The organism is Microcoleus sp. B4-C1 (genome assembly GCF_036705285.1).
Taxonomy (GTDB): domain Bacteria; phylum Cyanobacteriota; class Cyanobacteriia; order Cyanobacteriales; family Microcoleaceae; genus Microcoleus.
Genome location: NZ_JAUBUC010000001.1, coordinates 1 through 57,306 on the forward strand (window position 1 = coordinate 1; position 57,306 = coordinate 57,306).

At 43.8% G+C, this 57,306-nt stretch carries 58 protein-coding genes, 2 pseudogenes and 1 riboswitch (1 of these 61 only partly in view); of the genes and pseudogenes, 28 read left to right on the forward strand and 32 right to left on the reverse strand.

The window, feature by feature from the left end:
- From QUB26_RS00005 to QUB26_RS00020, 4 genes are all read right to left on the reverse strand, one after another.
- The coding region (locus QUB26_RS00005) for a hypothetical protein (protein ID WP_333316037.1) at positions 1-491 on the reverse strand (491 nt) is incomplete at its 3' end.
- 583 nt (positions 492-1,074) lie between these two features.
- Entirely contained in the window at positions 1,075-1,248 is a 174-nt protein-coding gene (locus QUB26_RS00010; protein ID WP_333142745.1) for a hypothetical protein, read from the reverse strand.
- A gap of 359 nt (positions 1,249-1,607) precedes the next feature.
- Positions 1,608-1,946 carry a hypothetical protein gene (locus tag QUB26_RS00015; protein WP_333142746.1) on the reverse strand — a complete coding sequence of 113 codons (339 nt, stop codon included), beginning with the start codon at positions 1,944-1,946 and terminating at the stop codon, positions 1,608-1,610.
- A 255-nt stretch (positions 1,947-2,201) separates the two neighbouring features.
- On the reverse strand, positions 2,202-3,068 hold the full coding sequence (locus tag QUB26_RS00020) for a helix-turn-helix transcriptional regulator (protein WP_333142747.1): 867 nt from the start codon (positions 3,066-3,068) through the stop codon (positions 2,202-2,204).
- Positions 3,069-3,211: 143 nt separating this feature from the next.
- On the opposite strand from QUB26_RS00020, the gene QUB26_RS00025 reads away from it, so the two are divergent.
- Positions 3,212-3,601: a DUF2834 domain-containing protein gene (locus QUB26_RS00025; protein WP_333142749.1), complete on the forward strand. Its 390-nt coding sequence runs from the start codon at positions 3,212-3,214 to the stop codon at positions 3,599-3,601.
- Between the two features lie 450 nt (positions 3,602-4,051).
- On the opposite strand, the gene rppB is transcribed toward QUB26_RS00025, so the two are convergent.
- From rppB to QUB26_RS00055, 6 genes are all read right to left on the reverse strand, one after another.
- Positions 4,052-5,437: a two-component system sensor histidine kinase RppB gene (gene rppB, locus QUB26_RS00030; protein ID WP_333142750.1), complete on the reverse strand. Its 1,386-nt coding sequence runs from the start codon at positions 5,435-5,437 to the stop codon at positions 4,052-4,054.
- A 225-nt stretch (positions 5,438-5,662) separates the two neighbouring features.
- Entirely contained in the window at positions 5,663-6,133 is a 471-nt protein-coding gene (locus tag QUB26_RS00035) for a DUF2808 domain-containing protein (protein ID WP_333142751.1), read from the reverse strand.
- Between the two features lie 113 nt (positions 6,134-6,246).
- Positions 6,247-6,720: a hypothetical protein gene (locus QUB26_RS00040; RefSeq protein WP_333142752.1), complete on the reverse strand. Its 474-nt coding sequence runs from the start codon at positions 6,718-6,720 to the stop codon at positions 6,247-6,249.
- A gap of 96 nt (positions 6,721-6,816) precedes the next feature.
- The gene (locus QUB26_RS00045) at positions 6,817-7,293 is read right to left on the reverse strand and encodes a DUF2808 domain-containing protein (RefSeq protein ID WP_333142753.1); all 477 of its coding nucleotides are present in this window, start codon (positions 7,291-7,293) and stop codon (positions 6,817-6,819) included.
- A gap of 165 nt (positions 7,294-7,458) precedes the next feature.
- Positions 7,459-8,493, reverse strand: coding sequence for a C39 family peptidase (locus tag QUB26_RS00050; protein WP_333142754.1), 1,035 nt, complete (start codon positions 8,491-8,493; stop codon positions 7,459-7,461).
- 89 nt (positions 8,494-8,582) lie between these two features.
- A complete protein-coding gene (locus QUB26_RS00055) occupies positions 8,583-9,638 on the reverse strand; it encodes an acyltransferase (RefSeq protein WP_333316039.1) in 1,056 nt (351 codons plus the stop codon).
- 310 nt (positions 9,639-9,948) lie between these two features.
- On the opposite strand from QUB26_RS00055, the gene QUB26_RS00060 reads away from it, so the two are divergent.
- Complete coding sequence (locus tag QUB26_RS00060) at positions 9,949-10,170, forward strand: hypothetical protein (RefSeq protein ID WP_333142756.1); 222 nt, start codon at positions 9,949-9,951, stop codon at positions 10,168-10,170.
- Here the strand turns inward: QUB26_RS00060 and QUB26_RS00065 are convergent.
- Together QUB26_RS00065 and QUB26_RS00070 are read right to left on the reverse strand one after the other, a co-directional pair.
- On the reverse strand, positions 10,160-10,627 hold the full coding sequence (locus tag QUB26_RS00065) for a hypothetical protein (protein ID WP_333142757.1): 468 nt from the start codon (positions 10,625-10,627) through the stop codon (positions 10,160-10,162). The two genes, QUB26_RS00060 and QUB26_RS00065, sit on opposite strands and share 11 nt — an antisense overlap.
- A 219-nt stretch (positions 10,628-10,846) precedes the next feature.
- A complete protein-coding gene (locus QUB26_RS00070) occupies positions 10,847-11,350 on the reverse strand; it encodes a hypothetical protein (RefSeq protein ID WP_333142758.1) in 504 nt (167 codons plus the stop codon).
- Between the two features lie 225 nt (positions 11,351-11,575).
- Here QUB26_RS00070 and QUB26_RS00075 point away from each other — a divergent pair, with 225 nt between their 5' ends.
- Positions 11,576-11,722 (forward strand): hypothetical protein, encoded by a 147-nt coding sequence (locus tag QUB26_RS00075; RefSeq protein WP_015211800.1) that lies wholly within the window; start codon positions 11,576-11,578, stop codon positions 11,720-11,722.
- Between the two features lie 599 nt (positions 11,723-12,321).
- Here QUB26_RS00075 and QUB26_RS00080 read toward each other — a convergent pair.
- Both QUB26_RS00080 and QUB26_RS00085 read right to left on the reverse strand, forming a co-directional pair.
- Positions 12,322-13,629: a hypothetical protein gene (locus QUB26_RS00080; RefSeq protein WP_333142759.1), complete on the reverse strand. Its 1,308-nt coding sequence runs from the start codon at positions 13,627-13,629 to the stop codon at positions 12,322-12,324.
- A gap of 3 nt (positions 13,630-13,632) precedes the next feature.
- Positions 13,633-14,709, reverse strand: a complete 1,077-nt coding sequence (locus tag QUB26_RS00085) for a cysteine synthase family protein (protein ID WP_333142760.1) — start codon at positions 14,707-14,709, stop codon at positions 13,633-13,635.
- 636 nt (positions 14,710-15,345) lie between these two features.
- Between QUB26_RS00085 and QUB26_RS00090 the strand changes: the two genes are divergently transcribed.
- A complete protein-coding gene (locus QUB26_RS00090; protein ID WP_333142761.1) occupies positions 15,346-15,786 on the forward strand; it encodes a heavy metal-responsive transcriptional regulator in 441 nt (146 codons plus the stop codon).
- A gap of 6 nt (positions 15,787-15,792) precedes the next feature.
- On the opposite strand, the gene QUB26_RS00095 is transcribed toward QUB26_RS00090, so the two are convergent.
- From QUB26_RS00095 to QUB26_RS00105, 3 genes are all read right to left on the reverse strand, one after another.
- A complete protein-coding gene (locus QUB26_RS00095; RefSeq protein ID WP_333142762.1) occupies positions 15,793-18,918 on the reverse strand; it encodes an efflux RND transporter permease subunit in 3,126 nt (1,041 codons plus the stop codon).
- Positions 18,919-19,075: 157 nt separating this feature from the next.
- Positions 19,076-21,022, reverse strand: coding sequence for an efflux RND transporter periplasmic adaptor subunit (locus QUB26_RS00100; RefSeq protein ID WP_333316041.1), 1,947 nt, complete (start codon positions 21,020-21,022; stop codon positions 19,076-19,078).
- Between the two features lie 73 nt (positions 21,023-21,095).
- Positions 21,096-21,812 carry a DUF305 domain-containing protein gene (locus QUB26_RS00105; RefSeq protein ID WP_333316043.1) on the reverse strand — a complete coding sequence of 239 codons (717 nt, stop codon included), beginning with the start codon at positions 21,810-21,812 and terminating at the stop codon, positions 21,096-21,098.
- Positions 21,813-22,156: 344 nt separating this feature from the next.
- Here QUB26_RS00105 and QUB26_RS00110 point away from each other — a divergent pair, with 344 nt between their 5' ends.
- The gene (locus QUB26_RS00110) at positions 22,157-22,288 is read left to right on the forward strand and encodes a hypothetical protein (RefSeq protein ID WP_333151757.1); all 132 of its coding nucleotides are present in this window, start codon (positions 22,157-22,159) and stop codon (positions 22,286-22,288) included.
- 72 nt (positions 22,289-22,360) lie between these two features.
- Here the strand turns inward: QUB26_RS00110 and QUB26_RS00115 are convergent, their stop codons facing one another.
- Positions 22,361-22,504: a hypothetical protein gene (locus tag QUB26_RS00115; protein WP_333302392.1), complete on the reverse strand. Its 144-nt coding sequence runs from the start codon at positions 22,502-22,504 to the stop codon at positions 22,361-22,363.
- A 49-nt stretch (positions 22,505-22,553) separates the two neighbouring features.
- On the opposite strand from QUB26_RS00115, the gene QUB26_RS00120 reads away from it, so the two are divergent.
- From QUB26_RS00120 to QUB26_RS00145, 6 genes and pseudogenes are all read left to right on the forward strand, one after another.
- Complete coding sequence (locus QUB26_RS00120; RefSeq protein WP_333151755.1) at positions 22,554-22,898, forward strand: metalloregulator ArsR/SmtB family transcription factor; 345 nt, start codon at positions 22,554-22,556, stop codon at positions 22,896-22,898.
- A gap of 23 nt (positions 22,899-22,921) precedes the next feature.
- Positions 22,922-23,533 carry a cation transporter gene (locus tag QUB26_RS00125; RefSeq protein ID WP_333302394.1) on the forward strand — a complete coding sequence of 204 codons (612 nt, stop codon included), beginning with the start codon at positions 22,922-22,924 and terminating at the stop codon, positions 23,531-23,533.
- 191 nt (positions 23,534-23,724) lie between these two features.
- Positions 23,725-24,018, forward strand: a pseudogene (locus QUB26_RS00130) (transposase); the annotation flags it as partial.
- 189 nt (positions 24,019-24,207) lie between these two features.
- The gene (locus QUB26_RS00135; RefSeq protein ID WP_333151751.1) at positions 24,208-26,190 is read left to right on the forward strand and encodes a heavy metal translocating P-type ATPase; all 1,983 of its coding nucleotides are present in this window, start codon (positions 24,208-24,210) and stop codon (positions 26,188-26,190) included.
- Positions 26,191-26,256: 66 nt separating this feature from the next.
- Entirely contained in the window at positions 26,257-26,904 is a 648-nt protein-coding gene (locus QUB26_RS00140) for a hypothetical protein (protein WP_333151749.1), read from the forward strand.
- 55 nt (positions 26,905-26,959) lie between these two features.
- A complete protein-coding gene (locus QUB26_RS00145; protein ID WP_333151747.1) occupies positions 26,960-27,880 on the forward strand; it encodes a vitamin K epoxide reductase family protein in 921 nt (306 codons plus the stop codon).
- A gap of 69 nt (positions 27,881-27,949) precedes the next feature.
- Here QUB26_RS00145 and QUB26_RS00150 read toward each other — a convergent pair whose 3' ends face one another.
- Positions 27,950-29,140 carry a hypothetical protein gene (locus QUB26_RS00150; protein ID WP_333151745.1) on the reverse strand — a complete coding sequence of 397 codons (1,191 nt, stop codon included), beginning with the start codon at positions 29,138-29,140 and terminating at the stop codon, positions 27,950-27,952.
- A gap of 145 nt (positions 29,141-29,285) precedes the next feature.
- Positions 29,286-29,483, reverse strand: coding sequence for a CbtB-domain containing protein (locus QUB26_RS00155; RefSeq protein ID WP_333151742.1), 198 nt, complete (start codon positions 29,481-29,483; stop codon positions 29,286-29,288).
- A gap of 18 nt (positions 29,484-29,501) precedes the next feature.
- A riboswitch (cobalamin riboswitch) is annotated at positions 29,502-29,644 on the reverse strand.
- 168 nt (positions 29,645-29,812) lie between these two features.
- Here QUB26_RS00155 and QUB26_RS00160 point away from each other — a divergent pair.
- The 8 genes and pseudogenes from QUB26_RS00160 to QUB26_RS00195 all read left to right on the forward strand — a co-directional run bounded on the left by QUB26_RS00160 (position 29,813) and on the right by QUB26_RS00195 (position 38,540).
- Entirely contained in the window at positions 29,813-31,117 is a 1,305-nt protein-coding gene (locus QUB26_RS00160; RefSeq protein WP_333151740.1) for an Nramp family divalent metal transporter, read from the forward strand.
- 9 nt (positions 31,118-31,126) lie between these two features.
- Positions 31,127-31,831: pseudogene (locus tag QUB26_RS00165) on the forward strand (transposase); the annotation flags it as partial.
- 451 nt (positions 31,832-32,282) lie between these two features.
- Positions 32,283-32,483 (forward strand): heavy-metal-associated domain-containing protein, encoded by a 201-nt coding sequence (locus QUB26_RS00170; RefSeq protein WP_333151738.1) that lies wholly within the window; start codon positions 32,283-32,285, stop codon positions 32,481-32,483.
- 45 nt (positions 32,484-32,528) lie between these two features.
- Positions 32,529-34,787 (forward strand): heavy metal translocating P-type ATPase, encoded by a 2,259-nt coding sequence (locus QUB26_RS00175; protein ID WP_333151737.1) that lies wholly within the window; start codon positions 32,529-32,531, stop codon positions 34,785-34,787.
- 259 nt (positions 34,788-35,046) lie between these two features.
- Complete coding sequence (locus tag QUB26_RS00180) at positions 35,047-36,024, forward strand: cupredoxin domain-containing protein (RefSeq protein ID WP_333151735.1); 978 nt, start codon at positions 35,047-35,049, stop codon at positions 36,022-36,024.
- Between the two features lie 178 nt (positions 36,025-36,202).
- Complete coding sequence (locus QUB26_RS00185; protein WP_333151733.1) at positions 36,203-36,616, forward strand: heavy metal-responsive transcriptional regulator; 414 nt, start codon at positions 36,203-36,205, stop codon at positions 36,614-36,616.
- A 555-nt stretch (positions 36,617-37,171) separates the two neighbouring features.
- The gene (locus QUB26_RS00190) at positions 37,172-37,366 is read left to right on the forward strand and encodes a heavy-metal-associated domain-containing protein (protein WP_015211780.1); all 195 of its coding nucleotides are present in this window, start codon (positions 37,172-37,174) and stop codon (positions 37,364-37,366) included.
- Positions 37,367-37,565: 199 nt separating this feature from the next.
- Complete coding sequence (locus QUB26_RS00195; protein WP_333151731.1) at positions 37,566-38,540, forward strand: hypothetical protein; 975 nt, start codon at positions 37,566-37,568, stop codon at positions 38,538-38,540.
- A gap of 85 nt (positions 38,541-38,625) precedes the next feature.
- Here QUB26_RS00195 and QUB26_RS00200 read toward each other — a convergent pair whose 3' ends face one another.
- Entirely contained in the window at positions 38,626-38,916 is a 291-nt protein-coding gene (locus tag QUB26_RS00200; RefSeq protein ID WP_333151729.1) for a hypothetical protein, read from the reverse strand.
- Positions 38,917-39,088: 172 nt separating this feature from the next.
- On the opposite strand from QUB26_RS00200, the gene QUB26_RS00205 reads away from it, so the two are divergent.
- From QUB26_RS00205 to QUB26_RS00220, 4 genes are all read left to right on the forward strand, one after another.
- Complete coding sequence (locus QUB26_RS00205) at positions 39,089-39,310, forward strand: hypothetical protein (protein ID WP_333316045.1); 222 nt, start codon at positions 39,089-39,091, stop codon at positions 39,308-39,310.
- Between the two features lie 347 nt (positions 39,311-39,657).
- Positions 39,658-42,036 (forward strand): EcoAI/FtnUII family type I restriction enzme subunit R, encoded by a 2,379-nt coding sequence (gene hsdR / locus QUB26_RS00210; protein ID WP_333237078.1) that lies wholly within the window; start codon positions 39,658-39,660, stop codon positions 42,034-42,036.
- A gap of 58 nt (positions 42,037-42,094) precedes the next feature.
- The gene (locus tag QUB26_RS00215; RefSeq protein WP_333316047.1) at positions 42,095-43,567 is read left to right on the forward strand and encodes a class I SAM-dependent DNA methyltransferase; all 1,473 of its coding nucleotides are present in this window, start codon (positions 42,095-42,097) and stop codon (positions 43,565-43,567) included.
- Positions 43,567-45,273, forward strand: coding sequence for a restriction endonuclease subunit S (locus QUB26_RS00220; protein WP_333237071.1), 1,707 nt, complete (start codon positions 43,567-43,569; stop codon positions 45,271-45,273). Before QUB26_RS00215 ends, QUB26_RS00220 begins: the two co-directional genes overlap by 1 nt.
- 108 nt (positions 45,274-45,381) lie before the next feature.
- Here the strand turns inward: QUB26_RS00220 and QUB26_RS00225 are convergent, their stop codons facing one another.
- The 4 genes from QUB26_RS00225 to QUB26_RS00240 form a co-directional block, all read right to left on the reverse strand.
- The gene (locus QUB26_RS00225) at positions 45,382-45,507 is read right to left on the reverse strand and encodes a hypothetical protein (protein WP_333237068.1); all 126 of its coding nucleotides are present in this window, start codon (positions 45,505-45,507) and stop codon (positions 45,382-45,384) included.
- Between the two features lie 191 nt (positions 45,508-45,698).
- Entirely contained in the window at positions 45,699-46,580 is an 882-nt protein-coding gene (locus QUB26_RS00230; RefSeq protein ID WP_333237066.1) for an abortive infection family protein, read from the reverse strand.
- A 62-nt stretch (positions 46,581-46,642) separates the two neighbouring features.
- On the reverse strand, positions 46,643-46,909 hold the full coding sequence (locus QUB26_RS00235) for a tyrosine-type recombinase/integrase (RefSeq protein WP_333237064.1): 267 nt from the start codon (positions 46,907-46,909) through the stop codon (positions 46,643-46,645).
- A gap of 136 nt (positions 46,910-47,045) precedes the next feature.
- Positions 47,046-47,411, reverse strand: coding sequence for a hypothetical protein (locus tag QUB26_RS00240; protein WP_333252471.1), 366 nt, complete (start codon positions 47,409-47,411; stop codon positions 47,046-47,048).
- Between the two features lie 253 nt (positions 47,412-47,664).
- Here QUB26_RS00240 and QUB26_RS00245 point away from each other — a divergent pair, with 253 nt between their 5' ends.
- The 4 genes from QUB26_RS00245 to QUB26_RS00260 all read left to right on the forward strand — a co-directional run bounded on the left by QUB26_RS00245 (position 47,665) and on the right by QUB26_RS00260 (position 48,614).
- Positions 47,665-47,817, forward strand: coding sequence for a hypothetical protein (locus tag QUB26_RS00245; RefSeq protein ID WP_333203399.1), 153 nt, complete (start codon positions 47,665-47,667; stop codon positions 47,815-47,817).
- A 79-nt stretch (positions 47,818-47,896) separates the two neighbouring features.
- Complete coding sequence (locus QUB26_RS00250; RefSeq protein ID WP_333203397.1) at positions 47,897-48,145, forward strand: hypothetical protein; 249 nt, start codon at positions 47,897-47,899, stop codon at positions 48,143-48,145.
- Positions 48,146-48,253: 108 nt separating this feature from the next.
- A complete protein-coding gene (locus QUB26_RS00255) occupies positions 48,254-48,397 on the forward strand; it encodes a hypothetical protein (protein WP_333237060.1) in 144 nt (47 codons plus the stop codon).
- Positions 48,384-48,614: a hypothetical protein gene (locus QUB26_RS00260; RefSeq protein WP_333237058.1), complete on the forward strand. Its 231-nt coding sequence runs from the start codon at positions 48,384-48,386 to the stop codon at positions 48,612-48,614. Before QUB26_RS00255 ends, QUB26_RS00260 begins: the two co-directional genes overlap by 14 nt.
- A gap of 725 nt (positions 48,615-49,339) precedes the next feature.
- Here the strand turns inward: QUB26_RS00260 and QUB26_RS00265 are convergent.
- The 4 genes from QUB26_RS00265 to QUB26_RS00280 all read right to left on the reverse strand — a co-directional run bounded on the left by QUB26_RS00265 (position 49,340) and on the right by QUB26_RS00280 (position 53,933).
- Positions 49,340-50,044 (reverse strand): hypothetical protein, encoded by a 705-nt coding sequence (locus QUB26_RS00265; RefSeq protein WP_333151725.1) that lies wholly within the window; start codon positions 50,042-50,044, stop codon positions 49,340-49,342.
- A gap of 63 nt (positions 50,045-50,107) precedes the next feature.
- Positions 50,108-53,245, reverse strand: a complete 3,138-nt coding sequence (locus tag QUB26_RS00270; protein ID WP_333151723.1) for an Eco57I restriction-modification methylase domain-containing protein — start codon at positions 53,243-53,245, stop codon at positions 50,108-50,110.
- Between the two features lie 211 nt (positions 53,246-53,456).
- Positions 53,457-53,585, reverse strand: a complete 129-nt coding sequence (locus tag QUB26_RS00275; RefSeq protein ID WP_333151721.1) for a hypothetical protein — start codon at positions 53,583-53,585, stop codon at positions 53,457-53,459.
- An 87-nt stretch (positions 53,586-53,672) separates the two neighbouring features.
- Positions 53,673-53,933 (reverse strand): hypothetical protein, encoded by a 261-nt coding sequence (locus QUB26_RS00280; RefSeq protein ID WP_333316049.1) that lies wholly within the window; start codon positions 53,931-53,933, stop codon positions 53,673-53,675.
- A 483-nt stretch (positions 53,934-54,416) separates the two neighbouring features.
- Here QUB26_RS00280 and QUB26_RS00285 point away from each other — a divergent pair, with 483 nt between their 5' ends.
- Positions 54,417-55,355 carry a GIY-YIG nuclease family protein gene (locus QUB26_RS00285; RefSeq protein WP_333142779.1) on the forward strand — a complete coding sequence of 313 codons (939 nt, stop codon included), beginning with the start codon at positions 54,417-54,419 and terminating at the stop codon, positions 55,353-55,355.
- Positions 55,356-55,474: 119 nt separating this feature from the next.
- On the opposite strand, the gene QUB26_RS00290 is transcribed toward QUB26_RS00285, so the two are convergent.
- The 3 genes from QUB26_RS00290 to QUB26_RS00300 form a co-directional block, all read right to left on the reverse strand.
- Positions 55,475-55,696 carry a hypothetical protein gene (locus QUB26_RS00290; protein ID WP_333142780.1) on the reverse strand — a complete coding sequence of 74 codons (222 nt, stop codon included), beginning with the start codon at positions 55,694-55,696 and terminating at the stop codon, positions 55,475-55,477.
- Between the two features lie 40 nt (positions 55,697-55,736).
- Positions 55,737-56,975, reverse strand: coding sequence for an FAD-dependent oxidoreductase (locus tag QUB26_RS00295; protein ID WP_333142781.1), 1,239 nt, complete (start codon positions 56,973-56,975; stop codon positions 55,737-55,739).
- Positions 56,976-57,041: 66 nt separating this feature from the next.
- A protein-coding gene (locus tag QUB26_RS00300) for an NAD(P)/FAD-dependent oxidoreductase (RefSeq protein WP_333237051.1) crosses the window boundary here: on the reverse strand, positions 57,042-57,306 show its final stretch. 1,271 nt of this gene lie beyond the right edge of the window; 265 of the gene's 1,536 nt are visible here — the last part of the coding sequence; the start codon falls outside the window, past its right edge; its stop codon occupies positions 57,042-57,044.

A 57,306-nucleotide genomic window follows, 5' to 3' on the forward strand; every position in this document is an offset into this window, starting at 1 on the left:
TTTTCAAGTTCGCTAGCGGCTAAACGTTGCTCCCGCACCCGACCAACTCGAATAGCGTCAATCAAGCTGAGCAAGGCGTAGAGTTCTGGATCGTTACTGGCAGCTTGGGGGACTGAGCGGTACAGAGGCGCGATTGCCTGCCCTCTCACGACACCTTGAGGGTCAGGCCAGACGTAAACCTCAGACGGTGAGGCAACCAGCTTGCTTTTCAACGGCTCAGCAGAATGTGCAGTTGGCAATCCCCGCGAGAGGGGGCCTGGCTGGGCGTAGAATACATAGCGCAACCCGTGAACCAAGAATTCCAACACCGCTTGCTTCAAAATTTTCCGCTCGGAGCCATAATACAGACCCGCAGCTTCAGAACGCTCAAGGGCAGCATGAACTTCTGATGCGCTCATGCCCAAGCTTTGAGCGAGAGAACTGTACGTCCAGTTCGTTGAATCCCAACTGTGGACTTTGAGTATTGCAAGGATATCTTGGGGTTTTAGCATAGCGGATGAGCGAGCGCATTGTTTCCTTTATTCTATATTCGCGAATAGCGAATAATTAAGGTGTGGCGACTTTAATTTACTGCGAGGCGTTCGTTGAAGGGCAATCGCCATGTAGCCAATACAGCGCTCGCCCCGGCCGCTTGAAGCCGTTGTAGGTAGGAGCGATCGCACTATAAGTTTCAGAAAACTTAGCCGGAACTTTCCTTTACCGGTATCGGTATAAATATATCTCCCAACATTGCTATTGCTACGACTGTTCCTCACTTTTTTTCCTAGCTTCCTATCAGGCATAAAATTTAGTTTACAAGAGAGCGAGTGAGGTTCGCTCCGCTAAGCGTGCGATCGGGACAGTTGGGGCAATTGACGCCGATGCTGTCACAAGGGTCTCCACAACAGCAGGAGCAATGTTCGTGCAATCAGCACAGTTGGATATCGGGTAAAAATCAAGTCGCTTGACACCTAGGATGCCCCATTCATCAGGGTGTATTATTTTTTTTCTGCACGCATTAATCATGGTTTGCGATCGCAAAACCATTGCTTGCTACCGATTGAGAACAGCCAAAAGCAGCCTCAACAAGCAAAGTCACGAAGAGCACAAAAAAGCAGTAATTTGACCGAAAAAGTCAGGCATTTGCAGGATATTTACAGGCATTTGCAGGTAAAGTGCACCCCCTGCAAATACCTGCACTTGCCTGACTTTATACTGCAAACGCCTGACTTTATACTGCAAATCCCTGACTTTAGCGCTCCACAACAATTAGCTATTTTTTAGCGTTTTTAACAACAAGTGAATTGACTTAATAGTCAAGTTACGGTATGGTAAGTTGAATTAAAAATCAAATTTCAGAAGTGCGAAAAAATTGGCAGCGTAGCAGCCGTTATGTCAGCCTTGGCAGTTGCATAAATTGCTGTTGTCGGACTCGCGCTTTGCAATCGGCTAAACTGTTGGTATGAAGGCAGGTTAAGAGCAGACCCTAATACGGTGTCTTAATGGCGAGAGCGTCTGTGATCGTTGCAATTAGGTCAAGGAAATCAAATTTACCCATCTAGGACTTAGAAGTGCTACTGCTAGGTCAGGAGATGAGACAGACGCTAGAGAGTTGGCGATCGACCTAACTAGGACAGGATGCGGAATGACTGCCAGGTTTTGTAGCTACCAAAACGCCTGTCATTAAACTTCAGCTTTTCGCTCGCAGCCTGCGTGGTCTCAACTTGTGATCGAAATTCCACCAACTGTTGAACCTGTTGAACCTTCAGCTTTTCGCTCGCAGCCTGCGTGGCCTCAACTTGTGATCGAAATTCCACCAACTGTTGATTTTGAGCCCGTACCTTTTCTAATTCGTTTTCGTGCCTAATTTTCAGAACGAGGTTGCTTGCATCTGCTGCACGTACACTGCTGGGAATGCTGGTTCCCAGGTCTAGAGAGACGGCGATGTGTGTCTTGTTAGTAACCATTTTGTTGATGTTTGTAATTTTGTTCTGTGTTTAATATCAACAAAGATTTATCAGGATAGGGCTTTTTCCTAATATCGAAGCGACGCGCGAGCAACCAGACACTCATTAGGCGACCGGCTCACGCGCTGCCCGTTGTGCGGATGGTTTCTAAGATGGCCTCGACTGTTTCAGGGGAATACTTCGGCATTGAGTGCGCTAACGATATGTGTGCCCATATTAGCCCACCGGCCCCGGCTTTCTGGGGAGTACCCATCTCTAGTGGGGTGCCGGTGTATCCCTGTAAAAATTTGCAAGATTGGTTTGCGCCACCTCATCTGCCGGAAACAGGCTTTCAATCCGCAGTTCCTGCAACGTGATGTCATGAGGAGTACCTAACGTGGCGATCGCCGAAAATAAGTTAAGGCTCAGTCCGTCTTTGACAAACTGTACCGTCAACAAGGGTAGTTGCCAGGTGCGGGGTAGAGATTGCTGCCACAAGCGGGGGGCATCTGGATAAGCTTGTAGTTCTTGAAAAAGAGCCATAGATTCGTCGCTATGTCCATCGACGAACGCTTCTCGATACACCCGTTGCATCAGATGGCTAGCAATTTCTTCCCAATTCCCCACAAACGGCTTGAACCCTTGAGGATGAAACATCAGCCGCATCAGATTAATCCTGCCGTTGATGCAGAAATGGTGTTGCAGCTTCTCTGGATGAACTAACCAATTGGTAAGCTGTTGCGCGGCTGTATTGCTCTGGATTAAATTCCAATAACGATCCATTACTAATGCCGGATAGGGTTCTTGCTGGCGCAAGATAAACTCTATGGCTTTGCGGATCGGTTCAACTTCAGGCGCTGATAAATCGCTTTGGGAATAAATCGGCGCAAAGCCCGCCGCCGTGAGCATGATGTTTTGATCGCGCAGAGGAACATGTAGCACAGCCGCCAGTTGCAGTACCATATCCCGGCTGGGATTAGCTCTGCCTGATTCTAAGAAGCTGATATGCCGCTGAGAGACATTGCCAGCTAAAGCCAAATCGAGTTGACTCAAACCGCGTTGATTGCGCCAGTGTTTGAGCAGATTCCCAAAGGATGCGTCTCGGTTTGGAGTTGATTGCGTTGAGGTTGAAGCGCTCGCCATTTTACTATCCTTATTACCTCGTAGGTAATTGTTTATATTATCTCGGAGGGTGACAATCAGAGCAACAGGGTTGATGACGAACTTTTACGCTTCGCCAAACCAAGTCCCTGTTGAAGTGCTGATAACAAAAGGAAAGTGAACCTATGTCCAATGCAACTTATCTACAGCGGCAACTACCTACATCCAAAAAATTTCTGTCAACCCAATCGCTTTATCTGCTGCTAACGATTATTGGTGCGATCGCGCCTTGGAGCTTTCTGCTGAAGTTCTTTCTCCAGAATGGTCTTGATCTCGATTTATTTTTCCAGAATGCGTTCGCTAATCATGTCGCTTCTGCCGTAGCAATAGATTTGCTCATTTGTGCAGATGTCTTCTTCTGTTTTTCATTTATTGAGCTAAAGCGATTAGGTTTGTCTCGTCGCTGGTTGTTTGTTTACGTTGTCGCTACTTTTGGCATTGGTGTATCTTGTGCTTTGCCTTTATTTTTATATTGGCGCGAACGAGCGTTAGAAACCCTAAAGTTTGAGCATTAAGCTCTACGTAAAGACTTTCTGACTACAGCTCCGCGTTATCGTCTTACCAACAGTTTTTATGGTCGAGTAAAGGGAGTAATAATGGAAAGAAGAAGGGGAAGAAAACCATGCTTAAAAACCTAGGATTGAAGGAGCGACTTATCAAAGATAATTGCACAAGCTATAGACCCTAAAAAATCATGTGTGGTCAAGTTTGAAAAACCTCTTTGTATCCGTTGGCTAGCTCAAACTCCAAGGGTGGGAGAAGATAAAGTTCCGCTTTTATGTATATGCTCGCAGATGGTAATGCAGGGATTTTGATCTATTTCACCTGTTTTTCCTGCACATTACTACCTTTCTTCGTCCGAAAACCCATACAGTGTTTACTTGAACCACTTATTGAGCAAGCCCTAGTTAGTTAAGTATATTTGTCCATCATACCATAAATGTGCAACGCCCAACGCCCAAGTTCTAGGATGTGCCGATTACTCCATGATTCATGGCATCATTCATCAACGCCGCATTTCTTTCTCGAAATCGCAGTGTGAAAATGCTACCCGTACCCAATTTACTTTGCACAGTCAGGCTACCGCCATGTGCTAAGGCTATAGCTTGCGCTATCGCCAATCCCAATCCCGAGCCGCCAGTAACGCGATCGCGTGAACTGTTAACTCGATAGAAACGATCAAAAATTTGCTTTTGATCTTCTGCTGCAATCCCACACCCTGTATCTTGAACATGAATCACAACTAAATGGTCATTTTTTTCTAAAATAACCGTTACTTTGCCACCAGGTGAAGTGTATTGAATGGCATTGACAATTAAATTAAAAACTAAGCGATAAAGCTGGTTAGAATCACCAATAATAGTCAATGGCTGATGCACCGGCAATTCCGATGTTAGCGCTACCTCTCTGGCGATCGCCATTGCTGCCAATTCCTCGACTAAATCGCTAACCAAGTCATTTAAACAACACAATTGAGGGCGATCGGGTATCGGTTGATTATCCATCCGCGCCAACAGCAACAAATCAGCCACTAACTGAGTCAATCTGCGGTTTTGGCGCTCTACAGTTCGCAAAATTTCCCGCGCTTCTTTTTCATCCAATTCAGACATCAACAGCCCGGATTCTACTGTCGCTTGAGAGGCGGCTAAAGGCGTTCGTAGTTCGTGAGCGGCATCCGCTGTAAACTGTTGAATTTGTCGGTAGGAAGCATAAATTGGTTTCATTGCCAATCCTGCCAGCCACCAACTAGAAAAGCCTACCAAGATTAACGCAGTAGGCAATCCCAACTTTAAAACTAATTTGACTGTACTGAGATAATCGTTGAAGTCTTGCAAGCTCCGCCCCACTTGAAAGTATCCCCAATTTTTCTGATTTTGAGTATGCAGTGATACAGAAATTTGGTGATAAATATTGCCTTTGCTGTCAGTAATGGTTTGCCAGTGTTGTGAGTTAAAAGTCCCTAGCAATTCTTTGGGATAAGCGCCTGCTGTAGCAATCAAATTTCCTGACTTATCAAATAAACGGATATAGTAATAGCTTTGGTTGATAGCGCTTAAAGTATGGCGGCTTGGCAACTGTTCTTTAATGCCGTTAACTCCAATTACGCGGAGGTTGGGCAAAAGTTCATTGACTATTGGTTCCAGGCGTCCGGGCTGCTGCAATTTGATTTCTAGGCTGTCATGTAGCGTTCCCGCTACCGATTCTAATTCCCGGTCTAGGGCTACCCAGTGAGCGTGGGCGATCGCCCTATATACACCAAATCCCAACAAGCTTAAAATCAAACCCATTACTGCTGCATAGGAAATGGCTAATTTCCAGCGAGTCCGATTAAATAGTTTATTTTGATTCATCTTTCCTAATAGGTAATTGGTAAGTGTTAAAGTGTTAATAGGTAATTGGTCAGGACATAACTCTCATTTATTGCAGTAAATTGTTTCAAAAATTGAGCAACAAAAGATAGCACTCTTCCGACTTTTTCAGCTTTTAGCCTTTAAGTAATAGCAAATTTTAAATTGCAATTTTCTCGAATTTATTCAAGTTAATTGCAATTTAAAATCCCTAACTGCCAGCTACCTTTAGTAGGTTTGAATTAAAACTGTACCGAGTGGTACTTCTGCGTTTATTCCCGCCATTTTACCAGAGATAGCGTACATCCAACTCCGACTGTAACCAGGAGTGTGAATGCCCCGCATATCAATCGATATGGTGGTATCAGGAGAAACAGGTTGGGAGAAAACCACTGTCGCTTTTCGGTTATTAACAGAAACTTGAGACTCGATTTTTTGACCAGATTGATTTGTTACGTCAATTCCGCTACGCATTTTCACATCATCCGGTAAATCAATTGTAAGTGCCGAAAGAGGTTTTCCCTGAACGTGAACTTCAAAATGATGAGTAGCACCCTGAAAGCGAGCGCTATTGGGATGGGCTCCGCTGTGAATCAGGTGAGAAATATTAGCATTTCGCATCGCTCCTCCCGCAACAGTAGCGGGGGCATTATATGACAACAAGAAGGTGAATGCAGTGGCGTAAACTAACTTTTTCATGGCGATGCTCCTCAAATAATTAACTCAATGGACTCGGCATTAATGGGTCTAAAAGCCCTGAAATAAATCCAGGTAAGATGTCAGTCGCTTAGGAAATTAACCTCCAAAAGCATTTACCACCGTGGGAGAGTTTGAATATTGGCCGTACCAACTTTACTGTCTGAACTCTGACCCACTTTCTTGGCATAAACGCGGTATATATAATTACGCGGGTAGATGGAAGCCTCAACCTCAAGCATAGAAATTGTCAGCACAGTCCCGGCAACTACAGGTTTGGAGAAAACTACCATTGCTTTTCCACCTTTAACAGAAGTTGTTGCCTCAATCTTTTCACCGGATTGCCTGCTTACTTCAATACCCTTGATTCGCAGTGAGGGCAACTGAATTGATAGTTCTGAAATGGCTTCTCCCTCAACGTGAACGTCAAAATCGTGGAAGGCTCTCCAAGTTGGGTAGTCAGGATAGGAACGGCCTCCGACAATGTGAGGTGATTGGGAATCTCCCGGTATTCCTGTTGCTTTTGCTGCGGAGATAGAAGAGGCAATAATTAGGGCAAATGCTGCACTAATGCTAATTAATTTTTTCACGACTGCACTCCTTGAAAACTAACGTTTGGCTTATTTCTTAGTTTGATACGTATGGATGAAACCAGGATGAAAGATCGGCCGTAACACCTGATTTTTTTATTGATAGCTGCGAACCCGTGCTATACCGAGGAGAATGTCTGTATTGTCGCCAACTAATGTAGCAGTAAGTTGGTACATCCAAGCGTTAGAAACTCCAGAAATTATTACTTTATTCATGGTAATTTTGATTGTGTTTTCGGGAGAAAGAGGTTGGGAGAAGGTTAGTATAACTTGATTGCTGTTGACAGAAACCTTAGTGTCAATTTTTTGACCTGAATCGTCAGATATACTGATATCATCCCTGACAGTTAACCCCGCAGGAACGCTAATTTTTAATTGAGAAATAGCCCTAGTTCCTTGAGGAATGTGTAGCCGGAAAGTATGCCTGACGATTCTTGCCTTAGTTTCCGGAAATTGTACTGAACTATCAATGTGAGGAAAATTCTCGGCGCCTGTTCTGGTGCTCGCATGGACAGCAGGAACTAAAACTGCGGCTGACAGAGCAAATACAGCACCGTAAATGAGTGTTCTCATAGTTTTGACTCTCTAGGAAATTAAGTACAGTACGCCAACCTACTTCAACATTCATATTTGAAGAGTTAGCTTCTTATTAACTAGATTGACAGCTAATTATGAAATCAAGATGAAATATGAACCAGTGAGAGGTGAATTTTAATAGCAAACAAGCGCTTTACTCTCTTACTTGGAAATGAAATGAACCCAGAAATTTCCATCTGCCATACAAACGCGACGGATTAAATCATAGGAATAGTGAAGATAAGCTCCATTGGCATTGTTGTTATACCCGCTAGCAAACCATTCTCCATAAGGATCGTGAACAATCAAGCCAGTTTCGTCATATCCAACTACGGGCAGAATATGACCGAAAGAAGTAAAATAGCCATGTATGACAGTTGGGTTTCCATCTACTAACCAATCTTTAACTTCCTCAAAGGTCGCATTCTCTTTAAAGGTATCTTGAGCACCATACTCTCTGACAATTTTTGCCAAGTCGTAGGGGTTCCAGCGACTGTAACCTTTGTTGAGTGCATATGCGTAGAGTTCGTCCTCAAATTGACCGATCGTGTCCCGGCGCGGTTTGTTGAGGAACTGCAAGCACATTGCCATTGATGTGACATTGCAAGCACCAGTCGGATTATAGTAATTATCCAGTTGGTATTTGTAAGGAAAATTAGCAAGTTGAAAGCTCTTAGGCTTAGTTTTTGGATAAATTACCTTTCCTTCTTGTAAAATTTGGACGTGCGACCTATAGACATACCAGATTTGAGAATTTTTAAAGGAATCTTTTCGCAAAGCTACTCGGATGTGATCGCGAACCATTTCATAAGAGACAAGCTCCAATACTTTCCCCGTTTCAATTTTTTGTTTCTCTGCATCTGATAAATTTAACGCATAGATAGGTCTAGCCTTGAGAACTGTCTCATTAACTATCTTGAGGACAGGAGGTGGAAATTTGAGATCCGATGGCTTGGCTTCAATAAGTTTCTCGGCTGTTTTTGCTCCGATAAATCCTGGTTCATCAGTGCACTGAATCAGCTTGTGAAATCGATTGAGAGCCGCAGTAGAGACTGGACTAAAGATGCCGTTGGCTGGAGGGTCTAGCAAACCTAAGTCGATGAGACGAATTTGGATTTGGCGAGTTAGCTCTTTATCGGCAGCGATCGCCTTTACATCCACTTTCTTATTGGTTCCTACAATGTTTTGGAGTTTCATAATTAATTTATTGAATATTGGAACTAAATGTTAAACCCATTTCCCCATTTTCGATCGCCTCGCCCCCACGGATGTTGCGTAAATCCAGATTAAATTCCCAGAATGTACTGACTGTAATTCTTGGGTAAAAGTTTTTGCAACAGGTAAATAATCCCAAAACAAACTAGCAAATCTACCGTCACTAAAACTCCGAGCTTGAACAGTGGCTCGGCAGAATACATAAATTTATAAGACGCTAAATTAACATAGTTTACTACCATCACATCTAGCAGGTATATAGGAAAGGAGTAAGCCGCCAATATTTTGACTAATTTCGATAGTTTACTGGGAAGTATGATGCTTTGAGAAAATGCCAATATCGACAGTACGAACCAAATTGCGTATCCTTGAGTAGATAGTTTAAAAAACGATCGGGCAAACCAGGCATCCGAATTCACTTCACTGAGTAGGTAAAATTCCCAAATACTCGCTAGATAGAACAAGATAGTTGCTGCTAAAATAAGCATTCTTTGGCGCTGAAGGTATCCTTGAATGTTGTCATAGCAACTGCCAAGAACTAAACCAGTGGAAAACGGCAAAATCCAACTAAAAATCCAGCGCTCTATCAGCGGTATAGGTATGGAAGGTAAGTATTTGAAAGCAACTAAGTAAAAGACTATGGTAAAAGCTATTTGAATGGTGAAACCCAAAGCCAAAACTTTTCGGGGCTCAAAAAATTTTAATTTAACTAGAATCCACCACCACAAATAGCATTGAACAATCACAACTATAAAGTAATAGGGGGGCAGCACAGAACCTGTCAGCACATCTCTAACTAATCCAAGTAAATCAAATCGTTTGAGGTTGCCCAAATTATTTAAAATGTAGAAGGCTACTGACCAAAAAAGATAGGGCGGTATAATTCTCGACAGCCTTTTCTTTAATATCAGCGTCGGGTTATTTTGATTTTCAAGCTTGTTGGTAAGAAAAAAACCGCTGATCAGTAAAAATGCAGGTACGCAGAAAAGCTGGAGTGTATCGATCGAAATAAATAGAATTCTGCGATCGGGTAATGACAAAAAACCAGCATGAATAATCACAACACTGACGATCGCCAAAGCTCTGATTAAATCGAATTCAGCAAACCTAGTAGATGCTTTTTGCATTGTAAAAACAGGGGTAGTGATGGTAGCCACACTCGGCTGCAAACGATATTTGTCAAGGGTTTCAGTCTTAAGTTGACACCTGCGGGCAGTGACGTATCCCTACTACTTGGCGGGTGCAACACCAGAAACGTTACATTCTGATTAGACAGCGTTTAACCGCGCTCAACTTAAGGTTTACATTCCTAAATGAAATCAGGATGAAAATTTTAATATTGATGCGACTTATAGTGCAGGTAAATAGCTCATCTCTGACAGCAATCCGGTATGCTATCATAAAATTGCCGAATTACCCTACTGTGAAAATGACAGAATGAAACTTATAAAAATGAGCGAGCAAAAATTAAAAAACCCAATTCTCCTATGGATGGGTATGGGGATAGCAATGCTGGCGTGTTGCCTTGTGCCTATGGCTGCTTTCTTCTTTCTAAACGGAAGTTGGCGGGCATTAGTTGGTCACGACAACAAACAGCCCGCCAGCAACCCGTCAACCAGTCAACCGCAGATTCAACCTACTAAAAAGTCTACCGAGTGAAGGTGAATCGACCGTCTACCTTTTGACCGTTAATATCAGCAGTAATCTTCATCTGATACTGACCTACAACTTTTCCAGGCAGGAAAGCTGTATAGTGCTGGTCTTTCTGGTCATAAGTGAAGGTAACAGTCTTTTGAGTGCGATCGGGCATCTGAATTTGACCGGTTATCTTCGCATTAGGTATTGTCTGGTGGTTGTCGCCTCTTTGCAAATAGAAATCCAGGTGAGTTTGAGTGGCTTCTTTCTCGACCACCAACTCTAAATGATAAGGCCCTGATTCAACGACTTGACCGCCTTTGTTTTGAGCGGCGGCTATCTCTGTTCTTGTAATGGGTTTTGAAGACGAGACGGCAGAACTGTTGGCTGAAGTAGCAGCTTGGCTGTTGTTACTTCCAACTCCCAAAAATATTAGCCCCACAGTACCCAGAATAATTAAACCTGACTTTACTGTTTTCATGGTCTTTCCTCGTTTGATTAGGGATTTTGTACTCTTATAAATTTCCGAGCATTGACTTTCATTAATGCTAGAGCATCTAAATGATTATTCCTTCTATTCCTCGCTCAACCGGATAATCTTGGTAATTTAGACTATTCATTTTGCGAGAAAGCTGTGCTGCTTATCCTGTGTTTAAATCATTTTAGGGGATTTCCGATCAATTGTAAGAAAACTTGCATTCTATTGATTGAAGCTAAAACGACCGTCAACTTTTTCTCCGTTAATATCCGCAGTCACTTTCACGGGATAACTTCCTGCATCTTTGCCTGGAAATACAACGGCGTAATGTTTGCCATCAGCATCGTATTTGAAGTCCAGCGTTTGCTGCTCTCCATTCGGAGACTGCACTTGTGCCGTCACTTTTGCATTAGGAATCGGTTCGTGGGTATCGCCTTTTTGCAAATAAAGATCTAAGTGAGTTCCGCTATCCTCTTTCAGAGTTAAAAGTTCTAGGTGGTAAGGTCCAGACTCGACAACTTGACCTCCTTTAGATGGTTTGGGAGGTTCTGTTTTAGCAGATGCTGCAGGAGAAGCGGCCGAACTGGAAGTATTAGGTTGAGAGGCAACAGGAGCGGATGTTGGGCTGCTGTTTGGGCCGGTTCCTTGGTCGCTTTTGCTGCAAGCTCCCAAAAACAGCAATCCGACACTGCCTAGAATAACTAAGCTTGACTTGAGCGCTTTCATTCGATTTATTTTTTGGGTACAATAATTAGAATATGACACCCAAAAATGAAATCTGGATGAAATCTTCAGACTTTCATACAGGTATTCGGATCGTGACCTCGGAAATTCAATATTTTTATCATTTTTAATCTTTCCCCCCCTTGACTCTATAGCCGACTTGAGGGTTTATGCTATATATAGTTTCCCAAAGAAACTTTTCGATCCTAGATTCCCCGGTAAAAATTCATGATTAAAGCAACTCAGACTAAACGCTTCACTCTTGCAGCTTTGACGGCAGTTCTCCTGACAGCAGGTACAGCCGCGGTTGTCTTTGCCGCCGGCCCCTGTACTACTCCTACTCCTGACTGCCCTCAAGCTAATTGCGATAAATAATCCTTATTTTCCCCGGTGTGTAGATTACCTCACGGATTTTTAACAGGGATAAGCAAGAGAATATCCGACAGCAGCACGATCTCAATTTTGAGTGACTGCTGCTTTTTTTTTCAATATTATTTTGGACAAGATAGAGTATTTTATCGAAAAATTGGATGACTATAACCACTACACAAAACTGAAAGTGGCTATCACTATAATGATTGGGTTCAAACTTGCCTAAAACTGCTATGAAAAAATTTGGAACAGAATCCTTAGAACAGCAGCTACTAAAAAGTCGTTCAACAATTATACTTACTCACATCAAATCTGGTAGCTAGTTTTCTAATTGCTCTTTTACCCTGCTTCTCGAATAGTGCGATCTTGCTTGTGTGCACACTACATATAGTGTGCACACAAGTAAGTGCTGAGATAGTATAACACCCTGGCGGGGTGACAACCCCGCCAACTGTAATCGACAATTAAAGGGACGGCGATGGAGAAACTAATGATGATGCCAAGAAGTAAATACTGATTAGCGATCTCTCAAAATTTTGATGGTTTACTCCATGCGATCGAGGATGTCTTACGCCTTGCGTCCGGCGCAGCCTTGGCGGTTGCTATAATTGTTTGCGTAAATTGAACGCGAGACAGGATACTTCTATTGTTAAAGAAATAATCATCGCGCTCGCAGCCGCAATTGCACCCGATGCCCCAAGCTGAACTGCACCGAACGCAACTAAAAGCAATATAGTCGTGCCAATCCAAGTTGCATAATTCAGACCTTTGGTTTGACCTGCCCCGACCAAAAAACCTTGAGTAGCATTTTGCACCGCCACCAGAAGGGGTACAAACGCGCACAACAGCAATACGGGACGGATACTCTCAACCAGGGCTTCATCGTTGCCGATAAAACTTTGCACAACCTGCAACCCAAATGGCGTTGTACTACCTAAAAACAACAGTAGCGAACAAAATCCACCCACACTGAGAGCAAATGCAATTAATTGGCGATCGCTCACTCGATCTCGATTTTTGATAATCACCTGTTGCACCATGCGAGTCGCATTGGCAATCACCAAAACCAATCCCCAAGCCGCAGGCCAAGCCGCCAATGCAATATTAGCGTCTTGGGCGCGGGCAATAATTCCCACCAGGACAGCACGTCCACCCCAGACTACTAACATTGAAGAGCCTAAAGGCCAGTAGAAATTCCACACACTTTTGAGATTGGTGGGTAGCTTTAACTCAGAATCAATGGGTCGAGGCAGACGAGTGGCTCCTAGCCGGTGCGCCGCAATGGTTACAACCAGCGCCTCTGAGAGAACCCCCGCGATCAAAGCAGTCCCCGCCAGCACTGCGCCTGACATTTTCAACACAAATCCGCCCCATAACGTTAGGGCTACAATTAACAAACGAACCATGCTAGCTTTGGCAACCGCCTGAGAATGACCTGTGTGGATGAGCAATCCTTGAAAATAACGCCGCCACGCGATCGCCAAAGGCCAGAGAAACATTAACGTCAACACAGTCTGCACCGTCTGCCGCAATTGGGGTGGAATTCCTAACAGCGTCCCCCCCAGCGTGGCGAAAATAAACGGCAGCGTCAGCAGCAACAGTAACGCACTCAGTCCGCCGCCTGCTAAAAGCGTAAATCGCCACAAGGCGCGACGCGATCGCCCATTCGGTGCAAGGGCATTCGAGGCGTGCAGAATCATAATAATCGGACTTTCAAAAAAGACCGCGAGGGCTTTGGCAATGCCCACGGCTGCCAAATTCACCCGTGCATCGGGTAAATGAGCTAGGGCAGCCGTCATCATCGGATCGCCAAAAGCCATTGCCACATCGCTGAGGGAGAGGGGAATAAATTGCCGCCATAAATCTAGCAGACCGATTTTAGACGGACTTGGAGAAGCCTTTAAGGTCATTGTTTATACAGGTTGTTGCTGTCGCACGAGGGTAAGAGGGACGCTTTGAAGGGCGTTAATTGTAGCGGTGAGGGCTTTTTGTTCCAAGATTTCAATCCCTTGCTCGGACAGCCATTCTGGATTGTAGACTGTTTCGAGATAGCGATCGCCCCGATCCGGGTTCAACAGTACCATGCGTTGAGAATGGCGATGCTGCTGGCTGTAAGCTAGGGCAGCGGCAACGATAGCGCCTGTGGATGCTCCTAACAACAAGCCTTCTCGACGTGCCAGGGCATGACAAACAGAAAAGGCAATGCGATCGTTCACAGAATACGCTGCATCCAGTGCCATTGGATCAAAATTGGGCGGTACAAAAGATAACCCCAATCCTGTCATTTTATAGGGGTGAGACGGCGTGCCAAAAATAGCCGAACCTGCCACATCTACGCCGACAATTCGAGTTTGGGGATGACGCTGTTTAAAATATCGGCTAATTCCCGCCAATTGTCCCGCCGTACTAACGCCAATAACGATAACATCTGGTGCTACGGGAAAAGCCTGTTCGATTTCGCGAGCAGTAAATTGCTCGTGGGCAGTTGGGTTTTCGGGATTGCGGTGCTGGCAAGGATACCAGGCACCAGGAATGGTTTCGGCGAGTTCTTTGGCTTTTTTCATCCTCGCAACTTGCATCGATCCATTGGCATCTGCCGCACTCAGGGGGACATCTACCAATTCTGCTCCATAGGCAGCCAGCATTCGCCGAATCGGGGGCGGTGTTTTACCATCGATGACAATCATCACGCGATAGCCTCGCGCTGCACCAATCATTGCTAAACCAATGCCGAAATTACCCGAACTAGATTCAACAATTGTGCCGCCGGGGGCGAGTAACCTGGTACGTTCTGCGTGTTGAACCAGACATACAGCATTTTTCTCTTTAATGCTGCCACCGGGATTACAGGATTCTAATTTGAGATAAAATTCGTGATGCTGACAGAGTTCGCTCACGCGATTGAGACGAACAATGGGAACCTTTCCAATTGCCTGGGTGATATCGCCAGCTAGGGATGATTTCAGCGCTGTTTGTAGAAGTTGAATCATTGATTTAGATCCTTCAAAATACACGGTAGTTAGTCCTGGTCATCTATCTTGCTTGCCTGCGGAAAACTTTAGTATCCGAGCGCGAGATCATGCTTATCAATAAGCCAGAAGCCCTCTTTGCCTAATTACAAGCTTGCAACGCCACAATCAGGGTAAACGCATCTAATTTCTAAATTCCCATGTATAGCTTCTGAGTAGAGACAAAAGCGCTATAGGTGGAAAATTAGATCCTTCAAAATACACGGTAGTTAGTCATGGTCATCTATCTTCCTTGCCTGCGAGAAATTTCAGCATTTGAGCGCGAGATTATGCTCATCAATTAGCCAGAGGGCATCTTTGCCTAATTACAAGCTTGCAACGCCAGAATGAAATTGGGGTGAAATAAGTCAGGTTCATTGATTTAAAAAATTATAGGAAAGAGCGCAGGTATAAGTGGTTTTTATATTTCAGGGATAAGCAAGAGAATATCCGACAGCAGCAGTAACTCAAAACAGAGTTACTGCTGCTTTTTGAGTCACTAGAATTATGGACAAAATAAAATATTTTATCCGCCCAAATTGGGTAAGTATAAACAGCACAAAAAAGTGAAACTGGCTATCGCTATAATGATAGGGTTCCAATTTACCTAGAACTGCTATGACAAAATTTGAAACAGAATGCCTAGAACAGCACCTACTAAAAATAGGAAAACTAGCAAAGCAAACTGGTGTTACTGTAGGCACCCTGCGATACTATGAAAGCCTAGGGTTACTGGAACCTGCCTTACGCAACAGTAGCGGTTATCGTTACTACACAGCCGATGCTGCCAGACAAGTGCAATTTATCAAGAAAGCTCAAAGACTCAACTTTTCTCTTCAAGAAATTCAGCAAATTTTGGCCTCTCGCCGTCAAGGAATAACAGCTTGTCCGCTAGTGCAAGACTTATTAAGTCGCAAAATAGATTTCTTTGAGGAGGAAATTCAGCGCATGAGTGCGTTCAAAGCTGAGTTGGAAGCTTATAAAAAACTTTGGACAAATCGAACTTCAGACAATCCCGATAGCGAGGAACTTTGCACTTTGATTGAGGGAGTTAAGTAGGATTGATCAGTTCGCTATTTCAGCTTTAATTACCTTCCCGTCTTCAATAACTGGCTGAGGTTGTTGAGGTCGTAAAATTTTACCAAATTTAGCATACAAAGCTGGCAAAACTAACAGAGTCAAGGCAGTAGAAGTAAACAATCCTCCTAAAACTACTACTGACAAAGGTTGCAAAATTTCCTTTCCGGGGCCGCCTTCTAAGACTAAAGGTGCTAAACCTAAAGCTGAAGTTGAAGCCGTCATCAAAATAGCATTGAGCCGTTCCATCGAGCCTTTAATAATTGCTTCCTTAAAAGGCATTCCCTCGGCAAATTTAGTGTTGTAGTTGTCTACTAATAACAAGCCATTGCGGGTGGCAACGCCAAATAAAGTGACAAAACCCACTAAAGAAGCTACAGAGATGATGCCGCCAGTCAAAGCTACAGAAATTACTCCTCCCACTAATCCGAGCGGTAAATTAATCATAATCATCGCAGTTGAAGGAATTGACTTGACGGACAAGTACATCAATACTGTAATTACAAGAAAAGAGATCGCACTAAATATCATAATATTTTGGGAAGCTCTTTGTTCTGCTTCAAATTGACCGCCGTACTGGATAAAATAGCCAAAAGGCAACTGTACCTCTCGTTTGACTTTAGCTTGAATTTCATTCACAACCGATCGCAAATCTCGACCTTTAGCATTAGCCGCTGCCACAATCAACCGAGAAACATTCTCGCGGTTAATCGTATTTGGGCCAGTACCGTATTTTACAGTAGCAACTTGGGCGAGGGGAATCTTGTTGCCACTTGGAGTATCAACCAACAAATTCTGAATAGTTTCTAAGTTATTTCGGGCTTCAGGCTGCAACCAAACAACTAAGTCAAAAGTTTGCTGCACCTCCAAAACTTGAGAAACAACTTTGCCGTTTAAAGCTGTCTCAATTAATTCAGAAAGCTCTCCAATTTTTAAACCGTATCTACCCGCAGCTTGACGGTTAAAATTAATTTGAATTTGTTGCACTGGCACCTGGGGTTCGAGTTGCAAGTCTACAATTCCTTCAACAGTTTTCATTTGCTCTTCAACTTTGGCACCGATGCTGCGAAGCTGATCCAAATCCGGGCCAAAGATTTTGACAGCAATCTGACTTCTGACACCAGATAAAACCTCATCCATCCGGTGAGAAATAAAACCGCCGATATTTGGTGCAACTCCCGGCAATTTAGCAAATTCCTGCCGCAACGCCTCCAAAGTTTTCGGCCTGTGTTCCATGCCCTCCTCGCTCAAACCGATATCAATGTGAGCTAAATTGACTCCCGCAGCATCAGCATCTCCCGGAGCTCTGCCCGATCGCACTTGCACGTATTCAAACCTGGTATCATCCTTAAGTGCATCTTCGATCGCAAAAGCCGCGCTATCTGTTGTTTCCAAAGACACCCCCGGATAAAGCAGAATAGTATTTACCAAAGTTTGCTCCTGAAACTCGGGTAAAAACACCCGTCCAAAAGATGGCAAAATAATTAATGCAGCCACCATACTAGCAGCAGCTAAAGCTAAAATTATCGCCGAATAGCGCATTGACAATTCTATAAAAAAATGATAGATACGCTTGCAAAATCTCGGCAGCCAAGGTTCCTCGGAACTCATGCGTTTGGCAGGCAACAAGATAGCACAAAGGGCTGGAGATATTAACAGCGATTCCAGACTAGAAATCACCACAACTACCAAATAAGTAATCCCCATCGGCGTAAAAATTCGACCTTCTACACCGGGCAAAGTAAAAATAGGAGAAAACACAACAATCCCAATAACAGTCGCTCCAATTAACGAATCGCGCACCTCTTGACTGCCGTCAAAAATCACATCCATTACCGGACGCGGATTAAGAGAAGACCTATTTTCTCTCAAGTTGCGGTAGGTATTTTCGGCATAGACGATCGCATCGTCGATCGCAGTGCCGATCGCCACCGACAAACCCCCTAAAGTCATCGTATTCAGCCCCAGCCCCAGCCAATACATCGCCAGCAGCGCGAACAGCCAAGTCAGAAAGAAATCCAGCAAAACAACCGCGAGAGTGCGCCAATTCATCAAAAACGGGATCAGGATGATGGTAACAATGATGCTGCCTTCAACTAAAGCCGATCGCACATTCTCCACCGAGGAATTAATATATTCTTCCTGTCGAAAAGTCACAGTAACTTTAATATCTTTTGGCAGAGCTTGCTGCACCTCAGCCATTGCTGCCTCAACCGCTTTAGTTACCGTCGGAGTATCAGCAACTGGCTGTCTGTTTACCATCACAATCACAGCTTTTTTGCCGTTAAAACTGCCATCTCCCCGCTTGATTGCAGCACCAATCTTGACATCAGCGACATCAGCAATTCTGACGGGTGTTCCGTTGCGAGAGGCGATCGCAGATTGCTGCAAATCTTCCACAGACGCAATCCGCCCCACCCCCCGGATTAAAGTTTCTCGATCCGGCGTAATTAAATACCCCCCCGGCGCGTTAACATTCGCAGCCGCTGTCGCTTCGGCAACTTCCTGCAACGACACATTAAAAGCTTTCAACTTTGCAGGTTCTACTAATACTTGATACTGCCTCTGATCGCCGCCGTAAGCCACCACTTGAGCAACGCCAGTCACAGCTAGAAGGCGATTTGTGACTTGCCAATCAACCAGACGGCGCACTTCCATCAAAGGAGTAGTTTCCGAGGTAAAAGCATAGGTAATAACAAGGCCTACCGGTGAAGTTGTCGGAGAAATTTGTGGTGCTTCTACTCCTGCGGGAAGCTTGCTTTGAGCTTGCTGCAACCTTTCTGTTATCAACTGGCGGGCTTGGTAAATTTCAGTTCCCCAATCAAAGATTACCTTAACGGCAGAAAGCCCTACAGCGGAAGACGATCGCACTGCTGTCACCCCAGGAGTTCCGTTAATTGCACTTTCGATCGGCAGTGTTACTAAAGACTCGATTTCTTCCGGCGCCAGCCCCGGTGCTTCCGTCTGAATTTCGACTTGCGGGGGTGCAAAAGGAGGAAAGACATCAAGGGACATTTGGGGGATGATATACAATGTCCAAAGACTAACAATAATGGTAGCGATAACAACTAGCCAGCGGCGGTTAATTACCCATCTGAGAATAGTGCTGAACATTTTATTATTTTGGAGTTAATATAGCGGTTCTCAAGCGTGGTGAGGTATGGGGGCGAGTCTTATGCCTATGCCCTATGCCCTATGAGCACCTCATTTTACTGAGAAAGGCTATAGATAGATACTTCTGCAAACTAAATTGCTATATTCACGCAATTGTTTACTTCAAACTCTTGACTTCTTTCTCTTGAGCTTTAACGTGATGGTTGTTATTGTGTAACAGCAGTTCATTGTGCAACGGCGATGCAGAGTCGGAAAAACTATTGTTTCCGGCATTGTTTCCAGAATCCGCTGCTAATGCTGGCAATTTGCGCCGATTTCCCAACAACACGCCGGCTGTGAAAGTCAGGGATACGATCGCAACTGCTCCCCCTATTCCCGTCCACCAGAAAGACACGGGTAAATTATTAAAATTAACCTCTGTTGCCTTTGGAGTTGCCTCTTTCTTTGCCTCGTCTTTTGAGGGCTTGCTGCCGCCCCGCAAAGATTGTGCGTAAAGTTGAGGTGCTCGCTGCGTTACTATCAAATCTCCCTCAAATAAACCACTCTTAACTTCAACTAAATCTCCGGCAGTTTGACCGAGTTCAATTTCAACAGCTTGATAAGCATTGCCATTTTGGAGGTAAACGGTTTTTTTACCGCTAACATCCACTACCGCCGCACTCGGAATTGCTAAAATATTTGTGGCAGTTTTGTTGGTTAAAATCTCCAACTCAGCAAATAGTCCTGGCTTTAATTCGCCGTTAATATTATCTAGTTCTGCTTTCACAGGCACAACCCGCGTTTCTCCTGACACGGATGACCCAATTAAGGCGATTTTTCCATTGAAAGTGCGATCGGGTAAATTAGCGACTTTTACCCTGACTACCTGACCCTGTTTTACTTTATTTAGGTCTTTTTCGTAAATATTGGCGGTGGCAAAAACACGGCTGTCATTTAAGAGACTCATCAACGGTTTTTCAGCGTTTACTGACTCTCCTGGAGTGATTTCGCGATCGGCTACCGTCCCCGAAATCGAAGCAACTACGGTAACGAGTCCTCGATCGTTGGCAACAGTTCCTAATTGTTGCAGCCGGGCTTGATAGGCTGCGTCAGCCAAGCGAATGCGCGACTGAGCGACTTCGACGGCTGTTTTGCCGCGTTTGAGTTGGTTCTCGGCTTCTAGGACTTCCCGGCGACTCTGAGCTCTGGTAAGTTGAGCTTTGGCTTCTGCTACTCTGCCTTGAGATTCCCGCAATTCCCGCATTGGGAGGTCTACTTCGGCTTGTTTAATTTCGGTTTGGGCTTTGATAACTTCAGGACGGCTTTTTGCCTTAGCAACAGTGGCTTTTGCTTCTGCGAAGTGGGCTTGCGATTCCAGCATTGTGCGCCGCGCGATCGCCCCAGATGCCACTAATTCTTTGTCGCGCTCGAACTGTTCTTTTGCCACAGTTAATTCAGTTTCTGCCTGCGCTATTTCGGCTTGCGCTATTTCAACTTGGCGCTGATAGTTTTCTTTAGCGGCTTGCACAACTGAACGCTTGTTTACTAATTCTTGTTCTTGCTGGTACTGCTTGGTTGCTGCTGTTAATTGGGTTTGGGCTTGGGCGATTTCTGCTGCGGATATTTGAAGTTGGCGATCGTAATTTTCCCGTGCTAGTTTTAGATCGCCTTCCGCTTGCTGCAAATCTGCCTCAGCTTCGGCACGTTTCGAGAGAGATTCAACCCGCAACTGTCCTAATTCTGAACTCGATAAAACCGCAACGGGTTGACCTTTTGATACTTTGTCCCCAGGCTTAACCAGTAACTCTACTACTTTCCCAGCAACCGGAGCCGTCACTTCTACTTTTTCGTTGGGTAAAGTTTCAATTTGTCCGGTGGTTTTGATGCCGATATCTAGTCGCTGTCGAGCGGCAGGGGAAACTTTAATTCCTAATCGTTTTGCTGTTTCGGCATCGACAGAAATAGCAGTAGGAGTTTCACTTGTTTCGCCACTGTGCTTAAATTCATCTCCGTGTCCCGCGTGGGCAAAAACGGGGGTGGACTCGATGAATAACAAAAGAGTCAGGAGTATTCCCGAAAAGTGAACTATCGGTGCTGAGGAGCGGACACGGCGGTAGTATTGCATGATTGAGTAGGGGAGAATCTGAACTCAAAGATCAGTTTGGCAGATTGAAATGAAATCAGGATGAAATATGGTATTACTGTTTGTACCAAGCTTGCCGCCACTGTTTCATTTGCTCAATTTCTTGCTTTTGCGAAGTCACAATCTCTTGGGACAATTTCTTTATTTCCGGTCGCTTCGACTTCTGCAAAGCATCTTGGGCCATCACTAAAGCTCCTTCGTGGTGGGGAATCATCGCATTGAGAAATCGCAAGTCAAATTGGTCGTCAGCGGCCCCTAAATCCATGCTCATCATCATGCTTTGCATTTGTTCAGGAGTCATTGCCATCGTGTGACTCATTGGAGCGTGATAAGCCATCGGCGTACTGCTGGCTTTGGCATACCAAGTTTTTCGCCACTCTTTCATTTGACTGATTTCGCGGTTCTGAGCGGCAATCATCTCATTTGCTATTTTTTTCATTTCCGGGCGTTTGGATTTATTGAGTACCTCTTTTGCCATGTTTACAGCACCTTGATGGTGCAGTGTCATGCCATCAATAAATCGCAAATCGTAGTCGGCATCAGCCGGGCCTAAATCCATTGACATATTGTGATTCATGCCATGATTCATGCCACCCATGCCACCTTGTGCCGCGTCTTGCTTGTTGTTCACTTCGGTTGCAGCCGTAACGTTTGGGGCTTGAGTTTGGCTTGTAGGAGCTTTTGAACAAGCTGCAAGCACTCCGCTGGTTAGGGCGGCTGTGGCGGTCAATATCAGCGTTGCAAAGCCGGTTTTTAATGAAATTGGTTTCATAGATTTTATATGCTTAAAACGACTATTTATCTTCAGCTTTCCACATATAAATGAAATTAGGATGAAATTTTCGACTGGGAATTGTAAATAAGTATTGCTGTGCTGTCGATCGAACTCAAATTTAAGATTTACAGGACTCATAACCTAATTATGTAGGGTACACAGTGCGCGCCTTACCCTATGGGTAGGCTGTCAAACCACTTTTTCCATAATTCCTGATTAATTTCGCAATCCCCCATTAACTCTCCAGTGGACTAGAGAAGTCCAAGCAGTTGACTCAGCCGCCGTTGTTTAAGCCGATCTCAAGACGAAGTTGGTGACAATTCAAACTGTGAAACCGGAAAATGAAGTTAGGGAAGCGATCGCATCTGTTGGCTATCCAGGCGCTTGAAGACAGAAGTCAGAATATTACCCATTCCCAATTTCAGAGTGCATATATGGATCACCTCACAGTCAAACTCCAAGGCATGAGTTGAGTCGATGGCCCCTTCTGCTGGTATCCAGCGCGTTTTTGCTGAAGTTGGACTAGACCCAAAAGCAGCTCAAATCTAAACACTGCAAGCACCAGGGAAAATTGTAGCGATGCTGGGAGATGGGATTAACGATGCTCCGGCTTGGGCAATAGCGGATGTGGGAACTGCGACGCTGCTCACGTAAGGGTATAAATAAGCTTTCAGGTGTTGACATATCATTAGTTGCTGATATGATGATATAAAAGAGCTTTGTATTGAAGCTAAGCATATGATTGTCTCTGCTCAATCCCAGTCCACTCGCTTGAAAGCAAAACTCTTTCGTGGGTTTTCCGATCCATCACGATTGGCGATTTTGGACGTGCTGCGATCGCGTCCAATGACCGTGAGTGAAATTGTTGAAGCAACCGGGCTATCGCAATCTAACACCTCAAACCACTTGGGCTGTCTCCGTGATTGCGGTCTGGTAAACACCCTGCAGCAAGGACGGTACACCAGTTATCAACTCGCCGATGCACGAGTTGCTGAGATTTTGGAAATGGTTGAAGAGTTACTGGCTGATGTAGCAAAAGGAGTTTATGAATGTACCCGCTACAACTGCTCAGAGAACGAATAACAACAAGCTAAACAGGAGGCACGATGTCAGACTGTGGATGTCACATGGAAGCCAAGAACGCAGCCGAGCGTAAAACGTTGCGAATTCTGTTACTTATCAATGGCACAATGTTTGTCGTCGGAATTGTGGCAGGAGTTTTAGCGGATTCAACTGCCTTAGTTGCAGACTCATTAGATATGTTTGCAGATGCTTCAGTTTACACGATGTCGCTGTATGCAGTTGGCAAATCGGCGCATCACAAGAATCGTGCAGCGACTCTAAGTGGTATTTTTCAGATCACGTTAGCCGTGATGGTTGTCGTCGATGTGATTCGACGGTTTGTTTGGGGAAGTTCACCGGAATCAGGTTGGATGATGGCAATGGCTTTTTTGGCCCTGATTGCTAACAGTTATGGTTTGTACCTTCTCTCAAAGCATCGTAAGGGTGAGGTACATATGCGGGCAAGTTGGATATTTACGCAGAATGATGTAATTGCAAATTTTAGTGTGATCGTCGCAGGTTTCCTAGTCACTCTATTTAATTCTCGGTTTCCTGATTTAATTGTTGGATTGGGAATCGCAAGCCTAGTCGTTTGGGGTGGAATCAGTATTATTCGAGATACACAACGTGACAGAATGAAGCAACAACGGCTGTAGTAATACCGCTTAACAGGTTTTGCAGCAACGATTTGAACGTTTCTCGCTTCGTTTTAGTTTTTTCATCGCCGAGACATAGAAACAGTACCAAAAATAGCTATGAGTAAAATGTACTCCAGCAACTTTACTTTGGAACAATGGGAGTTGATTGAACCTTTTATTTCACCTCCAACATCTAGGGATCGTCACCCAAGGTTGAGGTGTGGAATGTCCTGAATGCAATCTTTTACCTGTTAACCCAAGGCTGTACTTGGCGTGACTTATCGGGAGACTTCCCACTTTGGCAGAGCGTCTATCGCTACTTCTGCACCTGGCGTAAAGACGGAACTTTGCTGAGGCTACATGACCGACTTAGAGCCTGGGTTAAAGTTAGCCACAACCGAGCGGTGAGTCCGTCTGAAGCCATCGTGGATAGTCAAAGCGTCAAAAATGCAGCAATGGTAAACCAAGCAATGGGATGTGACACAGGCAAGCAAATAATATGAGTCAATAATTTTTACTTAACATGAGCAAAACGATAATAATTCTTACTCTCGATCGCAACTTGTGACCGCAAACTTGAGCTAACTAGCAGCCAAACTTTTAACTCAATAATTTACCAAATTGTTAGCTTTGGAGATATAGTATGAATATATGTTCATAAGTTAATTATGTTTTTCCATCTAGGAGGCATCATGAAAAAGACAAAAGCATCAGATTCCGGCTGCTGTAGTTGCAGTCACGACGATCGCCCCGATCTCAGTAATGAGAATCATAACCATGACCACAGCCACAACCACGGGAACGGAGATTTTAACCTGAAGCAAGAATTGATTCCTGTGATATCGGTTGTTGTCCTATTTGTTGGCGGTTTAATTTTTGAAGAAAAACTGCACAACACGCCCTATTCTATAGGTGAATATCTGGTTTTCATCCCAGCCTATCTTTTAAGCGGATGGAATGTTTTAACCAGTGCGGGTCGCAACATTCTGCGAGGTCGATTTTTTGATGAAAATTTCTTAATGACTATAGCAACACTCGGCGCTGTAGCCATTCACAAACTCCCTGAAGCAGTCGGGGTGATGTTGTTTTTCAAAATCGGAGAACTTTTTCAAGAATTTGCTGTAGGGCGATCGCGTCAATCGATCAAATCGCTTTTAGAAATTCGCCCAGATTATGCCAACCTCAAGGACAACGGCGACATTAAAAAAGTTGCACCAGAAACAGTAGTCATCGGCGATATCATCCTTGTCAAACCGGGAGAAAAAATTCCCTTAGACGGTGAAATTATAGACGGCAATTCTCAGCTTGACACGTCTGCACTAACTGGAGAATCAGTACCTCGAACCGTGAAAGTTGGAGAAACAGTTTTAGCAGGAACAATTAACCAGACAGGAGTTCTCACCGTCAAAGTTACTAAACTCTTCGGTGAATCTTCAATCTCCCGAATTCTGGAATTAGTAGAAAATGCCAGAAGCAAAAAAGCTGAGACTGAGAAGATGATCAGCAAATTTGCCAGTTACTACACGCCCTTTGTAGTCTTTGCATCGCTAGCAGTGGCTTTAATTCCGCCTTTGTTCATTTCAGGAGCAACTAATGCAGACAGATTTTTGTGGGTTTACCGCGCCCTAGTCTTGTTAGTTATTTCCTGCCCTTGCGGATTGGTGATTAGCATTCCTCTGGGATACTTTGGGGGAATTGGCGGTGCAGCCAAGCGCGGGATTTTGGTTAAAGGCTCGACTTTTCTAGATACTCTGACAGCAGTCAAGACAGTTGTTTTGGATAAAACAGGAACTTTGACAAAAGGAGTTTTTAAAGTAGCACAAATTGTGCCTAAAAATGGTTTTTCCCAAACAGAGTTGATGGCAATAGCGGCTAAAGTAGAATCTCAATCCAATCACCCAGTCGCGAAATCTATTATGGAAGCTTACGGCGGAAAAATAGATTCATCGGATGTGAAAGATTACGAAGAAATAGCGGGGCACGGCATTCGGGCGAAAGTAAATAATCAAATTGTGCTTGCCGGAAATGACCGTTTGCTGCACCGAGAAAATATCCCTCACGATGTCTGCAATGCTGAAGGTACGATCGTACATTTAGGGGTAGACAACCGCTACGCTGGGTATATTTTGATTGCTGACGAGCTTAAGGAAGACGCTGTACAGGCTATTCGCGACCTCAAGAAACTGGGTGTTGAGCGAATCGTGATGCTCACAGGAGATAATCAAGCTGTAGCTGAGAGTGTTGCGAAAAAGCTCGGTTTAGATTCCTACTTAGCTGAGTTATTACCTGAAGGAAAAGTAGAGGCGATCGAAAAACTGATCTCCCAATCTAAAAAAGGCGATAAAATTATCTTCGTCGGGGATGGAATTAATGATGCACCCGTACTTGCTAGAGCTGATGTGGGCATAGCAATGGGAGGTTTGGGTTCGGATGCGGCGATCGAAACTGCCGATGTTGTAATTATGTCAGATGCACCCTCCAAGGTGGCTGAAGCCATCCAAATTGCCAGAAAAACTCACAATATTGTTTGGCAAAATATCATTTTTGCCCTGTCAATTAAAGCGATATTTATTGGTTTGGGTGTTTTTGGTTTAGCGACAATGTGGGAAGCAGTTTTTGCTGATGTTGGGGTGGCTTTAGCAGCTATTTTCAATGCGACTAGAGTTTTAAAGTAGTCGGCTGACAACTCCAGGAGGGCGGGCAATTCCTTCCTCCTTGTAGCAATTTGTAGAGGAAAGCAAATGGAAAGTATGCTCAAAATTCTGTTGGGAAGTCTAGCTCTTAGTATTATTCACGCATTAATTCCCAACCACTGGATGCCTTTAATTGCGATTGGTAAAACTGAAAATTGGTCTCGCAGCGAAACTTTGCGGGCTACAGTAATTACAGGAGTTGCTCATACCCTCAGCATTATCCTAATTGGAATTGTCGTCGGCTTATTCGGTTACAAGTTCGCTGCTACCTATGTAGAGGCCGCTGAAATAATTGCGCCTTTAGTTTTATTAGTTTTAGGAATTATCTATCTTTTGGCAGAGTTAGATAGTTCTCGCAGGCACCACCACCATCACGCGGAAACAGTTAATTTAACTACCAAGCGATCGCAATTTCAAATCCTAGCTGTTTTAGGAACAGGAATGTTTTTCTCGCCTTGCATCGAAATAGAAGCCTATTTTTTTTCAGCAGGAACGATTGGTTTGAGCGGCATACTTGTAGTTTCTGTGGTCTACTTAGTTGTGACAGTTTTGGGAATGGTTTTGCTAGTAGACTTGGGAATGAAAGGAGTTAATGCTTTAGAAGAAAAGCTGCATTTTTTCGAGGCTCACGAACAAGGATTAACCGGAGCAGTATTAATCCTTCTAGGAATTGTGGCTTATTTCATCAAAGTGTAAAATGGTTGGTAATACAATTTAGTCTTGGGAAATATCCAGCACAGGAAAAAATATTATGCGTCGTCAACGTTCCATGCCTTGGATTCACCGCTATTCTCGTCCGCTCACGGCAGGAATTGCCTCGATAGGGGCTGCGATCACTGCTTATCTAACAGTGGTTAAGTTATCCAACGGAACGGCAGTTTGTCCGATCGAAGGCTGCGATATCGTGCTTTCGAGTCCTTATGCCTATGTCTTTGGTTTGCCTCTTTCTTTGTTCGGTTTTTTGGGCTATTTGAGCATGATAGTTTTTGCCGTAGCTCCCCTATTGGTCAATCCCGCAGAACAGAAGAGTCTCCGCTCTAAGTTAGAGTCTTGGACGGGACTATTTCTGTTTGCTGGTAGCACAGCTATGACGATTTTCAGCGGCTATCTGATGTATGTACTGGCTGTTGATATTAAAGCAGCTTGTATTTACTGTATTGCATCTGCTTTGTTTGCAACTAGCTTGTTTGTCTTAGCATTAATAGGTCGCGAATGGGATGATATCGGGCAACTATTTTTTATAGGAATTGTGGTGTCTATGTTAGTGCTGATTTCCTCTCTGGCTCTTTATGCCGATGTGAATAATCTCGGTACAGCTAACGAGACTAGCATCAAGACTACGACATCTTCCGGTACTTCAGAAATTGCTTTAGCGCAGCATTTAAAAATAGTGGGTGCTAAAATGTACGGCTCTTTTACCTGCGATCATTGTCAAGCACAGAAAGCAAGTTTCGGCAAAGAAGCGGCGGGCATTATCAATTATATTGAGTGCAATCCTCAAGGGAAAAATGCTCGGCGGGATCTTTGCGAAGCTGCGAAGATTCAAGGGACTCCCACTTGGGAAATTAACGGTAAGTTTTACCAAGGGCAAAAATCTTTGCAGGAGTTAGCGGATTTATCTGGCTATCAGGGAACTCGCGAATTTAAAGAGCTCTCAAATCAGGAACGTTGACAAGAGTGATTTCTGGCGATCGACTTAATCATAGTCGATCGCACTTAAATTAAATTATCCGAAATCCGGTTAAATGCGCCCTACTCTCACCCGCAGCCCAAGCAAACGGCGCTGCAATCCAAATCCGATCGCCATCCCCGCGATTACAATGCCTGTAAAGTAAGCTAAAACAGTCAACCGCACTGAAAGAGGAGGCGCGACTCCCTCAACTTCAATACTTTGTAAAACCTGGAATGGTGAAAACTGACGGGCCCCGTTGGGTTGGGGAGAAACTTCTACCTCTACTTTGTGAGGTGCGCCATCAAAAAACTGCTCTTGCCATATCAGTTTTCCGGCTGCATCCGGGACACCTTTGTAGGCAAAAGCAATCCAATCATTTTCGAGTTGGGTGACTTTAACATTGAACAATACATCTGTGACTGGCTGATTTGTTTTGGTATCGGTGACTTGAACTTGTAAATTAGCAGCTTTCCCTACTGTCGCACTAACATCTCCAGAAAGTCGCACCTGTAAACCCTGAGATTGCACAATGGGGCTAGTTTTTTCTGTCGGTTTAGATTCTGTCATGTGAGACATTGGCATCGACATCTCAGACTGGGCAATTTCAGCACTGACATTAACATATAACAAGGTAGCGATCGCAATTATTATCGCCCCACTTAACAGCAATCGCACTCTTTCAGGCGCTATTTCTCCTGCTTGGATTTTGGGCTTTCCTCCAATCGCCAAGCCGCCACCTAGCCCAACAACCAACAAAATCACAGCTAAAATCCCAAAATTGCGATACTTCACCCCGTTTTCCGGCACGGATAGTGTTAAAGTTTGCTGAATAGGAGTAAAAGCATTTTCTGCGATCGGAGTCACCTTTGCTAACAATTGATAATTTCCCCTAATGGGCAGCATTTGCTGGATTTGTAACTCACCTTTAGCTGCAACAGCCTCTATATCCAGCAACTTTGTTCCCTCCACGATCGGAAAATCGGTGGTAAACCAATGATTTTTAGGCGGAGTTAAAATTGTCAAACTAATTCGAGCATTCTCTAAAGGAATCCCCGCTGCATCTAAAGCTTGCAGCTTTAACGACACTGGAGATAAAGGTGTAGTTGCCTCGGCTTCAAAGGGTAAAATCTGGCTGATTGGGGGTTCAGAAGTCAGTCGCACAGTTGATTGTGGAGACTGCGAAAACCCTACCCAACCATAGAAAAAGATACTCATCATGCAGACAGCACTGATGAGCGCAGAAAACTTTAATTTTGACATTTTAATTCTGGACTTTTAAGGAATCTCGCGCGGGGTGGGGGCGGGTTTATTTAACCTGTCTGCACTCTGAGAAAGCTCGCAGGTTTACCCGCCCCAACAGGTTAAACGAATCGCACTGCAATATCTCAAATAAAAACAATCTTGTTTAGTGACAACTAACCATCAAAGTGTGGTGGCGCAGAGAGTGTACCTTGTTATGGACGGCGGGATAAGTTGTAAAGTAAACAGTCCAGACAGTCAAAGCGCATAGGGAGATGTAGAGCGTCGCTTGCACGGGTGTTGAAAGCGTCAACCGTGCCGTTTGTTGCCAAACCGAAGAAGAAGAAGATTGAGTAGTCATCATGTACCTCGCAGATGAATAAAGTAAATTTGGGCATCGGCGGGCATCCTGACTTGGAGAACTTGTCTCCTTCACAGTTGCGGGACAGTGCCGGACTTACACCGAACTTTCCCCGTTACCTCTGGTGGCTGTTCCTCACCAGAACCGATTTGATATTCAGAGCATATCACACATTCTGTTGCTGCATTCACATTACCTGGAGTGTTAGATAAAAAATACACAACTTCATATTTCTTGCAACTTTGGCGGATTTTGAGCAATACGACTGATGAAATTTAACAGAATTTGTGAGATTATGAAAATAATATGAAAATTATTTAACAATAAAACCAATGACTCACCCCGAAAACAGACCCAGCCTTCCTGAAGTCCACCGCAGCGTCCCCGTTCCCAACAGCAAAGGTTTCTGGCGTAAAATGCTGGCCTACGCAGGGCCGGGATATTTGGTTTCAGTGGGTTACATGGACCCCGGAAACTGGGCGACTGACTTAGCGGGGGGAGCCAAGTTTGGCTATGCGCTATTAAGTGTGATTTTGCTATCTAATTTGATGGCAATTTTGCTGCAATCACTCTGCGTGCGTTTGGGAGTGGCAACGGGACGAGATTTGGCACAAGCTTGTCGAGATTATTTCAGTCCGCGAGTCAGTTTTTTGCTGTGGATACTTTGTGAAATTGCTATTTCTGCTTGCGATTTAGCTGAACTTGTTGGAAGTGCGATCGGACTGCAATTGCTATTTGGTATTCCCTTAGTTTGGGGAGTGTGCATCACTGCGCTAGATGTAATAATGGTATTATTTTTACAAGGAAAAGGCTTTCGTTATATCGAAGCTTTGGTGATTACGATTATTGCAATTATTGGCGGTTGTTTTATTGCAGAAATGATTTTTGCAAAACCTGATGCCGGAGGAGTTTTACTCGGTTATGTTCCCAGCCTAGAGATTTTGCAAAATCAGGCAATGCTTTATATTGCGGTGGGTATTTTGGGGGCAACTGTGATGCCGCACAATCTTTACTTGCATTCGTCGATCGTGCAAACTCGCTCTTGGGAAGAAACTGCTGATAAAAAATGGGAAGCAATTAAATTTGGCACAATTGATTCCACCGTAGCGCTGTCAATAGCTTTGTTTATTAATTCAGCAATTCTGATATTGTCGGCTGCAAGCTTTCATTTTTCCGGGTATCAAGAAGTAGCAGAAATTCAAGATGCTTACAAACTGCTTTCTCCGGTACTGGGTGTGGGTTCTGCTAGTGCAATTTTTGCCTTTGCTTTATTGGCTTCGGGGCAGAACTCAACCTTGACAGCAACTTTAGCAGGACAGATTGTGATGGAAGGGTTTCTAAATTTTCGGCTGCGACCTTGGTTGCGGCGCTTGCTGACTCGACTGATTGCAATTGTGCCGGCTTTGATCGTAATTATCTTGTTTGGTGAAGGCAGTACAACTAATTTACTGGTTTTCAGTCAAGTGATTCTCAGTTTGCAATTACCCTTTGCAGTAATTCCCTTGGTAATGTTTACCTCAAACCGCAACTTAATGGGAGAGTTTGTGAATCCATTTTGGCTGAAAGCCTTAGCTTGGTTAGTGGCTAGTATTATAGTAGGATTAAATAGTTGGCTGTTATTGCAGACTATTTTCTAGTAATCTGCGATTGCGGTAGAGGCAGGAACACATTTAATATTTGATGCCTTAATGTGTCCATATAAAATGGGAGAAAGAGTAAGAGCGTTAAAGTTGTTACGCTCAGTAACGCCAGGAATGCTATTGATGTGGGATAGAGGCTTACATTCTTATGCGATGGTAGAAGCTACAGTCAGTAAAGGTTGTGAGTAGAAGAGTGCGAATTCCATCCAACGTTAAATTCTTAAACCAAACACTATTAGATGATGGTTCATATTTGAGGAAAGATTTATCCATCAGGCAAACTAAGAAAAAAAAGATTTAAGCCCATACAGGTAAGAGTAATTGAGTACACAATTGAGGCTCCCGAACACCCAGTCACACAAATTAGATATCGTTTAATTACGAGCTTGTTGGACGCTGAAAAATTTCCAGCCCAGTCACTTGCTTGTGAATATCATCAACGTTGGGAAGTCGAGAATACTATTGATGAAGTCAAAGTACATTTATTGGGAAGAAAAACTCATATTCGTTCTCAAAGACCGAAAGAAGTGGTACAAGAAATTTATGGTTTACTACTAGGACCGAAGAGCTGTACGGTCATTAATTTTTCAAGCTGCAAGCAGTGCCGGTGTTTCACCATTGCGTCTGTCTTTTACTGGAACATTACGAGTGATTCGTCGTGCTCTGCCAAAATTCCAGCGGTTACAACCACAAGAAATTCTCTTCTTTTGAATTGGTTAACTTTAGAGATACTTGACCAACTTCTACCTGAAATGGTTCATAGAAACAACCCAAGAGTTGTGAAAAAGCCTGTCTCAAAATTTCGCTCTAAACAAGTTAAACACAGAGGTACTGGAATAATAATGAATCCTCCTGTATTTATTGTTTTAAGCACTGCATAGCCCTTAACTGAACCGTATTGGCGCAGAAGGGACAGGTCCACACTTGGCCTTGATTGAAGGGAAGCATGACTCCCTGCGTGCGATCGGCGCCCCAATCTAGGATACACCGACTTTGAAAACACGCCCTAGGGATTCAAGAGACAGCAGATCATGGTGTCCAGGGTGTTGATTTCTCCTTTTTAGAGGTTCTCAAAAATTTCTTTTCATTCCCCCTTGACACTCCAGTGGACTGGATACTGCAAGATAGGATTAACCCCTCAAAGGAAAGGAAAAATACAACCATGACACTACAGCTAAAAGTCCCTAACATGGCGTGTTCAGCTTGTGGCGAAACCATTACCAAAGCCATCAAGACAGTAGATGCCGCCGCAAATGTTCAGGCAGATCCCAAAACCAAACTGGTCAATATCCAAACTCAAGCATCTGAAGCCGCCATTACAGAGGCAATTACAGTGGCAGGTTATCCCGTTACCTGTCACTAAAGATTTCTCAGACCCATTTTAAGGATGAAAATAAGGAGATTTTGTATGGAAAACGCCACTATGAAACTGCGAGGCATGAGTTGTGCCTCTTGTGCAAGTAACATCGAAGAGGCAATCCGCTCAGTTCCGGGAGTTGAGACGTGCAATGTTAATTTTGGAGCTGAACAAGCCAGCGTTACCTATAATCCCAGCCAAACTGATGTAGCAGCGATTCAGGATGCCGTGGATGCGGCTGGATATTCTGCTCTGCCGATGCAAGATGATGTACTTGCCCCAGAAGATGATGCAGAACGGCAGGCGCGGCAAAGTGAAAATCAGGACTTGACCCGCAAGGTGTGGGTTAGCGGTATTATCAGCGCCGTTATCGTGATTGGCTCGCTGCCTGCGATGACGGGATTGCCTATTCCCTTGATTCCCATGTGGCTGCACCATCCCTGGCTACAACTTGTACTCACTACTCCAGTATTGTTTTGGGCGGGTAGGTCTTTCTACATCAATGCCTGGAAAGCCTTGAAGCGTCATACCGCGACAATGGATACGCTAGTAGCGATCGGGACAGGGGCAGCTTACCTCTATTCTCTATTTCCCACCTTCTCTCCCCAGTGGTTTATCAGTCAGGGTCTTAAACCAGATGTGTACTTTGAAGCGGCATCTGTAATTATTGCATTGCTCTTGCTAGGACGACTGTTGGAAAACCGCGCTAAGGGACAAACCTCAGAAGCAATTCGTTCTCTTATGGGTTTGCAGGCAAAAACGGCGCGGGTAATTCGTAATGGACGAGAAGTGGACATTCCCATCGCTGAGGTAGTGTTGGAAGATGTCATTCTAGTTCGTCCGGGTGAAAAGATTCCCGTGGATGGCGAGATTATTGATGGCTCCTCAACGATTGATGAGGCAATGGTGACGGGTGAAAGTGTACCCGTGAAAAAGCAGCCTGGTGATGAAGTGATTGGAGCGACTATTAACAAGACTGGAAGCTTCAAATTCCGAGCCACACGAGTGGGTAAAGATACGTTTTTGGCGCAAATCGTTAAACTGGTGCAGCAAGCGCAAGGCTCCAAGGCACCGATTCAGCGATTAGCCGATCGCGTTACGGGATGGTTTGTCCCTGTTGTGATTGCCATTGCGATCGCTACCTTCATCATTTGGTACAACATCATGGGCAACGTCACAATGGCATTGATTACCACCGTGGGCGTGCTGATTATTGCTTGTCCCTGTGCGCTTGGCTTAGCCACGCCAACCTCGATCATGGTGGGTACAGGTAAAGGGGCAGAAAACGGAATTTTGATTAAAGGTGCAGATAGTTTAGAACTGGCGCACAAACTGCAAACTGTTGTTTTAGACAAAACAGGCACGATTACCCAAGGTAAACCCACTGTAACGGACTTTATAACGGTTAATGGTACCGCCAATGGTAACGAGCTAAAACTTCTGCGCCTCGCTGCATCCGTCGAACGGAATTCAGAACATCCTCTGGCAGAAGCGGTGGTGCAATATGCCCAATCTCAAGGAGTGGAGTTGACGGATTCACGGGAGTTCGAGGCTCACGCAGGCAGTGGTGTGCAAGGGTATGTATCCAATCAATCGGTGCAAATTGGAACTCATCGTTGGATGAACGAATTGGGAATTGATACCAGTAGTTTGCAGCCACCGTGGGATCGATTGGAATATCTCGGTAAGACGGTTATCTGGATTGCCATAAATGGCAAAGTAGAAGGAATTATGGGCATTGCCGATGCCGTAAAACCATCTTCTGTTGTCGCAATTCGCACTTTACAAAAGATGGGATTAGAAGTGGTAATGCTAACAGGTGATAACCGTCGCACGGCAGAAGTCATAGCGCAGGAAGTCGGCATCAAACGAGTTATTGCAGAAGTTCGTCCCGATCAAAAAGTCGCTCAAATCGAAAATCTTCAGGCAGAGGGAAAAATTGTCGCAATGGTGGGGGATGGAATCAATGATGCACCTGCACTTGCTCAAGCTGACGTAGGCATGGCAATTGGCACAGGAACAGATGTCGCGATCGCAGCTAGCGATATCACTCTAATTTCTGGTGACTTACAAGGCATTGTTACTGCCATCCAACTGTCTCGCGCTACGATCCAAAACATCAAACAAAATCTGTTTTTTGCCTTTGTCTACAATGTGGCAGGCATTCCGATCGCCGCCGGAATTCTTTTCCCGATTTTTGGATGGCTCCTCAATCCAATTATTGCCGGGGCAGCAATGGCATTTAGTTCCGTTTCTGTAGTAACAAATGCGTTGCGTCTCCGTAACTTTCGACCCAAAAATGTTGGCTAATTTGATTCGTGCTTAAGAGGGAATAATGATGAACAAGCAACTTACATTTCTAGGAACATTAGCAGGATTTGGATTTCTGCTTGGGGTAATTTCCGGTTCAATTTTTGGAGTGTTAACGTAGCCTATTTTTGCACTCTGATGAATGAAACATCGAACGATAGCGCGGGTTTAGTCAATCACGAAGGAAATTCACTAAATACCTTTGTTCAAAACCCGCTCTTACTCCCATAATCTTGTGTATTTTTTAGGAGGTTTTCAAATGATCGGCAAAACAACAATTATCGGTACTATTGCTAGTCTGGGGGTTGTACTAGGAATGTTATCTGGTGAAGGAATAGCGCAAAATACCCATGAAACACACCAAACTCAAACACAGCAAAAAAGTCAGTTTCAGCGCATTGAACAACCCTTAAGTAACAAGATTTTAGTTACTTTGGCTGGAATCGGGTTAATTAGTTTAGAACTTTGGTGGTTTCTCCTTAGCAAACCCAAATCTCAGAAAGCAGTTACAGCCAGTGGAGGAATTCAAGAAGTAACCGTCACCGTTGATGGTGGCTATGAACCCAGCCGCATTGTTGTGCAAGCTGGACAACCCGTGCGTCTTAACTTTCACCGCCAAGATCCTAGCAGTTGTTTGGAACAAGTCTTAATTCCAGATTTTCATATTGCAGCAGATTTGCATCTGAATCAAGTAACCTCTGTTGAATTCACACCTAAAAAAGCTGGCAGTTATGTCTTTAGCTGTGGCATGAATATGTTTCGAGGCGAAATTATCGCCACCGAAGACCCACAACTTGAATCAACGGGGTTCGAGGAACCTCAAACACTAACAGAATCCCAGTTCAATTCATCCATGTCAACACATCAGCCTGAAACAATAATTGACGCTGAAGCTATGCAAATCAATCCAACTGTTGACCAGGGCATCCAGAAAGTGAGTATCATTGTTAACAAAGGCTACACGCCCAATCATCTGGTAGTTAAAGCAGGTAAACCCGTTCAACTCCACTTTTTACGTGAAACTTCTAGTGCTTGTTTAGCGAAAGTGCTGATTCCCGATTTTGGCATTGCTACCGATTTGTCTTTGAATCAAGTAACAACCATTGAATTCACTCCCGAAGACGTAGGAAACCACACTTTTAGTTGTGGCATGAATATGTTTCGCGGTACCATAGAAGTGCAAGCCGCTAACGTCTCTGACCCAGATGAAATGGCTGCTCAAGCCTTAAATAACTGACCGTCAACCAAGTGCGATCGCTCGAATGGTTTGTCCAAACGCCTACTGCTACCCAAAGTTGCGACATTCAGGCGATCGCCACTCAGGCATTCAAAAAAATTTCTAGCCCCTCTTGACTCTCCATCCCACTGGATAGTTTATCATAAGCTTAGAGTTGGATTCAGTAGAGGAAATGAGTATGTTAGTTCAAGAAAAGCAAAAACTCATTGGTTTAGTTGCGAAGGAAAGCGGCGTACCGATCAAAACCATTCGCTACTATGAGGAACTCGGTTTAATCAAGGCATCAGGCAGAACCGAAGGGAAATATAGATTATTTAATTCTGATATTTTGACTCGGCTAAGGTTTATTAAACGCGCCCAAACTTTGGGATTAACTTTAGCCGAGATTCAAGAATTATTGACGGTTCACGATGGGGGAGAGTTGCCTTGTGAACACATCAAAGTCCAGTTGCAAGATAAACTGCTCGCTATCGATCTACAAATGCAGCAACTACTTATCCTCAAACTAGAGTTGGAAGGATTACTTTCAGGTTCGCCCACCTTACTAGAAAAGGTTGATTCCATCATTTGTCCTCTGATTCAAAAAAAGTAAATTCTTCTATAACTTAATTGTTTCGATCGGTGTGTCAACGGAGGTTATAGAAGTTGACACACTGGTTTTTTATCAAAAAATAATATCGCTCAAGACAACGGCCCCATACACTGATTAAGGCAAGTCCAACAGTTATGGTCAAAGTGAAAAAATCAGGGTTTATATATTTTCTGCCTGCCTAAATATTAGAGTTGCAACACATTAAAAAAGATGAATTAGCAGGGCAAATATTTGACAATGAGCTAGAGCTTGCCTACGCCGTAATTCAGGGAGTAGAAGTTAGATAGAGGAGAAAGAAAAAACTACCGTACCCAACGTGTTAAATTTAAATCCAATCACTACACTAGGCTTTTCGTTACATAAAGATAATTTTTCCCGCCTACCTACTTATATGTCGATTTATTCTGGAAAAATTTGTCAATATTTTTTCGCTACCCCCTTGACTCTCCAGTCGAATAGAGAATTTAAGCTGTTATTAGTAGGTTGAGTAAGTTCACGATTGATTTACTCAACAAAGTTCACCCATCAATCACCATCGATTAGAAATTGAAGGCTATGGTACTGCAACTAACTGTTCCTAAACTGGCTTGTTCTGCTTGCGTGAATGCTATCACCAAAGTTATTCAAACACTTGATTCTACTGCCTCGGTTCAAGCCAATCCAAAAACCAAACTTGTCAGCATAGAAACTCAAGCCTCCGAAACAGCAATCAAAGAAGCAATAGCTGCGGCTGGCTATCCATCCGTGTAAACCTTTTAGTTTTTTTTCCTGCCAGCGGTTAGCTTTTGGCTAGCCGCCAATCCTAAATATTCATCTTAACTCTGGAGTTTATCAGTAGTTTAGAGGATTCATTTACAAGAATGCCCTTAACTAAAAACTCCAAACGAGAACAGCAAAGTCTGAACCCCTGATAAATCGACAACCTCAAGTTTACTAACTGGAGAAAACAATGAACCCATTTTTAACTGCAATTGCTATCACTTCAACTCTCATCCTAGCTCAAGCTTGCTCCTCACCCTCAAGCACGAAATCTGGCGAAACATCAACTTCTTCTGCCTCACAAGTGGCAAATACAAGTTCTCATGAGGGTCATGTAATGGATAATTCCCAGACATCAGGAGCTAATAAAAATCTTCATGAGGGTCATAATATGGAGGATTCCAAAACCCATGACGCTGGAGAACAACATCATGATGGTGGTCATTCGGGACATTCAGATGCCGAACCTGCGAATGCTATCGCTAAGCTGACAGTTCCCTCCAATATCGCGCCCAAAACTCCCGTACCTTTGGTAATTGAAGTCCAAAACAAAGAGGGAAAGTCTATTGCTGATTTTGATAAATTCCAAGAACAATTAATGCACCTGATTGTCGTTAGCGATGACCTCCAATATTTCAATCATATTCACCCCACCTATAAAGGAAATGGACGCTTTGAAGTTCAAACGGATTTTCCCGGCTCAGGTGGTTACACGTTGTTCAGTGATTACAAACCAGCCGAAAAATCAGAACAAGTTTCTGTCTTAAAAATGCAAGTTCCGGGTCAAGCTTTAGCTCTGTCCAAAGTTGACATGGCTACCACCAAAACTTCGGGAAATACTAAGGCTAACCTCACGTTTTCTCAACGTCAAATAAAAGCTGGACAAGGAGTTAACTTAATTTTCAATTTGCAAGATGCTAGTAGCAACCAACCGCTGAAGGATTTACAGCCCTATTTAGGGGAAAGAGGACACTTAGTTATCCTCAAGCAGTCATCACCGTTGACAAAAGCCGACTATATTCATGCTCATGCCTTGAAAGATACTCCAGCAGGGGAGGTTCACTTTATGACCAGTTTCCCCCAACCAGGAAAATATAAGCTTTGGGGGCAGTTCAATCGTAATGGTCAAATTGTCACGGCTGATTTTTGGGTAAAGGTGGAATAGTTATACTCGCATTTTTTGTTTCTGAAGCCGAGAAACAGATTTTTGTTTCAAATGCTTGATTTATAAACATTTTGCTATCAGCTAACTACTGGTGGCTGATAGCAAAACTCCTTGGCGATAAATCATGAGTAAACTCTGGAATCATCGGAATTACAACCTTCTTCAAACACCAATCTTCAAATCCATTCAGAGTCTGCTTCTTGTCGGCGATCGTCCCCTTGGTTATTGCTCGTGTTGCTCCTTGTGGGCGGTGGAGGGATTGGACTGTGGCGCGTTTTTGCTCCGACTCAGGAAAAGTGGCAGGGTGGGGGTGAACTTGGACGTACACTTTTTTAGACTGCGATACTAAAAATCCGGTGGGTGTTGGTTTTAGCAACGGCGGTTATTCTCGATACTGGCAAGAAGAACGCTGGCTGTCTTCGGTTTAAACATTCAAGAGCGAGGAAAACTGCCACTTCCCGCGTTCCTTAACACCAAAAGCCAGGTTTCAGTACCATCACAATTGGGCTTCAACCCAGATTATTTGTAACGCCCCAGGTTTTACTGCTGTGCCTTATGCAGCAGCCCGTGTAGAAACTTCTTCAAGAATAGAAAATAATTCATCTAGCAGTTTAAAAGGATGCAGGGGTGCGATGGCGTTCCGCCCCGCAAGCTACGGCATCAGTTACGCTTGCTGTCAGAATGTCCTAACTGTGGGGCGAGGTTTAAGGTTCCGGCGTTGTGGGAGCATGGGTGTTGTGAGCGGTGTCGGTTGCCTTTTGGAGGGATGAGTGCATATCACAAAGCTATTTGAGCGAAGTATTTTTCTGGATTAACTTGAGCTAACTGGATGGAGATAACCTTGACAACTTCACAGGCAAATTTCTTACACTAAAAACATATCTAACGGTTAGACACGCCAAATAACGCGAACAATCATAAATCAGATCGCCCCGTCACTCCGCTTCAGCCATTTCACTTACCCAAATTCCGTGAGTTTACCAGGTACGAGATACTGCCTAATGAGTTAGCTTTGATGTAAGCTCTCCCAAAAGCCTTTCCGTCAGCTAGGTTCATAATTACTGATGGAGCTAATTTCTTGGGAATACTTTATAGAGAGACTTTCAGGCGACAAATAATGAATAAGAAAGACCTGAGTGAACCTGATATTTGCGATCGCTACATTACACCTGCCCTTTATGAGGCGGGTTGGAAAAAGAGTCAGATTCGCCGGGAATATGGCTTTACAGACGGTCAGATGATAGTTCGGGGTCAGATGGCGGCGCGAGGAGCTAGGAAACGGGCAGATTACCTGCTGTATTATCCAGCAAATCAGCCGATCGCAGTCATTGAAGCCAAAAACAACAAGCATAGTGTGAGAGCAGGAATACAGCAGGCACTGGCCTACGCAAAGGCTCTGCGAGTTCCCTTTGTCTTTTCCTCGAATGGGGATGCCTTCTTATTCCATGACAAGAGTGGAACCTACGCTCAGATAGAACAGCAACTCGGCCTGAATGCCTTTCCATCACCAGAGGAACTATGGCAGCACTATAAACAGGGGAAAGATTTACAATCCGTTAATCAGGATTTGCTAACGTCGTCCTATTTCTTTGAGATTGGCGGGAAGGAACCCCGCTACTATCAACAACTTGCAGTCAATCGCACAATTGAAGCGATCGCTCGTGGTCAGAGACGGTGTTTGTTGGTGATGGCAACCGGAGCAGGTAAAACTTACACAGTTTTTAATATTATCTGGCGACTGTGGAAGACGAAAGTTGTCAAACGGGTTTTGTTTCTGGCCGATCGCAATGCACTGGTAGACCAAACGATTATTAATGACTTTCGCCCCTTTGGTGAGGTCATGACCAAGCTAGACCGCAGCCTGGTTGATAATGAAACTGGGGAGATTACTACCGCCTATGAAATCTATCTGGGACTGTATCAAGCAATCATCGGCAATGAAGAACGAGATAATCTCTACGAGAAATTCGACCGAGATTTCTTCGACCTGGTGGTGATTGATGAGTGTCACCGGGGCAGCGCAGCAGATGACTCCAATTGGCGACAGGTACTCGATTATTTTTCAGAGGCGATTCAGGTAGGACTGACGGCAACGCCAAAGGAAACCAAATACGTCTCAAATATTGATTACTTTGGTAAACCGATTTTTGAATACTCCCTCAAGCAGGGAATCGAAGATGGTTTCCTGGCTCCCTTCCGCAGGATACAAGTTGGCTTAGATAAAGACCTGGAAGGTTGGACACCAGAAGCAGGAGAATATGATGATAACGGTCAACTAATTGAGGAGCGGGACTATAACCTGCTGGACTATGACCGAAGCATTACCTTTGACAAACGGACTCAACGGGTAGCGGAATATGTCAGTCAGTTCCTTCACGATGGCGACCCAATGCGGAAGACTATTGTGTTTTGTGAGGACATTGACCACGCCCAACGAATGCGAGAAGCCTTGGCTAACGTAACGCTGAATCGAGGGCTTGTTCTCAAAGACCATCGTTACGTCATGCGAATTACGGGGGATGAGAAGGAAGGTAAAGCTCAAATCGATAACTTTATCAATCCCAAAGAAACGTATCCAGTGATTGCCACGACATCTAAGCTAATGACGACGGGGATAGATGCCCAAACCTGCCATGTGATTGTGTTGGATCGGCGTATCGAATCCCTAACGGAGTTTAAGCAGATTATTGGTCGGGGTACACGCTTACGCCCCGACTATGGCAAGAACTTCTTCACGATTATTGATTTCCGCAACGCCAGCCACCGCTTTGATGATCCGGATTGGGACGGCCCACCGATTCAGGATGAAGACTTTGGTAAAGAGAGTCCACCAACCGGAACGGTCGCTAGTACAGAAGCAAAAGGGAATGATGATGGCAGGGACGTGGGCGATAATGACGATCGCATCGGCACTGACTTGTCAGTTCGCATCAAGTATCGAGTCGGTCGGCAGGAGTTCGAGGTAGCAAAGGAGCGGGTGAGCTATTACAACAAGGATGGACAACTGACTACAGAGTCGCTCAAGGATTATACTCGTCGCACTGTCAGCGAGGCATACCAGTCTCTCGACCATTTTCTCAATAAGTGGAACGAAGCCGATCGCAAACAAGCGATTGTTGAAGAGTTGAAAGAGCATGGGGTAATTCTAGAAGCTTTGGAAGATATGGTCGGTAAGGACTATGACCTCTTCGACTTAGTTTGCCATGTTGCTTTTGACCGTCCACCCCTAACTCGTAAAGAACGGGCCGATAAAGTACGGAAGCGGGATGTATTTGCCAAATATGGTGCAACTGCCTGTATTGTATTGAATGCTCTATTGGATAAGTATGCAGATCGGGGCATCATCGCGATCGAAGATACGACTGTTTTACAGCTTGACCCGTTTGCCAAACTGGGAACTCCGATGGAGCTCGTCCGCAGCTTTGGTAACAAACAGCAGTACAAAGCCGCGATTCGAGAGCTAGAGTCTCTGTTGTACCAAAACCGAGGGGCTTGAGCCTGTTACCCAACTAGAGTACAACTGTTTTTTAGTATCTTTTGAGAAGGACGTTTTTATGTCGTTGAGTGCCACCATTAAATCGATTCAAGACATCATGAGGAAAGATGTCGGGGTGGATGGCGATGCCCAGCGCATTGGTCAGCTTGGCTGGATGGTGTTCTACAAAATTTTCAGCGACCAGGATGCCGAGCTGGAGTTGAATGATGATAACTACGATTCACCGCTGCCTTTGGATCTGCGCTGGGATGAATGGGCAGATAGCAAGAAATTGGGCAAGAATGCACCCACGGGAGAGGACTTGTTGCAATTAGTTGATGGACAATTGTTTCCCACACTCAAGGAACTGGCGGTTGATGACCTCGAAGGAATTGCTCTAGAACGAGCCAAGCTGCTCAGGAGTGTGTTTCAGGATGCCTACAATTACATGAAGTCGGGTACATTGCTGCGGCAGATGGTAGACAAGATTAACGAAGGCATTGACTTTAACCAGTCCCAAACCCGCCATGTCTTTGGTGACATTTACGAACAAATTCTCAAAAACCTTCAGAGTGCCGGGAATGCCGGAGAGTTTTATACGCCTCGTGCGGTGACTCAGTTTGCCGTGGATATGGTGAATCCACAACTGGGCGAGAAGGTATTTGATCCTGCCTGCGGTACGGGTGGCTTTTTGACCTGTGCTTATGAACATCTGAAAAAACAAGCGAATTCGCCTGAACAGTTACAACGGGTGAAACGAAGCATTCTGGGGGTGGAGAAAAAACAATTGCCTCACCTGCTTTGTGTGACCAACATGATGGTGCATGGCATTGAGGTGCCGACGACTGTGCTGCACGACAATACACTCCGCAAACCGCTCCGGGACTATGGGCGCGAAGACCAGGTGGATATTGTGGTGACGAACCCGCCCTTTGGTGGCATGGAGGAGGATGGAATTGAGCGGGGTTTTCCTAGTGAGTTTCAGACGCGGGAAACGGCAGACCTGTTTTTAGTGCTGGTAATGGAACTGCTGAAGGATGGGGGTAGAGCGGCGATCGTTCTCCCGGATGGTACGTTGTTTGGGGAGGGTATCAAGTCTCGCATTAAACAGAAGCTGCTGCGCGACTGTAATCTGCACACGATTGTGCGGCTTCCGAATGGGGTGTTTAGTCCTTACACTGGCATTCGCACCAATGTCTTGTTTTTCACCAAAGGTGAACCTACTACAGAAGTTTGGTATTACGAGCATCCTTACCCAGCGGGGGCGAAGTCTTACAACAAGACCAAGCCAATGCGGATTGAGGAGTTTGATGTCGAGAAAGCCTGGTGGGAGAACCGCGAGGAAACTGAATATGCCTGGAAGGTTTCTGTTGAAACGATCGCTTCCAATGGCTACAACCTGGATATCAAGAGCCCTAACGCCCCAGAAAATATCCATGAAGACCCAATAGCGCTGCTGAAACAATATCAGGAAGCTGTTATTAAGGCAGAAAATGACCGCCAAGCCTTGAAAAACAGCTTGGTAGCAGCCCTAGAACGAGGTGAGTATTGATGGATTTCAACACGTTTTTAGAAAAGTTTGATGTGATCGCAGAAGCTCCCGGTGGTATTCCCAAACTGCGATCGCTTATTTTAGAGCTGGCAGTGCGGGGAAAGTTAGTACCGCAAAATTCAGAAGATGAGCCTGCCATTTTCCTGGTAAAGCAGACCATCGAATCAAAGCAAGAATTATTAAAGGCAAAGAAAATCCGTAAAACAGAAACTTTGTTTCCTTCACAAGGCTTAATTAAAACAAAAGTTCCATTGGATGGATGGGTTATTGCTCCATTGGGAATGCTCTGTTTGTTGTTGGTGGATGGCTCTCATAATCCACCACCTAAGCAGGAAAAAGGCATTCCCATGTTAAGTGGTCAAAATGTTCGAGATGGATACATAACATTAGACGCTTCTCGATATATAACTGAAAAAGAGTATGAACACGAAATGTCTCGAACTCCTATTCAAGCAGGAGATGTTTTCTTATCGATTGTTGGTTCTATTGGACGTTCAGCCGTTGTTCCTGAAGAATTTCCAAGATGCGCTCTACAAAGAAGTATTGCTTTAATTAGAACAGACTTGTATGCACACTATCTATCTTTATTTTTACGCTCACCAATAGCACTTCAATATTATGAGCAACATGGCAAAGGCACGGCACAAAAGGGGATTTACCTTAATAAACTATCGGAGTTGGAAGTTGTAATTCCACCACTAGCTGAACAGAAGCGGATTGTTGAAAAGGTGGATGAGTTGATGGCGTTGTGCGATCGCTACGAAGCGGCCAAGCAAACGCGAGACAGCCTGCGGCAAAAACTGAGGGGAAGTGCGATCGCCTCCCTCATGAACTCCGAAAGAGATAAGGAGTTGGATACTGCTTGGGCCTTTGTCCGCGACAACTGGCAGAACCTCAGCCAACAGCCCGGAGATGTGGATAGCTTAAGAAAATCAGTTTTGCAATTAGCTTTGCGAGGAAAATTAGTACCACAGGATTATACGGATGAATCGGCATCAGTCCTATTAGGAAAAATCAGCAGTAGTAAAAAAGAACTCATTCAACAAGGCAAAATTAAAAAGTCTGCACTTTTTAGCAAACCATTAGTAGAGCAGCAGTTCTTTGAGTTACCTAAGACTTGGAAGTGGGCAAGACTAGATGACATTACTCTGTCAATAACCGATGGTGAACACGCAACCCCACCAAGAGTCAGCAATCCTGAAGTTCCTCTGGGTACTGCAAAAAATATTCGAGATGGTTTTCTAGATTTCAATAACACCGATTATGTAAATACTGAAACAGCGGAAAAATGCTGGAGGAGATGCAAACCTACCCACAATGATATTTTGATGGTTTGTGTAGGTGCAACGACTGGACGATTATGCCTCATAAAAGAGCCTCCAGATTTTGTGATTGTTCGTAGTGTTGCACTAATAAGAACATTTGCAAACTTTATTTATCCTGAATACGTAGCACTTGCAATCAATAGTCCTCTTCTCCAACAGCAGGTATGGAGCAACGTAAAACAATCCGCTCAACCATGTTTGTATATCAACAAAATCCAAATCTTGACTTTGCCCATTCCACCTTTAGCCGAACAAAAACGCATTGTCGCCAAAGTCGATGAGCTAATGCAACTCTGCGACAAGCTTGAAGCCAGCCTACGCCAGAGCCAGCAATGGGCAGAGAGCCTTGCCGCATCCGCCATCAGCCACCTGACAATTTAGATATTGGTAGGTTAGGCTTCAGCCAGTAAATATGGGCTATTCTGACTGAACCGTGCAGCCGATCTACACAGCATTACAGCTTTTGCCGCGTCGATCAGACTTTTCGTACTAGAACACAAAAAGCCCGATCGCCTTGCCGCCAGCCACAGTCCGGCACTTGCCGATCGCACTTAAGGCAACCGCTCCGACCGTACCGACCGTGCAGCCGATCGGGTTTATGAAACAAATTGCCATTCAAGATTCCTGCCGGAATCTAACACCCATCAATGTTACAGAAGACGAACTCCGCCAGAATTTTTGCTTTGTGGGCTGATAAAAAAGTAAAAAAAAAACTGGATTTACAGGGAAGAAATAGAAAGCAATGGCTAGATGCTACTTAGGGATGATTTTAAGCTCAATTGATTATGCAATTTGATGGGATAAGTTTATGATTCCGATTCTTCTAAGTTTTCTTTTTCATTTTTTGAGGTTGTTTCAGTGACTTTAGGGATAATACTTCCTGTAGTTAATTGATGCGAAAAACTTTGAAGAATAAAGTTTGCTGCTGTTTTTGAAGCATTGACAGCTAGTTGTGCATGAGATTTTGCTGGTGCATATTCTCTAGCGTGTCTATCAGCCATAATATTACTTATTCCACTTAATCCATCAACAACATTAGTTAAACCTTGAATCATCTGGCGTAAAGAGCCAGCAATATCTTTTCTTGACGTATCAAGTTTGAGAAGTTCTTTCACACGGGCTAATAATGAAGGTAAATCGCCATTCTGCGTAGGAGGAGCTTGATTTAATTCGTTTTCTATATGCCGCAAGGCTGCTTCTAATAATGTACGAGCATTTGTAATAGCACCATCAAAATCACCGTTCATAATTTTTTCTTCACATTTCTGGCTTAGTTCTTCAATGTAAGCATTATTAAACAGCATTTCAAATTGAACAGCTATATCTCGGTTATCCTTGACTTCATATAATTTGTTTATTTTTACGATTTTATAATTATCAAATTCTAAAAAACTATTTAAATGTTCTACTACTTCTTCAAGGTTATAATTTTTTTCTGTTTTATCAAAATACTTAGGATGTAAAACTTTACGGAAAACTTTACGTAAATCAGAAGTTCCATTAATTTTTTTAATTGTGTACTCCGTATAGTCTTTTCTATCTGTAGGTAAATATGTTTTCTCTGGATCAATTCTTTTAAACTCCTCAAAAAATTTTCTAAGTTCTGAATAAGTTCTACGAGGTGAACAGCCTCCATCCCCAGTAATAACTAGCGTTAATTCAGTAATTGTTATTTGTGAAATGTTCATTTTATTACTTATCTAAGTTAACTTCAAGTTTTTTGTTGTTGAGCCGATAGTACGCCGATCGCCTAAAACATCTCATCAAGCAATTCAGTAACGTCTCGCTGGTCACGCCCCCGGTTATCGTCATACACCATCAGAGTGTTCAGATTCTTGTGCCTGCTGAGTTTCTGAACTTTTCGCACATCCCCGTCTGTTGCGTCCAGTGCCGCCGTGATTGCCGAGTGACGGATGCGGTGAGGTGACATTTGCTTTTGGCGTTGCTTAGTCAGGGTATGAAAAAAATAACTTGAAAATCCCGAAGTTTTGTGGATACTGCTTTCTATGACTTGCATATTTAGCCCTTTATACCCTAAATCAGTAACGCCTTTATATTTATTGAATACTAAAAATTTCAGCGTTTTCTGGTTTTGAGCGTCAAACCATTATAATAACGGGTCTATACTACACATCTACTATTTACCCTCCTCACTAGCTAGAAAAACCCATTGGATGGAAACCAGAGCGAGACGATGAATTCAGTCCCTTAAGAATTTCTCGAACTTTTACAAAATCTTCTTTGTCCGAAATCTCTACATGAGCCTCAATTCTGAAAATATCATCAAGTCTTTCTTTGTCATTTTCTATAACTTTTAATATCTTCACAACCTTACTTGCAAACGAAAAGCATTCGTCACCGTAGTGGAGAATCAGCTCAATGTCATCCCCTACTTGTAAGCCCAGATTAAAATTGTACTTAGCAACTTGCATCGACCAATTGACTTTTTCTTTGTCTACGTCTTTTTCTACATCTTCTTCTTTAAGAAGGGAAGGAATCATTACAAAATACTGAAACATACAGCTCGCTCCTAAATTTATTAAAATAGTTTAGCTATGAACTTATTTTCTTTCATAGTATTTAAGATTTATTTAATTATTCACGTCAGAAAAAATTATAGAAAATAAGAGTTTTATTTTTAATTAACTCTACGGGTAGCACTTCCAAGTCTTAGATAGGGAAAGTTGCGTTTTCCCGCCTAGATTTTTAGTGGCACACCCACTCTGTAACGGCAGAAATTGTAGAAATAGGTGCTGAGTGCTGGCACGGGTTTTGACAGTCTTAGGGGTCGCAGGCTTAACAAACCCTCAACCTGCTGAAAATTCTCACGGGTTGGCTCGAACGCAGCGATCGCCCCCATCAGGAAAATTCTCCCTCAAACTTCCTTCGATCGAAATACTGACACCAAAATTCTACGACTTCTAACAACATAGGCATGGATAATGAAAATAGTTCAAGATATCCTAAGAAGCTTACCCGGTACAGATAAACATAAAAATGTGATATGAACGTTTCGGAAGACTTGGATGGGGCATGGAAAGATGTTTGGAATGTCTTGGAACCAGAGAAATCTTGGTTGACCGATGCAGCTAAATGCGATTACATCCAGAAAAAACTTTCCTATTTTAATTCCCAACACGGCAACAGCCCAGAACATATCGACCAATTTATTAAAGCTTTATCCAGAGGAACCGCTCTAGTTCAAGCAGCGATCGAATGGCAAAATCCTGTGAGCAAGCAAAAGCAGAGTTGAGCGCAGATCTGTGGGAAATAGTCGGCGCTCGTGATGGCAACGATAAATCACGAGCCGTAGGAGTGGAGAGCGGCCCAGAAGCAAGTCGCCGATCGGGAAAAGGAGCTTTTGCAATTGCACGACCGGAACGGCGACTTGGGACTGGAGGTGTACAATCTTACCGAACAGCTTGCGATCGTTGCAGGCGTGAGCCAAGAACTAGCGCGGCTCAAGCAAGAGTTGAGAGATAAAATGGCTGATGTTCACGCCTGAAGGGCGGGCGATCGAACTCTCCGGCAGTACGCTGGCAGCGAGAACGCCCGCGAGGGATGCTAAAGCCGATTTAACAGAAGCTAATAGCAAATTGCTCCAGCAGTTGGAAAAAAACCGGGAACTGGTAAGGGAAATCGCCGAACTGCGATCGCAGCCTGCCCGTGTGGATGTGTCAGAATCGGCAACTTTGCTCGCGCCAGTTGAAAGACCGACGTAAGAAATGTAAGACGGACTGGGCAGATGTGGAGACAATTTTAAAAATTTTGAGCGGTGATGGCGATCGATAGAATGTATAGGTCGTTATGCAGCGGTGACACGCCCCAAAAAAGCCGTCTGCACTTAGGTTGGGGGCTTTTGTGTTAGGGCTAGGGGTTAATCAAGTCGATAATCTTTGCCTTAGTGCCATATCTCTTCTCTAAAATCTTCAATGTGTCATCAGTGCGATCGAAGCCCCTTATACTGAGTTTCGGCATCTCGGTTTGCCGTAGGGTGTTACTCCAAAGTAGCCTGGAATGGTTACAAGAAATGCAACCTTCTGTTTTGACCCGGAGGATGAAGTTGAAACCGATTAGGTTGTGTGGGGCGTGTTATCCCCAGTCGCCTTGTCATAAGATTGAGTGGCAGTTTAAGACGGCAACGGGGTGCGATGGCGTTCCGCCCCGCAAGCTACGGCATCAATTAATGTTGCTGTCGGAATGTCCCCACTGTGTGGCGAGGTTTAAGATTCCAGCATTGTGGGTTGATGGGTGGTGTCCGAGGTGTTTTATGACATTTGCTGAGAGGGCAAAGTATCAGAAGCCTAGAGAAATATTAAAAGAATAAATATTTAGTAATGCTGAGGATAAATCTGCCAATTTAGATGAAGCTGTTTTGCAATTACTTTACAAGCTAAACTTAGTTAATCTAGTATAGATACTGATGAAGTAATTGCGAGTTTTGGATCTATACTGAAGATGTATTAGTAGGAACTGAAGCAATTATTTTTAATAGTAAATGGTGACAGCAAAATTCCGCAGGATATGATTTTTCTTTTTCGGCGGGAACTATCCTTTGGTGATCTGAGGTTTTGTGGTCACGGTTTAGAAAATTTGGATGATCGCTTAATGTACATGGTACTTTGGTTGCAATATTCGTAAAAGCTTTGTTTGAATCACCGGAAAAAAGATAGCCCAGCATTCCTCCTTGATAAGAAAAGGGTGCATATAGGCAGGGGATAAAATTTTCATTTATTTCTTTTATATATTCTCCTACATCCCCATCTGTTTTTAATACTTTAGCTTCTAAAGGCCATATAATCCTTCTATTAGCACTAAGAATAAATGCAATGTCATACTCTTTTGGTTGTGCTGGCGCAGGTTGACGAGTCTCCCTTTCATAAGAACCATGTTGAACATAATATGGCTCATCCCCTGTCATAACTTTGCGAATTTCTGGCTCAAGCAATTGAGTGATGTCTCGTTCAATGTCATCTTTAGCTTGACTACAATCAATTTCTGATAATACCTCCTTTACTAATAAATCATATCCTTCCCACACGAAAGTAAGTATATTAGTTGATGCCGTTTCACACCAGTGCTTGGAAATGGCCATGAATTCATCTGTATCTGGCCATCTTAATTCTGAAATTGTCTGCCGTCTTTTAACCATAATTTAACTCCTATACCACTAATAATTTTGCGTTTCAATTAGTTAATTAATATGACTATATATCTAAGTCATAATATCTGCTGCTACTTGATCAGCATCTCTTAAAGCCATAGAGCGAGTCCAATAACGAATTTTGTCAGGTTTGATCAAATAAATAGTAGGAATTTTCACCCCACTCAATTCGACAGAATCATAAATCCTGGCAACTCGCTGATAAAAGATGCTACCGTCTTCTATATTTCCTCTCTTCAGATACAACTGATTTAATTTCTGCAATAGTTCCAGTAAATCAGGGGAATCAATAGGTTCGATATGTACTCCTTCACAGTCAGGTCTATTAAGATAAATGGCAACTAAACGAATAGGAAGAAGAGTGTTAGTTATTTCCTGAAATATGGTGGCGCAAACTTGTTTATCTTGTCCAAATCCTGCTTTAATAACTCGCAAAAAATACTCGCAGTATGCTGTAAGTTCAGGTTCACTATTATTTTGAGATTGACTATTATTTCTACGAAGGGTTCTTTGTCTTCCTGGAGAAGCACTATCTCCTTGAAAGTCTTGCAGAGTATAATTGAATAGATCATTAATTAGCACCCATTCACTATCTTTAAATTCAAAAGCTTGTCGTATGCGCTCATCTATATCCTCAACTGTTTTTATATTATGCAATTCTCCTACCGATAATTCAGGTATTGGCACACGCAGTAAATCATCTACATTAACTTCTGGGATATAAGAGGCAAAACGACCACTAGAAAGTAGTAGATAGTAGACAGCTAACTTACTGTTGTATGCTAGACAAGCAGCATTCAATTGTGAAATATGCTTTTCAGGAATATGTATGCTTACATAACTTTTAGAGCAGATAATTCCTTCATTTGTATTATCAGTATCAATTATTACTGAACGGAATCTGGCGCTCTTTTTCTGCCAACTGAGCTTTAAAATCATTTGTGGCAGTTGAAATGCAGATAGGCTACTCAAACCTGTACCGGAGTCAATATATGGATCATCATTAATAGGAAGTTGTTCCGCATTTAGGTAGAGAAAACTTTTGTCCAGGAAATCAATTTCTCTCAGAATTCGTTTATTTCTTAAATTATCTTGCAATTTTTTTCTATTACCTTTTGTTACCCCTTGACGGGTTTCAGCAATGCCACGAGCTTTAAGCTTTTCAATACTTAATTCTTGATTCAATCTTCTTACCAAGGAGAGATCACGTCTCCCTCCCCACATTAAAGCTGTCCAAACTAATGGGTTTGCGATTGCCTCTTGTGGGTCAATTGTATTAATATCATGTGGCTCAATTACTATATGATAGTCATCTTCATTAGTCATTACTGGCTTAGGACAAATGTATGTCAAAGGCTCACCGTCAGGAGGTGTGACTGACATTGTGATAATACAAGCTGGAGAAATAGCATCTTTGAAAATTCCAAAACGTAATGCAGACAAGTTAACTATCTCTTCAATTTTGAACTCTGAAAAGAGAGTGTTACGGAATTCCCTAGCAGGGCCACTTTGATTAAAAAGCAGTGGCATAGCAGGCTGTATCATTGATATTTGTCCACTTTCCTTTGTCAAAGCAGCAGCTTTTGGTAAAAAGAAAAGCCCAATATTACCATAAGTGCTAGTAGTCCATTGAGTGTGATTTTTTTTCCAAGAATCTATGTATAAAGATTTCTTTTCAGAATTTTTACCCCACGGTGCATTACCAATAACTAAATCATATTTACCAGCATCTTGGACAGAACGAAAACCTTCTTTATTTTCTTCAAAAAAATCAGCAGTAACTAATTGGCATTCACGCAATCTTGGAAAGCGAAACTCATTTTCCCAATAGTATTGAGGTTCAACTTTATCAAGCATGGTTAAATAAAGACTAAAAGATGCTACTCTTACCGCTTGAGCATCTACATCAACTCCGAATAAACTATTTTCTAGTAAAGACTTTAAATCACTTGGCTGAATTGTCCTATTAAGATGAGCTTGTTCCCATCTATAAATTAAGCGCTGGAATGCTTTAACCAGAAAAATTCCTGAACCACAAGCAGGATCAAGAATCTTAATATCCCATTCTTGACTATCCCAAGGTAAAACACCATCTAGTACAAAATCAACTATATGTTCTGGTGTGTAATGAACTCCTTTACCAGATTCTTTACTCACAAATTCTTCATATATACTGCTAATAAAATCTAAAGGTATAACGTCAAAGTGATAGTAGGGCCATAGACTCATTTGTCCACTTTCAATGTCTACACGACCACTGACAAAATAAGCAAGTATATTTAAGTGAGTTTTTTTAACTTTGTTTTCTTCTGTTTTCCATTCAGCTTCACGTTCTTCTGCTGTAGATGCTTTACCTGGGAATAAATCACCATTAAACTTACCATTGAGCCAACGGAAAAATTTATAACTATCCCTATGATTTGTTAGTATGTGAGGCAAGCTAGAATATTTAACTGATAATTCTTCAATTCTATATAAATAATCCAGTAAGTTTGTATTTAGAGTGGGATCTCCTTCAGAATCTTGGCGATCAAAAAGGAATTGAATAAATATAATTCTTGCTAGTAAATCATGAATAGTGTTATCGTCAAGTTGTTCTTCTTGAAGTCTCTCCCGAACACTTTTCAGGTTTTTCAATAGCATTTGGTCAGCAGCCTGGCTTCGTTTAAATCGTTCGCTATGTTCTTGGAAAAATTGACCTGATAATAAATCAGCCCAGTGTAAACGCAAAGTTTGAGCAGCTTGAGCAGAAAGAGAAGGCTGATTCAATAATTCAAGTTCCTGTCTGGAAACATGAATTACTGGCTTGATAGCATCTTCTGCTTTTGGTGGTTCTTCGTAGCACGTCCAAATTCTTAATCGGTTAGGTTCTATTGTGATTAATGATGGTGTACGAGAAAAACTCCAAGCAAGTCTATAAGTTTTTCTCAGTGTGTCCTCTGATACTTCTCTAGGAAAATCGCACACCAAAGCAATGGGGGCTTCTGTTGAGTCACCTTGAGGATTTGCGGCCAGCACTCCTATTTGTACACCATCACCATCTGGAAGTCTGCTTATAGTCCTTCCTAATTTTTCCTTAGCCTTTCGTGCATAAATACTAGGTCCAGCACCAGATGGCTCCAAAATTTGTTGTGGAGTCGGCCAGTGAAGGTTTTTATGTGCTAGTTCAAGTAGTCCAGACTGTGACATTCCGTTTTTTACGCTGCATTAAAGTATGTATAATTTCGCATTTCAACCATCACCTTGTTATGATATTGATTGATTTTCTTCAAGAGTAGAAGGATATTATTCACTGTTGCAATAATATTTAAATAGAGTTCATAGAAGTTTATTTAGAGTCAACACACTTTCATTAAAAGCAAGTGATGATCACAATATACAATATCGTGCGACTTTAGTATTAATCACCCACTCTACTAATTAACCTCTGATAAATAACATCCAACCACACAGGAATCACAGCTTTACCTTCATCTAAGGATGCGATCGCACTCTCCCAATCAAACTCTACCAGTTTAAGCGATCGCACTTTACACCTTCACTCTCTCACGCAACCGCCCATAAATCACATCTAACCACACCGGTACTACAAACTTACCCTCAGCCCAAGCAGCTACTAATTTTCCACATCGAACTCTACCAGCTTATAATCTCCTGCCTGCGACTCCTTGACAAAAATTAACCGGTTTGGCTCCCGATCGCTCAAAAGCCCCGGATACTTCTCCTGGAGAGTTTTTAGAACTTCTCTAGCCACCTCAAACGTAAAACCACTGACAGCCAATACTCTATCGTCGCCAATGCCGCAAAATCTAGGACTTGCTCGCAGGCAAAAACAAGCTCTAATCAACGAATTACTGATCCAAGCCAGTAAAAACATTCAAAACATAGAGGCAAGCATTTCGGTAACGTCTTGTTGGTGGCGGCCCCGGTTGTTTCGTCTCAAAGCATTACCCCACAGCAGCCGAAGCAAAGCATAATCGTGCTTACCAGACAAATTTGTGCGATCGCGCTGTATGACGGTCAGCGAAGGAACGGGCTAATTTTGTCCAGTCCCGTCTTGAACCAAGTAGCGGATTAGAGCATGAATTGCCCGCTGTGCCGTTAGCGAGAGAGCAACTCTCACAATACCTATCAGCCTCGGACTGAAGAAATTCCCGATTGGTGACGAGCAATTTTAGATTTTAGATTTTAGATTTTAGATTTTGGTGGATGCAAGGATTAAAGTCACGCATCAACAGCATCGAGTGCTGATCGCTTTACTCACGCCCGCCAGAAGTTCTCACCCCTGGATTTGTTACAATTCTCGATCGTGTGGAGCAGGTGCATCTACGAAAACCTGCTTTTAGGAGAACTTTTGACTATGTGGCTTAAATTTGGTGTTGCTCCCAGCGGAGAACTGGCGAGCATTGATGAGGTTGTGCGCGGAAAAACTAACCTCGCTTGCCTCTACTGCGGAGGCTCCCTCACAGCGAAAAAGGGTTCCGTGAAAGAACATCACTTCGCGCACACCGGGGAAACTTGCAAGCCCGTTTCGCAGCGGATTAAAACCAAAGCGTTTCCATCGCTTCCCCTCTACGATAACTTCAACGTGCGACTTAAAGGTGAGGAATTAGAGCAATTGAAAGTGCTGTGGAAAGAGTACGGCGCACAAAATTACGCCATTCCCAAAGACTTGGTAAACTTTCGGTGGGAACTCAAAGGATTGGTGGAGTCGTCGGGCGATCGCACTTATCACTTTACCGACTTGGGTAAAATCCCCGTTGGCGCGCTTCCCCTGGCGCTGTTCAACAAAGTCCAGGAACCTTTGCTGCTGTCGGAGCTGGCTTCGTTGGAAGGCTCTGTAGAGATTGCTGAAGCTGCGGGTTTATCTTGTTTGGATGAACGGCGGGCTGATTTGCTGATTTATCGAGCACAGCTTCGTCGGATTCTGGTGAACTCGCTCTACTTCCTTGAGGTAAAAGCTGACGAAAGCTGCTTCTATAAAATTGGGGTAACAACTCGATCGATCGAGGAACGCATCGCGGAAGTGCAGCGGGATGTGAAAGCGCATTACTCGGATGTGACCGTCAATTTGCTGGGACTGTGGGAACACCGGGGGAATGTGGAGCTGTACTTCAAGCACCGGTACAAAGCTTTTAATTATCGCATTGGCAAGCTGACAGAGTATTTTGCGTTTCCGAACGTCAAGGCGGTGCTGAATGATTTGTACGGGATGGAAGCAAAAGTGTTGAGTGATGTTGAGTCGGATGCGATCGGTCTGAACTGGAGCCACACGCCTCGAATTGGCCTGAAGTCCTGACTCAACTTCAACTTTCTGGAAAAAAGAAACTTTTTAATCGGGCGTTGCTGATTTACGGTATGAAAGGCTAAATATGCAAATCATAGAAACCAGTATCACAAAGCTTCTCGATTTTAAAGTTATTTTTTCATACCCTGATTAAGCAAGGCCATCTCTCGATATGCCCAATCGAGCGAGCCATAAAGATCAACATTTAGATCGAGCGCATTTTGAGCCGCCGCAAGGTAACTCGTTAGGCGACAATAATGCGCGATCGCGTCTAGCTCTGCCTGATGAGCCGCCCGGACTTGTGCGATCGAAAGTTCAGAATTGGCAGGAGTCGGCAGAATTGAGAAACGCATAGTTACTCACTTCAATAAAAATTTAGTTCCTTGTTTTGGGTCAAGGAGCTGACTCAAGGCTTGACCCAATCAGTTGAGCGACTCGAAAGGCAGAAGCGATCGCTCCTTCATGCAAGCCATCGCCAAGGTAGGCTCCCGCATGGTAGGTATTGTTCTCGCCATTGGTGGCAACTACTTCATCCCGATAGCGGAACGACTCCGTGGTGTAGAGTGGGGTGTGATGTTCCTGAGTGTGAATGATGCGATCGGGTGCAATCAACTCCTCTAGTTGGAACGATAAAAAATTATGCTGTGGCGACGAGATACCGCAAAGCTGATTTAGGCAGGCGTTATAGCCCCAGCGACTGTCTGGCTTTTGGAAGAAATCAAATTCTGAGGGTTGTGTAACGCCATGTCGGGCGTACATGGAAATATCTCTATGAACTAAGGTCGTTGCATAGTGGGCTTTCCAGCCGGAAAACTGTTTAGTTTCAGCGTCGGTCGGGTCAGCTAACAGCGCCATCACCTGGTCAGGGGGCGTAGCAAACACGACTTTATCAAACTCCTGAATTTCACCCGTCGAGCGCACAATTTTCACAGCATCCGAGCTTCTGGAAATACGGTCAATCTCTACATTCAGCAAAATCTCACCCTTAAAGCGTTCCAGGATTTTTTCAATGTAAGCATACACGCCGCCCTTAACCCTGACCCAGTTGACTGCGAGATAGTCGCGTAACATCGGAATCGCCAACTCTGCTGGAAAATCATCAATCAGTTCAAATGGGATTGAATAGCTATACATAACCAACAACTTTAGCCAGGTATCGCGGCTACCGGAGCCTGGCAAATATTCCGACAGCGGACGATTGGACAAATTTTGCAAGTTAGCAAATTTCGTTCTCAGCCATAATCCCGCAGAACGGGCATAGATGGTATCGAGGCGTAACTGTTCGATCAGCCCGTGGACACCTACAAAGTTCTTCTCGATCGTGACTGCCGATAGAAAGTGGCTGCCATCTTTAAGAAACATGGCTGAACCAATATCGACGGGTTCTAGTTCTACCCCTAGTTCTTGCATCAGCGCGATGAAGTTGTAAAAGACAGTCGGGAATTCGAGCACTCCACTTTCCAAAATTTCATCGCAATCGGACTGGTTCGGCTGCACGTTCTTGTTCAATGTCCGAATGTGCCCTCCTAACATGGGCTGCCGCTCAAACACGGTGACATGATGCCCTTCTTTATCAAGCAGGTAGGCTGTAGCCATGCCGCTAGCTCCGCCACCAATAACAGCAATTCTCATAATTGACCTCTAAGTTTATGAAATGGATAATGCGCGTAGGCGTAGTTCGTCGTAGACATCATCTGTTTAGTCGTCTAAAAGCACGTCGCCCGATAATCGTTGATAGAGCAATGCTCCCGTCCAAACTGTGCCAGCAAAGCCTGGATAGCCAGATGAGGCATTACAGAAATAGAACTGCTTGAGTGAGGTTTCATGATTCAGTCGCCCTAGACCCACATTGCGCGGTGTCAGAATGGAGCCGTAAGAATTCCCACTGGGACACCAGCAAAAGCGTTCATTGGTGGTCGGGCTGCCCGTAATATGGAAGACCATGTGCTTTCTAAAGTTCGGC

Coding starts and splice junctions, on each gene's coding strand:
- QUB26_RS00015 (WP_333142746.1), bottom strand. CDS start 1,946: ATGGTTACTAACAAGACACACATCGCCGTCTCTCTAGACCTGGGAACC.
- QUB26_RS00020 (WP_333142747.1), bottom strand. CDS start 3,068: ATGGCGAGCGCTTCAACCTCAACGCAATCAACTCCAAACCGAGACGCA.
- QUB26_RS00025 (WP_333142749.1), top strand. CDS start 3,212: ATGTCCAATGCAACTTATCTACAGCGGCAACTACCTACATCCAAAAAA.
- rppB (WP_333142750.1), bottom strand. CDS start 5,437: ATGAATCAAAATAAACTATTTAATCGGACTCGCTGGAAATTAGCCATT.
- QUB26_RS00035 (WP_333142751.1), bottom strand. CDS start 6,133: ATGAAAAAGTTAGTTTACGCCACTGCATTCACCTTCTTGTTGTCATAT.
- QUB26_RS00045 (WP_333142753.1), bottom strand. CDS start 7,293: ATGAGAACACTCATTTACGGTGCTGTATTTGCTCTGTCAGCCGCAGTT.
- QUB26_RS00050 (WP_333142754.1), bottom strand. CDS start 8,493: ATGAAACTCCAAAACATTGTAGGAACCAATAAGAAAGTGGATGTAAAG.
- QUB26_RS00055 (WP_333316039.1), bottom strand. CDS start 9,638: ATGCAAAAAGCATCTACTAGGTTTGCTGAATTCGATTTAATCAGAGCT.
- QUB26_RS00060 (WP_333142756.1), top strand. CDS start 9,949: ATGAAACTTATAAAAATGAGCGAGCAAAAATTAAAAAACCCAATTCTC.
- QUB26_RS00065 (WP_333142757.1), bottom strand. CDS start 10,627: ATGAAAACAGTAAAGTCAGGTTTAATTATTCTGGGTACTGTGGGGCTA.
- QUB26_RS00070 (WP_333142758.1), bottom strand. CDS start 11,350: ATGAAAGCGCTCAAGTCAAGCTTAGTTATTCTAGGCAGTGTCGGATTG.
- QUB26_RS00075 (WP_015211800.1), top strand. CDS start 11,576: ATGATTAAAGCAACTCAGACTAAACGCTTCACTCTTGCAGCTTTGACG.
- QUB26_RS00080 (WP_333142759.1), bottom strand. CDS start 13,629: ATGACCTTAAAGGCTTCTCCAAGTCCGTCTAAAATCGGTCTGCTAGAT.
- QUB26_RS00085 (WP_333142760.1), bottom strand. CDS start 14,709: ATGATTCAACTTCTACAAACAGCGCTGAAATCATCCCTAGCTGGCGAT.
- QUB26_RS00090 (WP_333142761.1), top strand. CDS start 15,346: ATGACAAAATTTGAAACAGAATGCCTAGAACAGCACCTACTAAAAATA.
- QUB26_RS00095 (WP_333142762.1), bottom strand. CDS start 18,918: ATGTTCAGCACTATTCTCAGATGGGTAATTAACCGCCGCTGGCTAGTT.
- QUB26_RS00100 (WP_333316041.1), bottom strand. CDS start 21,022: ATGCAATACTACCGCCGTGTCCGCTCCTCAGCACCGATAGTTCACTTT.
- QUB26_RS00105 (WP_333316043.1), bottom strand. CDS start 21,812: ATGAAACCAATTTCATTAAAAACCGGCTTTGCAACGCTGATATTGACC.
- QUB26_RS00110 (WP_333151757.1), top strand. CDS start 22,157: ATGAAGTTAGGGAAGCGATCGCATCTGTTGGCTATCCAGGCGCTTGAA.
- QUB26_RS00115 (WP_333302392.1), bottom strand. CDS start 22,504: ATGATATGTCAACACCTGAAAGCTTATTTATACCCTTACGTGAGCAGC.
- QUB26_RS00120 (WP_333151755.1), top strand. CDS start 22,554: ATGATTGTCTCTGCTCAATCCCAGTCCACTCGCTTGAAAGCAAAACTC.
- QUB26_RS00125 (WP_333302394.1), top strand. CDS start 22,922: ATGTCAGACTGTGGATGTCACATGGAAGCCAAGAACGCAGCCGAGCGT.
- QUB26_RS00135 (WP_333151751.1), top strand. CDS start 24,208: ATGAAAAAGACAAAAGCATCAGATTCCGGCTGCTGTAGTTGCAGTCAC.
- QUB26_RS00140 (WP_333151749.1), top strand. CDS start 26,257: ATGGAAAGTATGCTCAAAATTCTGTTGGGAAGTCTAGCTCTTAGTATT.
- QUB26_RS00145 (WP_333151747.1), top strand. CDS start 26,960: ATGCGTCGTCAACGTTCCATGCCTTGGATTCACCGCTATTCTCGTCCG.
- QUB26_RS00150 (WP_333151745.1), bottom strand. CDS start 29,140: ATGTCAAAATTAAAGTTTTCTGCGCTCATCAGTGCTGTCTGCATGATG.
- QUB26_RS00155 (WP_333151742.1), bottom strand. CDS start 29,483: ATGATGACTACTCAATCTTCTTCTTCTTCGGTTTGGCAACAAACGGCA.
- QUB26_RS00160 (WP_333151740.1), top strand. CDS start 29,813: ATGACTCACCCCGAAAACAGACCCAGCCTTCCTGAAGTCCACCGCAGC.
- QUB26_RS00170 (WP_333151738.1), top strand. CDS start 32,283: ATGACACTACAGCTAAAAGTCCCTAACATGGCGTGTTCAGCTTGTGGC.
- QUB26_RS00175 (WP_333151737.1), top strand. CDS start 32,529: ATGGAAAACGCCACTATGAAACTGCGAGGCATGAGTTGTGCCTCTTGT.
- QUB26_RS00180 (WP_333151735.1), top strand. CDS start 35,047: ATGATCGGCAAAACAACAATTATCGGTACTATTGCTAGTCTGGGGGTT.
- QUB26_RS00185 (WP_333151733.1), top strand. CDS start 36,203: ATGTTAGTTCAAGAAAAGCAAAAACTCATTGGTTTAGTTGCGAAGGAA.
- QUB26_RS00190 (WP_015211780.1), top strand. CDS start 37,172: ATGGTACTGCAACTAACTGTTCCTAAACTGGCTTGTTCTGCTTGCGTG.
- QUB26_RS00195 (WP_333151731.1), top strand. CDS start 37,566: ATGAACCCATTTTTAACTGCAATTGCTATCACTTCAACTCTCATCCTA.
- hsdR (WP_333237078.1), top strand. CDS start 39,658: ATGAATAAGAAAGACCTGAGTGAACCTGATATTTGCGATCGCTACATT.
- QUB26_RS00215 (WP_333316047.1), top strand. CDS start 42,095: ATGTCGTTGAGTGCCACCATTAAATCGATTCAAGACATCATGAGGAAA.
- QUB26_RS00220 (WP_333237071.1), top strand. CDS start 43,567: ATGGATTTCAACACGTTTTTAGAAAAGTTTGATGTGATCGCAGAAGCT.
- QUB26_RS00225 (WP_333237068.1), bottom strand. CDS start 45,507: ATGGCAATTTGTTTCATAAACCCGATCGGCTGCACGGTCGGTACGGTC.
- QUB26_RS00230 (WP_333237066.1), bottom strand. CDS start 46,580: ATGAACATTTCACAAATAACAATTACTGAATTAACGCTAGTTATTACT.
- QUB26_RS00235 (WP_333237064.1), bottom strand. CDS start 46,909: ATGCAAGTCATAGAAAGCAGTATCCACAAAACTTCGGGATTTTCAAGT.
- QUB26_RS00240 (WP_333252471.1), bottom strand. CDS start 47,411: ATGTTTCAGTATTTTGTAATGATTCCTTCCCTTCTTAAAGAAGAAGAT.
- QUB26_RS00250 (WP_333203397.1), top strand. CDS start 47,897: ATGAACGTTTCGGAAGACTTGGATGGGGCATGGAAAGATGTTTGGAAT.
- QUB26_RS00260 (WP_333237058.1), top strand. CDS start 48,384: ATGTTCACGCCTGAAGGGCGGGCGATCGAACTCTCCGGCAGTACGCTG.
- QUB26_RS00265 (WP_333151725.1), bottom strand. CDS start 50,044: ATGGTTAAAAGACGGCAGACAATTTCAGAATTAAGATGGCCAGATACA.
- QUB26_RS00270 (WP_333151723.1), bottom strand. CDS start 53,245: ATGTCACAGTCTGGACTACTTGAACTAGCACATAAAAACCTTCACTGG.
- QUB26_RS00280 (WP_333316049.1), bottom strand. CDS start 53,933: ATGTTTTTACTGGCTTGGATCAGTAATTCGTTGATTAGAGCTTGTTTT.
- QUB26_RS00285 (WP_333142779.1), top strand. CDS start 54,417: ATGTGGCTTAAATTTGGTGTTGCTCCCAGCGGAGAACTGGCGAGCATT.
- QUB26_RS00290 (WP_333142780.1), bottom strand. CDS start 55,696: ATGCGTTTCTCAATTCTGCCGACTCCTGCCAATTCTGAACTTTCGATC.
- QUB26_RS00295 (WP_333142781.1), bottom strand. CDS start 56,975: ATGAGAATTGCTGTTATTGGTGGCGGAGCTAGCGGCATGGCTACAGCC.